The organism is Bartonella sp. AP21QHHD, assembly GCF_042196205.1.
GTDB lineage: Bacteria > Pseudomonadota > Alphaproteobacteria > Rhizobiales > Rhizobiaceae > Bartonella.
The window spans coordinates 57,672-115,342 of record NZ_JBHIPT010000100.1; the positions used below are offsets into that span (position 1 = coordinate 57,672).

The 57,671-nt window shown below is 38.0% G+C and carries 49 protein-coding genes and 1 other RNA gene (1 of these 50 only partly in view); 18 read left to right on the forward strand and 32 right to left on the reverse strand.

Features of this window, described 5'->3' with window-relative positions:
* The 3 genes from ACFIMC_RS06140 to mutT form a co-directional block, all read left to right on the forward strand.
* Nucleotides 1-763, forward strand: partial view of a peptidylprolyl isomerase gene (locus ACFIMC_RS06140; RefSeq protein ID WP_375611828.1) — the 3' portion only. The gene continues 191 nt to the left of window position 1, outside the view; the window shows 763 of its 954 coding nt (coding positions 192-954); its start codon lies beyond the left edge, outside the window; the stop codon is at nucleotides 761-763.
* Nucleotides 764-892: 129 nt separating this feature from the next.
* Nucleotides 893-2,125 carry a bifunctional glutamate N-acetyltransferase/amino-acid acetyltransferase ArgJ gene (gene argJ, locus ACFIMC_RS06145; protein ID WP_375638357.1) on the forward strand — a complete coding sequence of 411 codons (1,233 nt, stop codon included), beginning with the start codon at nucleotides 893-895 and terminating at the stop codon, nucleotides 2,123-2,125.
* Between the two features lie 125 nt (nucleotides 2,126-2,250).
* A complete protein-coding gene (gene mutT / locus ACFIMC_RS06150; protein WP_375627652.1) occupies nucleotides 2,251-2,664 on the forward strand; it encodes an 8-oxo-dGTP diphosphatase MutT in 414 nt (137 codons plus the stop codon).
* Nucleotides 2,665-3,562: 898 nt separating this feature from the next.
* Here the strand turns inward: mutT and ACFIMC_RS06155 are convergent.
* The 4 genes from ACFIMC_RS06155 to ACFIMC_RS06170 all read right to left on the reverse strand — a co-directional run bounded on the left by ACFIMC_RS06155 (nucleotide 3,563) and on the right by ACFIMC_RS06170 (nucleotide 8,078).
* Nucleotides 3,563-4,426 (reverse strand): NlpC/P60 family protein, encoded by an 864-nt coding sequence (locus ACFIMC_RS06155; protein WP_375671928.1) that lies wholly within the window; start codon nucleotides 4,424-4,426, stop codon nucleotides 3,563-3,565.
* A gap of 159 nt (nucleotides 4,427-4,585) precedes the next feature.
* Nucleotides 4,586-5,953, reverse strand: coding sequence for a M17 family metallopeptidase (locus ACFIMC_RS06160; protein ID WP_375668330.1), 1,368 nt, complete (start codon nucleotides 5,951-5,953; stop codon nucleotides 4,586-4,588).
* A 13-nt stretch (nucleotides 5,954-5,966) separates the two neighbouring features.
* On the reverse strand, nucleotides 5,967-6,965 hold the full coding sequence (gene coaA / locus ACFIMC_RS06165) for a type I pantothenate kinase (RefSeq protein WP_375627680.1): 999 nt from the start codon (nucleotides 6,963-6,965) through the stop codon (nucleotides 5,967-5,969).
* Between the two features lie 123 nt (nucleotides 6,966-7,088).
* Nucleotides 7,089-8,078 (reverse strand): asparaginase, encoded by a 990-nt coding sequence (locus ACFIMC_RS06170; protein WP_375627650.1) that lies wholly within the window; start codon nucleotides 8,076-8,078, stop codon nucleotides 7,089-7,091.
* Nucleotides 8,079-8,298: 220 nt separating this feature from the next.
* On the opposite strand from ACFIMC_RS06170, the gene hslV reads away from it, so the two are divergent.
* Entirely contained in the window at nucleotides 8,299-8,880 is a 582-nt protein-coding gene (hslV, locus tag ACFIMC_RS06175; RefSeq protein WP_012754621.1) for an ATP-dependent protease subunit HslV, read from the forward strand.
* The gene (gene hslU, locus ACFIMC_RS06180; protein WP_375611822.1) at nucleotides 8,881-10,191 is read left to right on the forward strand and encodes an ATP-dependent protease ATPase subunit HslU; all 1,311 of its coding nucleotides are present in this window, start codon (nucleotides 8,881-8,883) and stop codon (nucleotides 10,189-10,191) included.
* Nucleotides 10,192-10,210: 19 nt separating this feature from the next.
* Here the strand turns inward: hslU and ACFIMC_RS06185 are convergent, their stop codons facing one another.
* The 3 genes from ACFIMC_RS06185 to rpsO all read right to left on the reverse strand — a co-directional run bounded on the left by ACFIMC_RS06185 (nucleotide 10,211) and on the right by rpsO (nucleotide 13,989).
* Complete coding sequence (locus ACFIMC_RS06185; RefSeq protein ID WP_375668317.1) at nucleotides 10,211-11,206, reverse strand: class I SAM-dependent methyltransferase; 996 nt, start codon at nucleotides 11,204-11,206, stop codon at nucleotides 10,211-10,213.
* A gap of 72 nt (nucleotides 11,207-11,278) precedes the next feature.
* Nucleotides 11,279-13,471, reverse strand: a complete 2,193-nt coding sequence (pnp, locus tag ACFIMC_RS06190) for a polyribonucleotide nucleotidyltransferase (RefSeq protein ID WP_375638359.1) — start codon at nucleotides 13,469-13,471, stop codon at nucleotides 11,279-11,281.
* A 248-nt stretch (nucleotides 13,472-13,719) separates the two neighbouring features.
* Complete coding sequence (gene rpsO / locus ACFIMC_RS06195) at nucleotides 13,720-13,989, reverse strand: 30S ribosomal protein S15 (protein ID WP_375611819.1); 270 nt, start codon at nucleotides 13,987-13,989, stop codon at nucleotides 13,720-13,722.
* A 314-nt stretch (nucleotides 13,990-14,303) separates the two neighbouring features.
* Between rpsO and ACFIMC_RS06200 the strand changes: the two genes are divergently transcribed.
* Nucleotides 14,304-15,932, forward strand: coding sequence for an MFS transporter (locus ACFIMC_RS06200; protein ID WP_375639495.1), 1,629 nt, complete (start codon nucleotides 14,304-14,306; stop codon nucleotides 15,930-15,932).
* Nucleotides 15,933-16,397: 465 nt separating this feature from the next.
* Here ACFIMC_RS06200 and truB read toward each other — a convergent pair whose 3' ends face one another.
* The 24 genes from truB to ACFIMC_RS06320 form a co-directional block, all read right to left on the reverse strand.
* Entirely contained in the window at nucleotides 16,398-17,360 is a 963-nt protein-coding gene (truB, locus tag ACFIMC_RS06205) for a tRNA pseudouridine(55) synthase TruB (RefSeq protein WP_375671920.1), read from the reverse strand.
* 4 nt (nucleotides 17,361-17,364) lie between these two features.
* Nucleotides 17,365-17,772, reverse strand: a complete 408-nt coding sequence (gene rbfA, locus ACFIMC_RS06210; protein WP_375613309.1) for a 30S ribosome-binding factor RbfA — start codon at nucleotides 17,770-17,772, stop codon at nucleotides 17,365-17,367.
* 122 nt (nucleotides 17,773-17,894) lie between these two features.
* Nucleotides 17,895-20,414 carry a translation initiation factor IF-2 gene (gene infB, locus ACFIMC_RS06215; protein WP_375671921.1) on the reverse strand — a complete coding sequence of 840 codons (2,520 nt, stop codon included), beginning with the start codon at nucleotides 20,412-20,414 and terminating at the stop codon, nucleotides 17,895-17,897.
* Nucleotides 20,411-21,046 (reverse strand): RNA-binding protein, encoded by a 636-nt coding sequence (locus ACFIMC_RS06220; protein ID WP_375630008.1) that lies wholly within the window; start codon nucleotides 21,044-21,046, stop codon nucleotides 20,411-20,413. Before ACFIMC_RS06220 ends, infB begins: the two co-directional genes overlap by 4 nt.
* On the reverse strand, nucleotides 21,047-22,678 hold the full coding sequence (gene nusA, locus ACFIMC_RS06225; RefSeq protein WP_375630009.1) for a transcription termination factor NusA: 1,632 nt from the start codon (nucleotides 22,676-22,678) through the stop codon (nucleotides 21,047-21,049).
* A 47-nt stretch (nucleotides 22,679-22,725) separates the two neighbouring features.
* Nucleotides 22,726-23,352 (reverse strand): ribosome maturation factor RimP, encoded by a 627-nt coding sequence (rimP, locus tag ACFIMC_RS06230; protein WP_375680808.1) that lies wholly within the window; start codon nucleotides 23,350-23,352, stop codon nucleotides 22,726-22,728.
* A gap of 151 nt (nucleotides 23,353-23,503) precedes the next feature.
* Entirely contained in the window at nucleotides 23,504-24,205 is a 702-nt protein-coding gene (locus ACFIMC_RS06235; protein ID WP_375613311.1) for a tRNA (guanine(46)-N(7))-methyltransferase TrmB, read from the reverse strand.
* Nucleotides 24,202-25,470, reverse strand: a complete 1,269-nt coding sequence (gene metK / locus ACFIMC_RS06240) for a methionine adenosyltransferase (RefSeq protein WP_375613312.1) — start codon at nucleotides 25,468-25,470, stop codon at nucleotides 24,202-24,204. The genes ACFIMC_RS06235 and metK overlap by 4 nt, the downstream gene beginning before the upstream one ends.
* 130 nt (nucleotides 25,471-25,600) lie before the next feature.
* On the reverse strand, nucleotides 25,601-26,014 hold the full coding sequence (locus tag ACFIMC_RS06245; protein ID WP_375611810.1) for a helix-turn-helix domain-containing protein: 414 nt from the start codon (nucleotides 26,012-26,014) through the stop codon (nucleotides 25,601-25,603).
* Between the two features lie 148 nt (nucleotides 26,015-26,162).
* Nucleotides 26,163-27,797, reverse strand: coding sequence for an apolipoprotein N-acyltransferase (lnt, locus tag ACFIMC_RS06250; protein WP_375671922.1), 1,635 nt, complete (start codon nucleotides 27,795-27,797; stop codon nucleotides 26,163-26,165).
* Nucleotides 27,760-28,785, reverse strand: a complete 1,026-nt coding sequence (locus ACFIMC_RS06255; RefSeq protein WP_375613314.1) for a hemolysin family protein — start codon at nucleotides 28,783-28,785, stop codon at nucleotides 27,760-27,762. The genes lnt and ACFIMC_RS06255 overlap by 38 nt, the downstream gene beginning before the upstream one ends.
* Before the next feature lie 109 nt (nucleotides 28,786-28,894).
* The gene (ybeY, locus tag ACFIMC_RS06260) at nucleotides 28,895-29,362 is read right to left on the reverse strand and encodes an rRNA maturation RNase YbeY (protein WP_375611807.1); all 468 of its coding nucleotides are present in this window, start codon (nucleotides 29,360-29,362) and stop codon (nucleotides 28,895-28,897) included.
* Nucleotides 29,359-30,483, reverse strand: coding sequence for a PhoH family protein (locus tag ACFIMC_RS06265; RefSeq protein WP_375613339.1), 1,125 nt, complete (start codon nucleotides 30,481-30,483; stop codon nucleotides 29,359-29,361). The genes ybeY and ACFIMC_RS06265 overlap by 4 nt, the downstream gene beginning before the upstream one ends.
* 159 nt (nucleotides 30,484-30,642) lie before the next feature.
* On the reverse strand, nucleotides 30,643-32,019 hold the full coding sequence (gene miaB, locus ACFIMC_RS06270; RefSeq protein ID WP_375611806.1) for a tRNA (N6-isopentenyl adenosine(37)-C2)-methylthiotransferase MiaB: 1,377 nt from the start codon (nucleotides 32,017-32,019) through the stop codon (nucleotides 30,643-30,645).
* A gap of 31 nt (nucleotides 32,020-32,050) precedes the next feature.
* The gene (gene rimI / locus ACFIMC_RS06275; RefSeq protein ID WP_375613316.1) at nucleotides 32,051-32,542 is read right to left on the reverse strand and encodes a ribosomal protein S18-alanine N-acetyltransferase; all 492 of its coding nucleotides are present in this window, start codon (nucleotides 32,540-32,542) and stop codon (nucleotides 32,051-32,053) included.
* On the reverse strand, nucleotides 32,542-33,228 hold the full coding sequence (gene tsaB / locus ACFIMC_RS06280; protein ID WP_375680809.1) for a tRNA (adenosine(37)-N6)-threonylcarbamoyltransferase complex dimerization subunit type 1 TsaB: 687 nt from the start codon (nucleotides 33,226-33,228) through the stop codon (nucleotides 32,542-32,544). Before tsaB ends, rimI begins: the two co-directional genes overlap by 1 nt.
* A 734-nt stretch (nucleotides 33,229-33,962) precedes the next feature.
* On the reverse strand, nucleotides 33,963-34,991 hold the full coding sequence (locus tag ACFIMC_RS06285; RefSeq protein ID WP_375613318.1) for a YeiH family protein: 1,029 nt from the start codon (nucleotides 34,989-34,991) through the stop codon (nucleotides 33,963-33,965).
* A gap of 49 nt (nucleotides 34,992-35,040) precedes the next feature.
* Nucleotides 35,041-35,646 (reverse strand): recombination mediator RecR, encoded by a 606-nt coding sequence (recR, locus tag ACFIMC_RS06290; protein WP_273790577.1) that lies wholly within the window; start codon nucleotides 35,644-35,646, stop codon nucleotides 35,041-35,043.
* A 30-nt stretch (nucleotides 35,647-35,676) separates the two neighbouring features.
* Entirely contained in the window at nucleotides 35,677-36,000 is a 324-nt protein-coding gene (locus tag ACFIMC_RS06295; RefSeq protein ID WP_375611802.1) for a YbaB/EbfC family nucleoid-associated protein, read from the reverse strand.
* A 14-nt stretch (nucleotides 36,001-36,014) separates the two neighbouring features.
* Nucleotides 36,015-37,955, reverse strand: a complete 1,941-nt coding sequence (locus ACFIMC_RS06300; protein ID WP_375671923.1) for a DNA polymerase III subunit gamma/tau — start codon at nucleotides 37,953-37,955, stop codon at nucleotides 36,015-36,017.
* Between the two features lie 223 nt (nucleotides 37,956-38,178).
* Nucleotides 38,179-38,276, reverse strand: an RNA gene (gene ffs / locus ACFIMC_RS06305) — signal recognition particle sRNA small type.
* A 1,581-nt stretch (nucleotides 38,277-39,857) separates the two neighbouring features.
* Nucleotides 39,858-40,265: a hypothetical protein gene (locus ACFIMC_RS06310; RefSeq protein ID WP_375613320.1), complete on the reverse strand. Its 408-nt coding sequence runs from the start codon at nucleotides 40,263-40,265 to the stop codon at nucleotides 39,858-39,860.
* A gap of 537 nt (nucleotides 40,266-40,802) precedes the next feature.
* Nucleotides 40,803-41,666: a prephenate dehydratase gene (locus ACFIMC_RS06315; RefSeq protein WP_375671924.1), complete on the reverse strand. Its 864-nt coding sequence runs from the start codon at nucleotides 41,664-41,666 to the stop codon at nucleotides 40,803-40,805.
* Nucleotides 41,663-42,394 (reverse strand): 3-deoxy-manno-octulosonate cytidylyltransferase, encoded by a 732-nt coding sequence (locus tag ACFIMC_RS06320; protein ID WP_375632301.1) that lies wholly within the window; start codon nucleotides 42,392-42,394, stop codon nucleotides 41,663-41,665. The genes ACFIMC_RS06315 and ACFIMC_RS06320 overlap by 4 nt, the downstream gene beginning before the upstream one ends.
* A gap of 104 nt (nucleotides 42,395-42,498) precedes the next feature.
* Here ACFIMC_RS06320 and ACFIMC_RS06325 point away from each other — a divergent pair, with 104 nt between their 5' ends.
* The gene (locus ACFIMC_RS06325; protein ID WP_375668309.1) at nucleotides 42,499-43,062 is read left to right on the forward strand and encodes a c-type cytochrome; all 564 of its coding nucleotides are present in this window, start codon (nucleotides 42,499-42,501) and stop codon (nucleotides 43,060-43,062) included.
* Between the two features lie 927 nt (nucleotides 43,063-43,989).
* Here the strand turns inward: ACFIMC_RS06325 and ACFIMC_RS06330 are convergent.
* Nucleotides 43,990-44,784 (reverse strand): molybdopterin-synthase adenylyltransferase MoeB, encoded by a 795-nt coding sequence (locus tag ACFIMC_RS06330; RefSeq protein WP_375613322.1) that lies wholly within the window; start codon nucleotides 44,782-44,784, stop codon nucleotides 43,990-43,992.
* A gap of 87 nt (nucleotides 44,785-44,871) precedes the next feature.
* Here ACFIMC_RS06330 and gshB point away from each other — a divergent pair, with 87 nt between their 5' ends.
* From gshB to ACFIMC_RS06385, 11 genes are all read left to right on the forward strand, one after another.
* Complete coding sequence (gene gshB, locus ACFIMC_RS06335; protein WP_375627632.1) at nucleotides 44,872-45,819, forward strand: glutathione synthase; 948 nt, start codon at nucleotides 44,872-44,874, stop codon at nucleotides 45,817-45,819.
* Nucleotides 45,820-45,952: 133 nt separating this feature from the next.
* Nucleotides 45,953-46,999: a substrate-binding domain-containing protein gene (locus ACFIMC_RS06340; RefSeq protein WP_375613323.1), complete on the forward strand. Its 1,047-nt coding sequence runs from the start codon at nucleotides 45,953-45,955 to the stop codon at nucleotides 46,997-46,999.
* A 75-nt stretch (nucleotides 47,000-47,074) separates the two neighbouring features.
* Complete coding sequence (pstC, locus tag ACFIMC_RS06345; RefSeq protein ID WP_375611794.1) at nucleotides 47,075-48,535, forward strand: phosphate ABC transporter permease subunit PstC; 1,461 nt, start codon at nucleotides 47,075-47,077, stop codon at nucleotides 48,533-48,535.
* Complete coding sequence (pstA, locus tag ACFIMC_RS06350) at nucleotides 48,532-49,821, forward strand: phosphate ABC transporter permease PstA (RefSeq protein WP_375611793.1); 1,290 nt, start codon at nucleotides 48,532-48,534, stop codon at nucleotides 49,819-49,821. Before pstC ends, pstA begins: the two co-directional genes overlap by 4 nt.
* Before the next feature lie 51 nt (nucleotides 49,822-49,872).
* Nucleotides 49,873-50,631 (forward strand): phosphate ABC transporter ATP-binding protein PstB, encoded by a 759-nt coding sequence (gene pstB, locus ACFIMC_RS06355; protein WP_375611792.1) that lies wholly within the window; start codon nucleotides 49,873-49,875, stop codon nucleotides 50,629-50,631.
* 21 nt (nucleotides 50,632-50,652) lie between these two features.
* The gene (phoU, locus tag ACFIMC_RS06360) at nucleotides 50,653-51,375 is read left to right on the forward strand and encodes a phosphate signaling complex protein PhoU (RefSeq protein ID WP_375611791.1); all 723 of its coding nucleotides are present in this window, start codon (nucleotides 50,653-50,655) and stop codon (nucleotides 51,373-51,375) included.
* Nucleotides 51,376-51,924: 549 nt separating this feature from the next.
* Entirely contained in the window at nucleotides 51,925-52,758 is an 834-nt protein-coding gene (locus ACFIMC_RS06365) for a cell wall hydrolase (RefSeq protein WP_375613326.1), read from the forward strand.
* Between the two features lie 177 nt (nucleotides 52,759-52,935).
* Nucleotides 52,936-54,183: an aminopeptidase gene (locus ACFIMC_RS06370; protein ID WP_375671925.1), complete on the forward strand. Its 1,248-nt coding sequence runs from the start codon at nucleotides 52,936-52,938 to the stop codon at nucleotides 54,181-54,183.
* Nucleotides 54,184-54,454: 271 nt separating this feature from the next.
* Complete coding sequence (gene mutM / locus ACFIMC_RS06375; RefSeq protein ID WP_375613328.1) at nucleotides 54,455-55,330, forward strand: bifunctional DNA-formamidopyrimidine glycosylase/DNA-(apurinic or apyrimidinic site) lyase; 876 nt, start codon at nucleotides 54,455-54,457, stop codon at nucleotides 55,328-55,330.
* 83 nt (nucleotides 55,331-55,413) lie between these two features.
* The gene (locus ACFIMC_RS06380) at nucleotides 55,414-56,808 is read left to right on the forward strand and encodes a M20/M25/M40 family metallo-hydrolase (RefSeq protein WP_375611787.1); all 1,395 of its coding nucleotides are present in this window, start codon (nucleotides 55,414-55,416) and stop codon (nucleotides 56,806-56,808) included.
* A complete protein-coding gene (locus tag ACFIMC_RS06385; RefSeq protein ID WP_375632307.1) occupies nucleotides 56,801-57,421 on the forward strand; it encodes a ribonuclease D in 621 nt (206 codons plus the stop codon). Before ACFIMC_RS06380 ends, ACFIMC_RS06385 begins: the two co-directional genes overlap by 8 nt.
* Nucleotides 57,422-57,671 lie beyond the last annotated feature (250 nt).

The following is a 57,671-nucleotide window of genomic DNA, read 5'->3' on the forward strand; positions in this document are numbered from 1 at the left end:
ATTGGATGATTTAGCGCTTGAAATAAATCCTAATTTAGCACGTTTTCCTGATGAACAACGCCGTATGATGGTTCTAAAAGCTTATTTAGATATGCAGGCCCTCGCAAAAGCAGCAAGAAGCAAAGGTCTTGATAAGACAGAAGCTTACGATAAACGTATGGCAGTCATGCGTGACAATGTTCTTCAACAGCTTTATTTTAAACAGGCGATTGTTGATAAAATATCGGATACTGATTTGGAAGCTCTTTATAAGCAAGAAGTTGCTGCTTTACCTAAAGAGGATGAGGTTAAAGCGCGTCATATTTTGGTCAAAACGAGAAAAGAAGCAGAAGCTATCATTAAGCATTTAAATAAAGGCGAAAATTTTGAAGAGATTGCAAAGAAAAGTTCAACAGATGGTTCTGCTGCCGTTGGGGGTGATCTTGGTTATTTTAGCCATGGTCAAATGGTCAAGCCTTTTGAAGATGCCGCATTTGGTTTGAAAGTTGGCGAATACACAAAACAACCCGTTGAAAGTCCTTTTGGTTGGCATATTATTAAATTAGAAGATCGTCGTGTAAAACAACCGCCTGCATTTGATGATGTTAAAGAGATGTTGCGGACACAGCTGATAAAAAAGCGCTATCAAGAACTGATTGTTGATTTGCGTAGCAAGATAGATGTGAAATACCCTGATCCTAATGTTACAAAAATCATGGAATCGCTTCATCAAAATGGGACGCTACTTCCCGATGAGACATCTGATGAAGAAGATACGGAATAGCTAGTAAAAATAAGTAGATAGCCTCTTTAATAGATAATTTGCTAGGTTAGTTTTGTTCAAAAAGCCTAGCAGTTTTCTATGAGAGGTTATTGATCTGCAATCATTTCATTTTTTTATAGAAAGCATATTGTGGTTTTGAAAATCTCTCCTTTGTCGCCTCAAAAGATCCAAGAGCTTTCTCCATTATCTGGTGTACGGATAGCAACAGCTGAAGCTGGGATTAAATATAAAGATCGTACAGATCTTCTTTTCATCATATTCGATAAGCCAGTGAGTGTGGCCGGTGTTTTTACCCGTTCAAAATGTCCATCTTCCCCTGTAGAGCATTGTCGTGCATCGCTTCCTCATGGGGTTGCGAGGGGTGTTGTTGTGAATTCTGGAAATGCAAATGCTTTTACAGGAAGCAAAGGAAAGCACACAACCGATGCAATTATTTGTGCAGCAGCGAACGCTTTAAAGGTTAGAGAAGATGAAATTTTTATAGCTTCTACGGGTGTTATTGGTGAGCCAATGGATGCATCGGGTATTGTCAATCTTTTACCAAGTATGACAGAGACAGCAGAAGAGGGAAATTGGTTGGAAGCTGCAAAAGCCATAATGACAACGGACACATTTCCAAAACTTGCGACCCGCACTTTTGACTGTGGGGGAGAGCGTGTTACCATTAATGGAATTGCAAAAGGTGCTGGTATGATTGCACCCGATATGGCGACAATGCTGTCATTTGTGGTTAGTGATGCTACCATTTCTTCGGATGCACTCCAATCCATGTTATCAGAGGCAGTTGAGGGTTCTTTCAATTCAATTACTGTTGATAGCGATACCTCAACTTCAGATACGCTTATGTTGTTTGCGACAGGAAAAGAACATGTTCCATGTCTTACAAGTAAATCTGATCCGCGTTATGGGGTTTTTGTGAAACAATTGAGTGCACTTCTGCATGAACTTGCACTACAAGTTGTTTGTGATGGTGAAGGTGCTCGTCATTTAATTGAGGTTAATGTGGTGGGTGCTACAACAAATAATGCAGCTAAAACTATTGCTTTATCAATTGCAAATTCACCGCTCGTAAAAACGGCTATTGCCGGTGAAGATGCGAATTGGGGGCGGGTCGTTATGGCAGTTGGGAAGGCCGGTGTTGAAGTCGATCGTGATCTATTGACGATTTGGTTTGGTGAGCATCGTGTGGCCGTGAATGGCGTACGAGATCCTGAGTATTGTGAAGAGACAATAGGTACTTATATGCAAGGTAAGCACATCACGATTCGTGTTGATATCGGTTTGGGTAAGAGTACGGCGACGGTTTGGTCTTGCGATTTAACAAAAGAGTACGTTATGATCAATAGCGATTACAGAAGTTAATGGATGCACTTTATATTTAACAGTTTATTATTTTTCAGAGCAAATGGGGTATGTGAGCTCTTTTAGGAGCAGAGGGGATATGATAGAAAAGTCAGTTATCTTTATGTTCCCTATTGGGGAGTGATATGTGTATGAAAAGTTCCATTCTTCTTGTTGTTGCATGTGCACTGTTAGATCAGAATAATCGTGTTTTGCTTACACAGCGTCCTGAAGGAAAATCATTGGCTGGTTTATGGGAGTTCCCTGGTGGCAAGGTTGAGCAAGGTGAAACTCCGGAAGCATCATTGATTCGTGAATTAGAGGAAGAGCTTGGTATTTATGTTCAACCAAATAATTTACACCCTTTAACATTTGCAAGTCATAGCTATAAAACATTTCATCTCTTAATGCCATTGTATCTTTGTGACCATTATGAGGGCGTTGCGCAAGGACGAGAGGGCCAAAATTTAGAATGGGTTTTTATTAATGATCTTGATAAATACCCTATGCCTGATGCTGATAAACCATTGGTTCAGGTATTGAAAAATCATCTTCTTTAATGTGTTATAAGAAGAAAATATAATTCAATATATTGATTTAAAATAATAATTTATATTTTTTATGTTGAATGGGAAAGTCCAGGGTCATAAAAATTTTCTCATTTCAAATCTGTTTTATGTTAAATTAGTCAAAACCATTCTTTTGCACGTTCCAAGCGGGGCGGGTCATGTGGATAAAATTATTTAAGAAAGAAATAAAATACGTGTTGAAAGAATACTCTCCAATAGCCAAGGGTTATCGCAACATTGAGAATTGGCAAAGTGTATAATGATGCCTTTGCACGCTTCATAAGCATAAAAATGGTGGTAGATAATGGATTTATACTTTTCGCGATTATTATTGAGAGATTGTCTTGGATGCACCGAGAGATATTAGGAGTATTTCTTTCATAAGATATCGATAATAGGAAAAATTTCAAAAAATGTTGCTTTTGATTAAGAGGGGCATATCCCTTACGTAATATAGAACGCCATTGTGTTGCATATTTGCGGGGTTGTTTAAAAGAGGCATCTCGCAATATTCCAAAGCCCATTTCGTGCCGGCACTCGTGAATGGTATAATGGTAGAGCTTTATAAGATAAAATCTATTGAGCGCCACTATCTTTACGCTTGTGAAGGAGTAAGCTGGTTCCAATGTTAGTTATGATAGCTCTTGGCATTTGAGAGCATTCAGAAGGGATATTTTTCTTTTCGTAATCATTTTTACTTATACATCAATTTCGCTTGTGATGAACAAGCAAGCGATTTTGATTGATTCAACATAAAAACAGATTTGAAATAAGAGAATTTTACGATATTTAGAATGCTTGATGCAGAGTGAATGATGGATAATTATCCTTATAAATCAATCTATTGCATAATAAAAACATTCAATTAATTTTTTATAGGAGGCATGTATTAAGTTTCTTGAATTGGACGGCGTTTTGCGATAGAATATTGATTTTTTTTAGCGATACGCGTAATTGCTTTTTCCAATGGCTCAATCATAACGTCCATAGAAAAACCATTTGCGTGAATAATATTTGCGTGATCGACCATAATAGCAACATGATCTTTCCAAAAAATTAAATCACCTCGTTGAAGTTTATCAGTATCTGTAAGAAGACTGCCTATAGTTTCTTGCTGCATATCGGTATCACGTAAGACTATTTGATCGGTCATCATCATAGAGAGCTGAATGAGTCCCGAACAATCAATTCCAAAACCGCTGACACCACCCCAAAGATAAGGTGTACGGATAAAGGTTTCTGCAACTGTGACATAATCTTCATATACGCGTCCAATGGGGCTGAGATGGCTCGTAATGATTGCTGTTCCATTTTCAAGAATAGAATACATTGTGTCACGGACTTCAATTTCATCAACAACACTGACTTTGCTTCCCATAGATAATGGGGATACTATTGGTCCACGTAAGTCAGCGTGTAAATATTTAAATGTGCGTGGTACTGAAACCACATGTGTTTGTTTTATGGTTGATGTACAAAGAACTTTTGTATCAATATAACCGACATAACCATCTTTGAGTGATTGTCCCCACGACAATGTTTCCCCTTGTTCAAAAATGAGAAGTTCTTCTCCCAATAAGCATTCTGTTTGTCTTTCACTTTTTTTACTATTTTCTTTAAAAAGTCCAGCGACCGCTGTATTAACACGTCTTTTTTCACCTTGAACAAAGCGTTGAGCTGTAATTTCTGTTTCAAGACGTTGATCTGCTAGATCATCTCTGAATGCATGAAGTCTTGGGTCTTTAGAGATCATCTTTTTGCTTTCCATTTTGTTACTCCTTACCTTTAAACAAACTCATGAAAACTGTATTGGTAAGGTTTTTATCCTCAAACAAAACTAAGAACACAGTGTAAGACCAATTATTCTTTAAGCTGCAAAATTGTCCATTTTTGTGGATATTTGTGTCAAAATTCATTTTTTAAAAATATTATAAAGGGCACGAATAGTTTGTGCTGATCCACCAATAGGGTATCCTGGTTTTTCTTTTGGAACCCATCCATAAAGGTCAAAATGCGCAAAATGTTCAGCTTTTTCAACAAAAGAATTAAGAAATAAAGCAGCCGTTATAGAACCAGCAAAGCTATTTCCAGTTACATTGTTAAGATCGGCAATTGGTGATGATAACATCTCTTGGTAAGGTTTCCAAAGGGGCATTTGCCAAAGAGGATCAAAGACAGCGTGAGCAGATTCAGAAATTTGTTGTGCCCATATTGAATCATTACAATAAAATGCGGGAAGATCTGGTCCTAATGCTATACGCGCTGCCCCTGTTAAAGTAGCCATACAAAGCATGAATTGTGGACTTTCTTCATCACCATAGGCGAGTGCATCGGCAAGGACAAGGCGCCCTTCAGCATCTGTATTACCTACTTCAACACTTAAACCTTTACGACTTTTAAGAATATCACCTGGTCGGTAAGCATTCGCAGAAATTGCATTTTCTACAGCTGGAATCAAAACGCGTAAACGGAAAGGCAATTTTGCATCCATGATAAGTTTAGCCAATCCCAAAACGTTTGCTCCACCCCCCATGTCTTTTTTCATAAGCAACATGTTATTGGCTGATTTAATATCGAGGCCTCCAGTATCAAAAGTTACGCCTTTGCCCACCAACGTTATTTTAGGATGATGTTCTTGCCCCCAGAGTAACTCAATCAGTCGTGGTGCAGTGCTGCCTGCTCGTCCTACAGCATGAATCATCGGAAAGTTATGGGTTAAGAGATCGTCTCCACAAATACTTTTGATATGAGCACCATAGGTTTTTCCTAGTTTTCGAGCTTCTTTTTCGAGAGTATCAGGGTTCATATCATTGGCTGGAATATTAATGAGATCACGGACGAAAAAGACAGCTTCATAAATTCGTTGGAGTTCATTAAGATCAATAGCCTCATTGACATGGATAGATAATGATTTGAAAGAAGAATTTTGACGATAGCGATTAAATTGATAGCTACCGAATGCTAATCCAAGATAGGTATTTATTTCATCAGAGGTTGTACCTTCTAAATGCCATTGACCAGCAGGAAGTTTTTGAGCAAGAACTCCTGTGATAAAAGGATCGTTACCATTGCCAATTCCAAATAAAACTTTTTTTAAATGCCCCGTTTCGTGAGGAATAAAGAGTATTTGTCCCGCTTTACCAGTAAAGTCATTAACTTTTATCCATGCTGTTGTTGACGCATCAAGTGATAAGTTGGCAAGAGTTCTTTGGTTTACCAAGATGATAGGGCAACTGTTATCGATACGTGTTGAGGTAAAATGAATGTGGTGGTGCTGCATAGTTATGAGATCCTTATAGTCGTCTAAGTGCGACATATTCGACCAAATGATTTTTTCCCTTTCGTAGAATGAGATTGGACCGTGGTCGTGTTGGCAATATATTTTCCTGTAAATTTTTTAAATTAATCGTTTGCCAAAGATCCTCAGCGATTTTTGAAGCTTCTTTTTCATTGAGATGGGCATAACGATGAAAATAGGATTCAGGATTTTGAAAAGCTGTTTTACGCAAACGTTTAAAGCGCTCCAAATACCAGTGACGAATGACTTCTGTTTCAGCATCGACATAGATTGAAAAATCAAAAAAATCTGATACGAAAGGAATAGCTTTTCCATCTTTAGGAAGATCACTGACCTGTAATACATTAATACCTTCAACAATTAAAATATCAGGACGATCAATGGTAATAGTCTGATTTTCTAGAACATCATAGATCATATGTGAGTAAAGCGGGGCACGGACATTTCCGATACCTGCTTTTATAGCCGAAAGAAAGCACAGCAACTTTTTAATGTCATAGGAATCAGGAAATCCTTTGCGATTCATTCGATTTTTTTGCTGTAAGATTGCGTTAGGATAGAGAAAACCATCCGTTGTGATTAGATCAACTTTAAGGCTAGATGTCCATCTTTTCAACAGTTCTTGAAGAATGCGAGCCGTGGTTGATTTTCCTACAGCTACAGAACCAGCAATTCCAATAATAAAGGGCGTTTTTCTACTCTCTTCTTGATGGAGAAACTGCTGACGTTTGTGAAAAAGTTCCTGTACTGCTTCAACATGGCATGATAATAGACGCGATAAAGAAAGATAAATGCGTTGGACTTCTTTAAGATCAATAGGATCATCAATAGAGCGTAAACGCTTAATTTCATCAAAAGTCAAAGTAAGAGGTGTGTCTGCACGAAACTCTGACCATTCTTGTGCAGTAAAAACGCGATAGGGTGAATATCGGTCAGAAACGGATTTGATCAGATTATCTTTCTGATTAATTTTTTGTATAGTCGTATCAATCATTTGTATTGGTCGAGAATTTTTTGCAGCAGCAATTGATTTAAGAGTAGACAGATGAGCGGCTTCATTTTCAAGTAAATTTTGTTTTGCATGCTCTCTTCTTTTAAGATAGTAGATCATTTTTCATTAACTTATAGTCCAGTCATTCCAGTTTGCACGGATTTGTGCTAATGAGTGCCCTTGCGCCAAAAAAGTCCATAAAAGTAGACGCGCTTTTACGGCTGATAAATAACCAGACATGAGAGCACCAGAAGCAATCATATCGATTTCGGAGCCTTTATAGCCATAAGTTATACGAGTTGTTGAGCCATTACAACAACGACTAGCAATAATGATTGGTATTTTTTGTGCATATTGTTGTACAAGGTCTGCTTCTTGAAAACTACAGTGTCCTGCACCAAAACCAGCAATAACAACTCCAGCATAATACCCACTTTCAAGGCATAGTTTCATTAATTTTGCATCAGATGATAAAGAGGAATAGAGGAGTGCAATTTGATGATCATGGTTTTGGGGAAGATCAAACGTTTTTGGGAAAAATTTTCGATCATTGAAATAAATAAGTTTTCCCTCTAAAATAGTTCCTAAAACACCTGCAAGACCTGATTGAAATGTTTCGACTTTGACGGTATGGCTTTTATAGAGCCAATAAGGTGAATGAATTGCATCATTTATGACAACGAGAACGCCCCTGTTACGACTTTGTGTGGCTGCTGCGACACGAGTGGCTGCTAAAATGTTGGCGGGGCCATCGGCGCCTGCTTCATGAGGCATGCGCATAGCACCGGTTATGATGAGTGGTTCGGCTTCTTTCCAATAAAGAGAAAGAAAAAAAGCTGTTTCTTCCAGAGTATCAGTCCCTTGTGTTAAAACAATACCTTCTGCACCAGCGTTTATTTGTTGTTTTGCCCACTTAATTATTTCAAAAAGCATTTGAAACGATAAAGATCCACTTGGTATTTGCATCAATGTTTGTGCATGAATATCAGCAACGTTATTTAAATCAGGAACACTTTTTATGAGGTTATCTGAAGTTAAAGTCGGTTGCATGTGACCAAAACTATCAGCAGTCATTGCAATTGTTCCACCTAAGGTCCCTATGGCTATTTTTTTCATAATTTTCCTCTAAAAAGCACAAACTGTTTATATAAAGCTATTTAGCAGTAATTTACATTGACAACAATGATATCATTTTTCCATTTTCAACAAATTGAGTTATGCTGAATCATTGTGTTTTGCTGTATATGTTCTTAAATAGGACAATAGTAATTGAGTTTTACATTGTATGAAAAGAAATCAATATTAAAAAGTAAAGTTAATATTAAGGAGTTTCCTTATGACAGAACATAAGCCAGACATAATGTATGGTACAACAATTATTACGGTACGAAAAGGTGGAAAAGTCGTGATGGCCGGTGATGGTCAGGTCTCTCTTGGACAGACAATTATGAAAGGCAATGCACGTAAAGTGCGTCGTCTTGGAAAGAACGGAGTGGTTATTGCTGGTTTTGCAGGTGCTACGGCAGATGCTTTTACATTACTGGAGAGATTGGAAACAAAGCTTGAACAATATCCTGATCAGCTTATGCGTGCTTGTGTGGAACTTGCAAAAGATTGGAGAACAGATCGCTATTTGCGTCGTCTCGAAGCAATGATGCTCGTGGCTGATAAGAAAGTAACTTTGGCTCTAACAGGGCTTGGTGATGTCTTAGAGCCAGAAGATGGGGTTATGGCAATTGGCTCTGGAGGAAATTTTGCTCTTTCAGCAGCGCGTGCACTCATGGATTTGGATTTGGATGCAGAAACTATTGCTCGTAAAGCTATGGCTATTGCCGCTAAAATTTGTGTTTACACCAATGATCATTTTACGATTGAAACATTGGATGCAGAATTATCTTCTTTAGAGAAAGCTATTTAAATGTGTGTTGTATTTTCCCCTCGTGAGACTGTTTCTGAACTTGATCGTTTTATTATTGGCCAAAATGATGCCAAACGCTCTGTAGCTATTGCATTGCGCAATCGGTGGCGTAGGCAACAGCTTGATGAGCCGATGCGTGAAGAAGTTATGCCAAAAAATATTTTAATGATAGGGCCAACAGGAGTTGGTAAAACTGGTATTGCACGTCGATTAGCAAAACTTTCTGGAGCACCCTTCGTTAAAGTAGAAGCGACTAAATTTACTGAAGTTGGTTATGTGGGACGTGATGTTGAGCAAATTATTCGAGATCTTGTTGAAATTGCCATTTCTCTTGTGCGTGAAAAGAAACGGGATGAAATAAAAGAAAAGGCTCACGTGAATGCTGAAGAGCGCGTTTTAGACGCCCTTGTTGGTAAAACAGCAAGTCCTGCTACCCGTGATAGTTTTCGTAAAAAATTGCGTGAAGGTGAATTGGATGAGAAAGAGATTGAAATTGAAGTCGCCGATAATAATAGCAATAGTGCTTCAACCTTTGATATTCCTGGTATGCCTGGGGCACAAATGGGTATTATGAATTTATCAGATATTTTGGGCAAAATGGGCAGTCGTACAAAAGTCCGTAAGACGACAGTAAAGGATTCTTTTAAACCGCTCATTGATGATGAATCTGAAAAACTCCTTGATCAGGAGCAAATTATTCAAGAGGCGCTTCGTGTTGCTGAAAATGACGGTATTGTTTTTATCGACGAAATTGATAAAATTGCAACCAGGGATGGTGGAGCAAGTGTTGCGGTTTCGCGTGAGGGCGTTCAACGGGATCTTTTGCCTTTGGTTGAAGGAACAACAATTGCTACAAAATATGGGCAAATCAAAACAGATCATATTCTTTTTATTGCCTCAGGTGCATTTCATGTTTCCAAGCCATCTGATTTATTACCGGAACTTCAAGGACGTTTGCCCATCCGTGTGGAGCTGAACCCTTTAACAAGGGAAGATTTACGGCGCATTCTAACGGAACCAGAAGCTAGTTTGATTAAACAATATATCGCTCTTATGGCAACGGAAGAGGTTCATTTGGAAATTACCGATGATGCAATTGATGCTTTAGCAGATATTGCTGTAGATTTAAATGCAAGGATTGAAAATATAGGGGCACGTCGTTTGCAAACAGTGATGGAGCGCGTTTTGGATGAGATTTCTTTCACTGCACCTGATAAAGCTGGAACATCGTTTAAAATTGATGCTGCTTATGTGAGAAAATCTATTGGCGAGCTTGCTGCTGATATCGATCTTTCACGTTTTATTCTTTGAAAGTTATTGCTTGTTCTGTTTATCTGCGTGCTTCGATAATTTTGAAACCATGGGCTTGTTCATGTATCAACACTGTGCGGAAAATATTTTTTAATAATGTTTCATAAGGCAGGTGGCGGTTTGCAACAAAAAGCAGACTGCCGCTTGGCTTTAAGCACTTTGCAGCATTTATAATAAAATTTTTTCCTAATGAAACATCTGTTGTTTGTTGTGTGTGAAACGGTGGATTTGAAATGATTGTGTCATATAGATTTGTGACAGGTTCATGTACAAGGTCATGCCAATAAAAATGAATTGGAAAAGGAGCTGTTATGGATTTAAGGTGCTGTTTTGCTGCTCTCAAAGCATTGTAGTCTGCTTCATAAAGGTCGAGAGCGGTGAGTTTTTCACTTCTTTCAAGCGCAACGTGAGAAAGATAACCCCATCCAGCACCAAAATCAGCCGTTTTTCCAGAAATAATTTTGAGCATATAAGAAGCAAGCGCAGCAGATCCTGGATCAATACGTCCGTGTGAGAACATACCAGAAGTGGTTTGAAATTTACCAAAAGTGAGCGGTGGTGAGCGCAATTGCGCAATGTTATGTCTCTCAATTTGTTGAGGAACTTGCAACCAAAATACAAGACCATGATTTTTAGACAATTTATTGGTGATGGGAACAATTGTTTTGACCCATTTCATCATTGAAGCAGCACCAGCAGTTTTATCCCCACTAATTACAATCCATCTATTGGGTTTAACGCATTCTAATAAATCAAGAAAACAATTTTGGTTCAAACCACGATATTTGCTCAAATGTAAAAATGCACCATCATAGCTGAAAGTTTTATCTATTTGAGGAGAGCAGTGAAATTGAGTATCGACAAATTTTAAAAAATCTGGTCGCCAAGGCGTAATAACTTTTAAATTTTGTGCCCATTCTGGAGCTGGGATTTCTGTTAAACCAAAACTTAGCCAACACTGGTTTGGATCAGGATACGGGAGTTCATGATTTTCAAAAGGCAAAAATAATAACACATATGACTCTTTCAAAGAAAAATGCCACTCCAATGTTGGGATGGCATTTCATGATACGATAAGAGGAAAAACTTACTCTTCTTTCTTACGGCGGCGCTTATTTTCAGGTTGTTTTTTTTCATCCACGCACTTTTCTTCATTCATCGCTTTATCACTGGTGATTTCCTTTCCGGTTGTTTGATCAACGACCTTCATTGATAACCGAACTTTTCCACGCTCATCAAAGCCCATTAATTTAACCCAAACTTTGTCACCTTCTTTTACAATATCTGTTGTTTTGGTGACGCGTTCTGATGCAAGCTGAGAGATATGAACGAGTCCATCACGAGAACCAAAGAAGTTTATAAATGCACCAAATTCTGCAGTTTTTACAACTGTTCCTTGGTAGATAGCACCAACTTCAGGCTCATCGACAATAGAATGGATCCAACGTTTTGCTGCTTCAATGGTTTTAGCATCAGCAGAAGCAATTTTAATGGTACCATCATCTTCAATATTAATTTTTGCTCCAGTTTGTTCCACGATTTCCCGAATAACTTTACCACCAGAGCCGATAACATCACGGATTTTATCGACAGAAATATTCATAACTTCGATTCGTGGAGAAAATTCACTCAGCTCAGCACGTGCACTGGTTAAAGCTTTCGCCATCTCATTAAGGATATGGATTCGTCCACCTTTGGCTTGTTCAAGCGCGATTTTCATAATCTCTTCGGTAATACCATCAATTTTGATATCCATTTGCAAGGCAGTAATACCATTTTCTGTTCCTGCGACTTTAAAATCCATATCTCCAAGATGATCTTCATCCCCTAAAATATCAGAAAGAACAGCAAAGCGTTCTCCTTCTTTAATCAAGCCCATAGCAATACCAGCAACAGGGCGTGCTAGAGGAACACCAGCATCCATAAGAGCAAGTGAGGTTCCACAAACCGTTGCCATAGAAGAAGAGCCATTGGATTCAGTGATTTCTGAGACAGCACGAATGGTATAAGGAAAAGATTCTTTCGTTGGTAACATGGGGTGAATTGCCCGCCATGCCAATTTGCCATGTCCAATTTCACGACGACCTGGAGAACCAAGGCGTCCCGTTTCACCCACTGAAAATGGTGGAAAATTGTAATGGAGAAGGAATGTTTCCTTATACATTCCTGTCAAAGAATCAACATATTGTTCATCTTCACCAGTTCCCAATGTTGCAACGACAATCGCTTGTGTTTCTCCGCGGGTAAAGAGTGCTGATCCATGTGTGCGGGGTAAAATACTTACTTCTGATTGGATAGGGCGTACGGTAGAAAGATTGCGTCCATCAATCCGCTTTTGGGTATCAAGAATGTTTCCGCGAACAATTTTTGCTTGCAACTGTTTAAATACGGTTGCAATTTGATCTGCACTAAATTGACAGTCTTTTTCTGGTTCTGGCATAAATTTATTGAGGATTTCTGTCTTTAGTGCATCAATTGCAGCATAACGTTCTTGCTTATCAGTAATTGTGTAAGCCTTTCGTATATCCTGTTCTGCCATTTTCTGCATCGCTTTTTCAAGCTCAGAAAGATCTTCAGGAACAAAATCACGAGGATCTTTTGCAGCAACTTCAGCAAGCTTTATAATGGCATCAAGGACAGGTTGAAGGCCTTTGTGACCAAACATTACGGCCCCCAACATGATATCTTCCGGTAATTCTTGTGCTTCTGATTCAACCATCAAAACAGCACTTTCTGTTCCAGCAACAACAAGATCAAGTTTTGATTCAGGCATTTCATCGATATGAGGATTAAGAATATATTGTCCATTACAATAGCCAACGCGGGCACCGGCTATAGGCCCCATGAAAGGAACACCTGACAGGGTCAATGCCGCAGAAGATGCAATCATCGCAAGGATATCGGGATTGTTTTCGAGATCATGCTGTATAACGGAAACAATAACTTGTGTATCATTTTTATATCCCTCAACGAAAAGGGGACGAATTGGGCGATCAATCAAACGTGAAACCAAAGTTTCATTTTCACTTGGTCGACTTTCACGTTTTAAATAGCCCCCAGGTATTCGACCAACAGCATAGGATTTTTCTTGATAATTAACGGTGAGTGGAAAAAAGTCCTGGTCTGGTTTTGGGATTTTGGCCGATACAACGGTAGCTAAGACAATCGTTTCTCCATAGGTAGCAATCACTGCACCATCAGCTTGACGCGCTATTTTCCCTGTTTCAAGGGTGAGCGGACGCCCGGCCCATTCAATTTCTATCTTGTGCGTTTTGAACATTTTTTATCCTTAATGACCAGTGTTTAAATCTTTGATTGCTCACATTCTGGTTTTGCGTAGCATACTTCCAAGATCTGGGGTGGACAACATACTTTTTATCTTTGTTGCAAGAAAAGAGAAGTAAACTGCTTAAATGCGAAACGATGAGCAGTTCTATCCCATAATAACTTATCAGTTTTTAAAATTTTTAATTAAAAGCAACACGTTGAAAAAATGGGTGTTTTTTAAATATCACTTCCATTTTTCTTTTAGCGACGCAAACCTAACTTCTTTATAAGTGTCTGATAACGATTTTGGTCAACTCCTTTAAGATAATCAAGAAGACGCCGACGTTGAGATACCATCTTCAAAAGACCACGACGAGAATGATTATCTTTTTTGTGAGATTTAAAGTGGTTTGTTAAATTAGAAATACGTTCAGAAAGTACAGCAATTTGCACTTCTGGTGATCCTGTATCACCAACTTTGTTTGCGTATTCTGCGACAAGAGCTTTTTTACGTTCAGCTGTAATCGACATCGTATTATCCTTTCCAAAAACGAAGAAACATAAAGCCACCCATAGCCGAGATGTCGTTCAGCAAGGGTCTGTGAGAAAACAGGAAAAGTCGAAGACTCTTACCTATTTTCGTTCTTATATAGGAAAGAAGGTTAAAATACTAGTCCTTGACAGCATTTTGAAGTCTTTCTTTAAATAAAAGCTTTTGTTTTGAAATATTGATTTAAATAGAGTTTTATGAGAAGTTTTTTAAACAATTATGCATCCTTTTGATACAAAGATTATGAGCGCGTGTGTGTGGTAACAAAAGTGATAAATACCGTTGGAGGAAAAAGATGCAGAGCATTTCAACATTAAAACTTTTTCGTAATTCGGTATTTCGAAATTTATGGTCATCTACTCTTATTTCTAATTTAGGGGGGCTGATACAGGCTGTTGGAGCAGGGTGGTTAATGGCGTTGATTAGTTCTTCGCATTCCATGGTTGGGCTCGTTCAAAGTGCCACAACATTACCACTTGTTATGTTTTCTTTGATGGCAGGGGCATTAGCTGATAATTTTAATCGGCGTCAAATTATGTTGTGTGCACAGATTATGATGATGGTCATATCGATGAGTTTATCTGTTTTAGCCTATATGGGATTTCTAACACCTTGGCTTTTGTTATGTTTTACGTTTTTGATTGGATGTGGCACAGCTTTTTATAATCCTTCTTGGCAAGCAACGATAGGAGATATTGTGAGCAGGGAAAATATTCCTGCTGCTGTTAGTTTGAATAGTGTTGGCTTTAATTTGATGCGGAGTGTTGGTCCTGCTATTGGTGGTGCCATTATTGCAACTTTAGGGGCATCGGCTGCTTTTTTGTTTAATGCTATAAGCTATATTCCTCTTATTGGTGCGTTGTTTTTCTGGAAGTCGAATTATGAAAACAACTCATTACCACGAGAAAGGCTGTTAGGAGCTGTCTCAGATGGTTTGCGTTATGTTGCGATGTCACCTAATCTCTTAAGTATTATGGTTCGAGCGTTCCTTTTCGGTATAGGAGCAATTTCGATTTTAGCACTTTTGCCAATTGTTGCACATAAAGTTCTTGGAGGAAGTGCCCTTCTTTATGGTACATTGCTCGGTTGTTTTGGGTTAGGAGCCATGACCGCAGGTATTATTAATGCAGTTGTACGGCATCATTTTCGTTCAGAAACAATTATTGCAAGTGCATTTATTGGTTTTGCCTTTTCTTGCTTTTTATTGGGAATCAGCCGTTCCCTGATTATAAGCCATATTGCTTTATTTCCTGCAGGGTTATGTTGGGTTTTGGCATTATCATTGTTTAATACATCTGTACAACTATCTACACCACGCTGGGTTGTTGCACGTTCTTTAGCACTTTATCAAACGGCATCTTATGGGGGGATGGCTATTGGAAGTGCAATCTGGGGAGTTTTGGCTGATGGTTATTCTCCAACAATTGCTTTGAGCGTTTGTTCTTTATTCTTGATTTTTGGTGCTCTTGCAGGGGTAAAATTTAGAATTCAAGAAATTCCTCAGATAGATTTAAATCCTCTTGATCATTTTAGAGAGCCGGAACTATTACTCGACCTCAAAGCAAGAAGTGGCCCGATCATGATAATGATTGATTACCAAATTCATGAAAATGAACTCGAAGAGTTTCTCAAAGTGATGACGCGTCGACGCCATATTCGATTACGTGATGGTGCGCGTCAGTGGGTCCTTTTACGAGATCTTGAAAGACCTGAATATTGGACAGAGGCTTATCATATGCCAACATGGGTAGATTATTTACGCCATAATCATCGTCGCACAAAAGCGGATGCAGAAGTCAATAAACGTCTGCGTCATTTAAATTGTGCTCCTAACGGTATAAGAGTGCACCGTATGATTGAACGCCAAACAATACCTCAAGCCAATGAGATGCTTTTAAAAGTTTCCTCTGATCATCTCCCTTAAAGTTAAAACAGTTTTTGTAAATATTAATTATGTTAATGTTATTTCGATTAATTTGTTAGCATAAGTACAATAACAAAAAATTGCTGTTTTAATAGTTAATTAATTGATTTATAATGATTATTTGCCATTTTCATGTTGAGTGATAGTCTTAAAAATCTTAAGCTTTTCTCGTTTCAAATCTATTTAGAGTAAATCAGTCTACATCTTCGCTTGCACATTACAAACGAGGATTAAAATGTGAGTAAAAAACGATTGAAAAAGAAATAAAAAGCCACTTATGAATCTCTTGAAATGCAAGGATTGTTGCAACATTAAGAGGAAAAAGTGTGTGGTGGTGTTAGCTTATAGCACTGACTTAAATTTTGATATGAATACGGTAAGTATAGACAATGAAAAGCACCATATTTTTCTTAATTGATAGAGAAAAATATCTTTCCGCAAAAGGTGGTTGTGGAAAAGAATCGATTAAATTGAGAAAATCCGCTTTGGTTTAAATAGACTTTTGTCGAGAATGCCAATAGCAAGAAGTTGTTCCTTATAGAGGACACAAACTTCCTCTTCATCAAGAGGTATTTTATGATGATTCAAGAGGATAGAATGACCATTTATAATTCTCTGTGCTTGAGTTTCATTAAGAATATAGTGAGGGAGGCAATCCAATGCGGCGCTTGTGTCAATTAAGAGCCCATCGAGTGTTGAGAAGTTTTTTTCAAAAGAACGATTATTCTCATCTGTAGTGTTTTTATTTGGCGGAATGGCCGCTTTTAGTTCCTCCCATGTAATGAGATCTTCTTCATCAAAAGGTGCGACGGCAATACGTCTTAAATCAGCAATATGCCCATAGCAACCGAGATCACGTCCCATATCGCGTGCTAAAGAGCGCACATAAGTTCCTTTTCCGCAGGTTATTTCAAAGACAGAATGCTCTTTAGTAGGCATTTCTAATAACTTGAAAGTTTCTATTTCCACTTCACGGGGCGGAATTTTAACAACTTCCCCTTCACGCGCTAAATCATAGGCACGATTTCCAGCAATTTTGATTGCTGAAAATTGTGGAGGTGTTTGCAAAATAACACCTGTATATTGAGGAAGAAGAGCAAGTATTTCTTCTTGTGTTGGACGTATGAGAGAAGTTTTCGTTATTTCTCCTTCTAAATCATCTGTTGAGCGCTCTTGCCCCCAAGCAATATGAAAACGGTAAGTTTTTTTGCCTTGCATCACGTAAGGGACGGTTTTGGTTGCTTCGCCCAATGCAATGGGAAGGAGACCAGAAGCAAGAGGATCAAGTGTACCCGCATGTCCTGCCTTTTGAGCATGGAAGAGCCATTTGATTTGTGAGACAGCTTCTGTTGATTTCATTCCTTTTGGTTTATCAAATATGACCCAGCCAGAAACAGGACGCCTCTTTTTCTTGTGTTGCCGCGCCATATCTTTAATCCTCATCTGTATCACTATGGTGAAGATCGCGCGCAACCTCAGGCGAGCGAAGGAGGGCATCAATTTTTGAAAAATTATCAAAACTATTATCAAGTCGGAAACGCAGTTCTGGCATATATTTCATTTGTCGCAACGCATGACTGATTTCTCCACGGAGAAAACGACTATGTTTATTGAGGGTATCAACAACATCGGTATGAGAAGCATTTTTAAGAGTGCTGAGAGGTGATACAAAGCAAGTAGCAATTTTTAAATCTGGTGACATGCGTACTTCAGAGACAGAAATAACAATATCTTTTAAGATATCATCAAGCAAAATATCACGCTGTAATATATGCGCTATTGCATGACGTACTTGCTCTGCTACTCTAAGTTGCCGTTGTGATGGCCCTGCATTTTTCATCAAAGTTTTATCCTTGCTACAAGATCTCTTTTTTGACCATTTAGATAAGGAAAAAGAGATATTGTGTATAAAATCCAATCACTTTAACTCTGTCGTGAAATGAGGAAAGTTATTGGATTATTTTATAATGTGCGATTAATATGTTCGATACGGAAGGTCTCAATGATGTCTCCTGCACGCATGTCTTCATAATTTTCAAAGGCTATCCCACATTCTTGACCACTTTGCACTTCATTGACTTCATCCTTAAAGCGTTTGAGTGTTTTCAGCTTTCCTTCGTGAATAACGATATTATCGCGGATAAGGCGAACACCGGCTCCTCGTTCTATTTTACCTTCTGTAACACGACATCCTGCAACTTTTCCAATTTTTGTAATGTTAAAGACTTCTAGAATTTCAGCATTACCAAGGAAAGTTTCACGCTGTTCTGGTGAGAGTAATCCAGACATAGCAGCCTTGATATCGTCAACAAGATCATAAATGATGTTGTAATAACGAATTTCAATTCCTTGTGTTTTAGCAAAATCACGTGCCTGCTTATTGGCTCGAACATTAAAGCCAATTACAGCAGAGTTAGAAGCTTCTGCAAGAGAAATATCACTTTCGGTAATTCCTCCAGCACCAGAATGTACAATACGCGCACGAACCTCGTCATTTCCGAGTTTTTCCAATGCTGAAGCGATTGCTTCAATTGATCCTTGAACATCTCCTTTTATAATAAGAGAAAATTCCTTAACACCAGTCGTTTGCAATTTTGTCATCATCTGTTCAAGAGAACCACGCGAACCAGTTTGCCGCGCAACAGCTTTATCACGTGCTAATCGTTGCCGATATTCAGAAATTTCACGTGCTTTTGCTTCATGTGTGACAACAGCAAAACGATCTCCGGCTTGTGGTGTTCCTTGCATGCCTAAAATTTCAATTGGTGTAGAGGGAACGGCCTCTTTGACATGGCGGCCATGGTCGTCAATCAAAGCACGTACACGACCCCATTCATTTCCAGCAACTATAATATCAGAAGGGTGTAATGTACCTTTTTGAACAAGAACTGTTGCAACAGACCCACGTCCGCGATCCAATTTGGCTTCAATGATAACGCCCTCTGCAGTTCGTTGAGGATCTGCTTTCAGATCAAGCATTTCAGCTTGAAGAAGGATAGCTTCGAGAAGTTTATCAAGATTTTGACCAGTTTTAGCAGAAACTTCAACGTCCAAAGTTTCTCCGCCCATAGTTTCAACAAACACTTCATGTTGTAGAAGTTCTGTACGCACTTTTTGTGCATTCGCAGCTGGTTTATCAATTTTGTTGATAGCAACAATGATAGGTACACCAGCAGCTTTCGCATGATTGATTGATTCAATCGTTTGAGGCATAACACTATCATCAGCGGCTACAACGAGAACAGCAATATCAGTAACACGAGCTCCGCGTGCACGCATAGCGGTAAATGCAGCATGACCTGGTGTATCAATAAAGGTAATTTTTTGACCGTTTTGTTCTACTTGATAGGCACCAATATGCTGCGTAATACCTCCTGCTTCGCCAGAAACAACATTTGCTTTACGAATAGCATCCAAAAGAGAAGTTTTTCCGTGGTCAACATGGCCCATAATGGTTACAACAGGGGCGCGCTGCTGCATGTTTTGAGGATTATCTATTATATTAAAAATACCTTCTTCTACGTCAGATTCTAAAACACGTTTAACAGTATGGCCAAATTCAACAGCGATGAGTTCGGCAACATCTGCATCAATAACATCGCCAGGTTTCATCATTTGTCCTTGTTTCATCAAGAATTTAATCACATCAACAGAACGCTCAGTCATACGTTGTGCGAGCTCTTGAATGGTAATCGTTTCAGGAAGAACAACTTCGCGAGAAATTTTTTCTCTTGGTTCTTGATTTTGTGCACGCTTAAACTTTTCCTGTCTACGCCGCATTGCAGCCATTGAGCGCCCACGTGCGCTTCCTTCTTCATCCAGTGCACTATTCAGAGTTAGCTTTCCGCGTCTCCGCTCATCAGCTCCTTTGACAACTTTGGGTACACGTATTTCTGATTTAGCAGGATTAGCACGTCGACTATGCCGTTCTTCCTCTTTATTGTCATCTATTTTGCGTTTTTCAACCACGGTTGTGTGTTTAGGCGCAATAGGAATATCTGTCTGTTCAATGAGAGGGGGAACAGGTGGAGTCTGTACTGGCAATATTTCTTCTTCTTGTTGGAGATGTATTTCTTTTTCTTTAATTTCTTTCTGTAAAATTTCTTCACGCTCTTTAGCGCGTCTTGCTTCTTCTTCGGCTTGTTCTCGCGTTATTTTTTCTTGGATATGTGCTTCTTCTAACGCGCGAAGTCTCGCTTCCATTTCAGTTGATGAAAGATTGCTTTTGGTCACAGATTCTTGAGGCTTTTTCCCCTCAAAACGCGGTTTAGAACGCTGGGGGGCCACATGCGGCTTTGTAATGGGCTGTAGGGTTTCAGCTTTTTCATCAGGTCGCGTAATTTTACGCCGTTTGGTTTCGACAACGACAGCCTTCGTACGGCCATGACTAAAATTTTGTTTAACCGTGCTCGTTTCCAAGACAGACCTCTTGAGAGTTAGTGTCTTCTTGACGGTTGTTTTGTCGTTGTTATTTTCACTCATTGTACTTCCTTCACGGCTTGTGCCGTCATCTCACTAGACTTACTATGCTTGTCGTCACGATAGCTGATCAATTTACATGTTGTTTTGAGAAATCCTTCAGCAGCTTTTGTGTCCAGTAAGGCCGCGTGCATTACAGGATTAGAGCCAAAAGCCACTCGCATTTCATCACTTGTAAATAAAGATATGGTTTTTATAGTCCGATTTGTTTGTTGTTGTATTGAATGGATGGCCTGTGCAATTTTTCGTTTCCCATCTTCTGTTGCTTCTTTAGCATGAAGTACAAGAATAACTTTACCAGAGCGGATAGCAGCGTCAACCTTTGTTGCTCCCATAACAATTGCTCCCGCTTTTCGTGCCATGGAAAGGCTTGAAAGAGCGGCTTTTAGTAAAAGCGTATCAACAATATGCACAAGATTTGGTGCAACCTCAACATCTGTTTTAAAATTTCTATGAAAAGCTTTCTGTTTGATTGCTTTCTCAATAACAGCGTGATGGGCAGAAATCCAAACGCCACGCCCTGGTAAATTCGCTTTAAGATCAGGAACAATTTGGTTATTGGGACCAATAACAAAACGGATCAGCGTTTGTGCTGAAGCATTTTTTCGGGTCACAATGCAAGTCCGTTCGTTCATTTAAAGTGTATCCACATCCAAATCATCTGTTTTTTCATTTTCTGCAGAATTTTCATCTTCTACAGGACTTTCTGTAACAAGATCAGCTTGGTCTATCCAGCCTGCTTGTACACGTGCGGCTAAAACCATAGCTTCTGCATCTGCGCGTGTAATGTCAAAAGGGGTTAAAATACCAGAAAAATTCTGTGTTTGACCTTCTTTACGTTCTCTCCAACCAGCTAAATCATCAACGGCATAGCCAGCAAAGTCTTCTATTGTTTTTACACCATCTTCACCTACAGCAACCAACATAGCACTTGTCATTCCAGGAAGTGTTCGCAATTCGTCAGAAACTCCAAGCTTTTTGCGTTTTTCATCAAGTTCTTTTTCTTGATGATCAAGATATTCGCGGGCACGACTTTGGATTTCAGCGGCGGTATCATGGTCAAAACCATCAATAGAAGCGATTTCTTCAAGATCAATATAGGCGATTTCTTCAATAGAAGAAAAACCCTCTGATGCCATAACCTGTCCGATCATTTCGTCAACCTCTAAGGCTTCCATAAACAATTTACTCCGTTCAGTAAATTCTTTTTGACGATTTTCAGATTCTTCCTTTTCCGTTAAAATATCAATGTTCCATCCTGTTAGTTGCGAAGCCAAGCGAACATTTTGCCCACGTCGTCCAATAGCAAGGCTAAGTTGATCATCTGGCACAATAACTTCAATCCGTTCAGCATCTTCATCAAGGATGATTTTAGAAACTTCAGCAGGTTGCAGTGCATTAACGACAAATGTTGCCGCATCAGGCGACCAAGGAATAATATCAATTTTTTCGCCTTGTAATTCAGCAACAACAGCTTGTACACGACTTCCTCGCATTCCAACGCATGCTCCAACAGGATCAATGGAACCATCACGTGAAATAACGGCGATTTTAGCCCGTGAACCTGGATCACGAGCAACAGATTTGATTTCTATAATACCATCATAAATTTCTGGTACTTCCATAGTGAAAAGTTTTACCATAAATTGGGGATGTGTGCGTGAAAGGAAAATTTGCGGACCACGCGTTTCACGGTGTACATCATTGACAAAAGCACGAATGCGATCTCCATAGCGGAATGATTCACGAGGAATTAATTCATCACGGCGAACAATAGCTTCACCGCGTCCTAGATCAACGATGACGTTACCATATTCCACACGCTTAACTGTACCAGAAATAATTTCACCAACTTTATTTTTGAATTCTTCATATTGCTGATCGCGCTCTGCATCGCGTACTTTTTGTACAATAACCTGTTTAGCAGATTGTGCTGCGATACGTCCAAAATCCATAGGAGGTAAAAGATCAGCAAAAAAATCACCAATTTTTGCTTCTGCTTGACGTTTGAGAGCATCAGACAAAGTAATTTCCGTTGTATAGTCTTCAACGACATCAACGATTTTAAGCAGGCGCTGTAATTTAATTTCACCTGTTTTAGAATTGATTTCAGCACGAATATTGGTTTCTTGACCATAACGAGAACGTGCTGCTTTTTGAATAGCATCAGCCATCGCAGAAATGACAATTTCACGGTCGATTGACTTTTCACGTGCAACAGCATCTGCAATTTGCAGAATCTCAAGCCTGTTAGCGCTTGTAGCCATCAATTTTCTCCTTCTTTGTGCCACACGATGGGTATTTCCCAGTGATATTATTTTTTGAAATTGAGCGTCTGTATAGAGTCGTTAGCGTTCTCTTCGGCAATGAATTGTTGACTTAAATCTTTATTTTGTTTCAATGCATCGCGAATAAGCTCATCGGTAAGCACTAAATGCGCATTTATGATATCACAAAAGGAAATAGGGGTATACATGGCTTCTCCATAAGCAGCTTTATCAGTGTTTAAAATAAATCCATCTTGCGTGATATTTGTAAGTGTCCCACGAAATTTTCGGCGCCCATCAATTGTTATTTTGGTTTCAATTTTTGCAAGATGCCCTTGCCAATGAAAAAAATCAGATTTTCTTACCAATGGACGATCAATTCCAGGTGATGAGATTTCTAAATGATATTTGCGTTCAATAACATTTTGTACATCAAGGAGGGGAGAAACAGTTCGACTAACAGTTTCACAATCTTCTATGGTCATAGAACCATCGGCACGTTCAACCATAATTTGAAGTGTTAAACCATTTTGACCAAGAAGTTTTACACGAACCAAACGAAAACCTAAAGGTTTAAGTAGTGGTATGACAAGAGCAGCAACCTGTGCTTCGATACCATCTTCTTCAAACAGGCGCGGTTCGTCAAGATTGCTTATTTTTTCAGCTTCGTTCATACATTTTATCCGAGTTGGTTTCATCAGTTTTATGATATTAAAAAAGAGCGGGTCCAACGGCCCACTCTTCATCATAAGACCAAGAATTTAACTATTGATACTCTTAAATTCAAAATTTTTCAAGTTGTTTATGAGAAAAGCGCTTGATCATTTATTTCTTGATAAAGGTAAGATAGGCAGGCGTTCGTCCTTCGCGTAAAGCTTTTGCTTCATAGCGGGTTCCGCTCCATAGTGGATAAGGGAGTTTCCAGTCTTGAGGGCTTTCTGCTTTCCATTCAAAGTGATCATGTTGTGCACAATGATACAAAGTCCAGTTTACATAACTGTCTATATCGCTAGCAAAGCGAAAAAATTTTCCTATTTTAAGAACACGAGCAAAACGGTTAAGATTTTTTATGTTGATGAAGCGTCGTTTCCAGTGTTTCTTTTTCGGCCAAGGATCAGGATAGAAGAGGTCTATTCCATCAAGCGAGTTATCAGGGAGCCAATCAAGAAGGCGTGTAGCATCATCATTATAGAGGCGAAGACGATTTTGATGGTTTTGATGCTGTTCAAGAGACGATAATATTTTTGCCATGCCATTGATAAAGGGCTCGACGCCGATAAAACCGGTTTTTGGAAAATATGCCATTTCATGAAGTAAATGTTCACCTCCACCAAAACCGATTTCAAGTCGAATTTCTCTTACTTTGCTTGAAAATAAGGATGTAAGGTTTAAGGGAGGAGGGACATTTAAATCAATATTCAAACTGGGGAGAAGCATTTGTATACGTGTAAGCTGACTGTCTCGAAGTTGTTTTCCTTGTCGGCGTCCAAAAAATGCTTCACTCTTACGTATATTATGTTTAATCATGGGATTTGGATCATTGTTTGAAGCGTTTTCACGAGATCAGTTTTTTCCCATGAAAACGAACCATCGTGTTTTGGTTTACGACCAAAGTGACCATAGGCAGCTGTTTTCGCATAAATAGGTTTATTGAGGTCAAGATGTTTTCGAATGCCGGTAGGTGAAAGGTCCATTATTTTGCGGATGGCTTCTTCAATAACCTTTTCATCGACTTTTCCTGTTCCATGAAGATTAAGATAAATAGATAAAGGTTGTGCAATACCAATTGCATAGGAGAGTTGAATGGTGCATCTCTCTGCTAAATGAGCAGCAACAATATTCTTAGCCAGATAGCGTGCCGCATAGGCAGCAGAACGATCAACTTTTGTTGTATCTTTTCCTGAAAAAGCACCGCCTCCATGGGGTGCTGCACCTCCGTAAGTATCCACAATAATTTTGCGTCCCGTTAATCCGGCATCGCTTTGAGGGCCTCCAATGACAAATTTTCCTGTTGGGTTAATATACCAACTGCATTGAGCTGCAATGGGAATGTCATGTAAAGCTTGGCGAATGTAAGGTTCAACCACTGTACGTACTTTATTGGAATCCCAGCTTTCATCAAGGTGCTGCGTTGAAAGAACAATGGATGTGACCTCTATCGGTTTTCCATTTTTATAACGTATGGTTATTTGGCTTTTAGCATCTGGTCCTAATTTTCCAGTTTCTCCCTCTCCTTTATGACGAGCTGCGGCAAGAAGTTTGAGAATTTTATGCGCATAATAAATTGGCGCAGGCATGAGATCAGGTGTTTCACGGCAAGCATATCCAAACATGATACCTTGATCACCCGCTCCTTCTTCACCATGCCGATCCGTAGCATTATCAACCCCTCTTGCTATATCAGCTGATTGTGGGCGCAAAAGAACATCAATTTTAACAGTTTTCCAATGGAAGCCTGCTTGTTCATAGCCAATGGTACGAATAGCACGGCGCGCTGCTGTACGAAAACGTGTAGGATTAATGAGTGGAAAGCTAGTTTCATCATAGATGAATTCTTTATTTTTATCTTTTTTTAATAGCGTATCGGGAACACGTACTTCACCAGCGATAACAACACGGTTGACACTGACGAGAGTTTCACAGGCAACGCGTACTAACCATGGATCAGTACCAGTCTTTTCAGCTTCTTTATAGATCATATCAACGATTTCATCGGAAATACGATCACAAATTTTATCAGGATGTCCTTCCGATACCGATTCGCTCGTAAAAAGATAATCTTGATGCGGCATAGGAACTCCTTCAAAAAAGAAAACCAACGATTTAATCAATTGCTTACTAAAGTCGTCACCATTTGCTAATTCTACAGCAAATAGTCAATGCAAATGTATATGAATAAAAGAGAAAAGATATAATTTTAATTTATAACTTATTTGTCAAATCTTCCTCAGAAAGTGCTTTTGCCAAGTCAATAATTTTTCGACGCACTTTAGCATCAGATATATTTGTAAAAGCGCGCATGAGCTGAATCCCTTCGCTGCTAGAACAAAAGTCTATAAAATTGTGTTCACTTTCAGCAAAACCCTCTACTTGTTGGGAGGTAATACCTTTATCAAAAAAGTAAGAAACAGGAACATCCATAATTTCCGCTATCGCTTGAAGACGGCTGGCACCAATACGGTTTGTTCCTTTTTCATATTTTTGGATTTGCTGAAAAGTAATTCCTAATTTTTCGCCTAGTTTCTCTTGAGTGAGTCCTAAAATATTACGACGTAAACGGATACGAGTTCCAACATAGATATCTATAGGGTCAGGTTTTTTTCTAGTTTCGGTCATAATGCAACTCTTTATTTCCAGCATTTTTCTTCTAAACCAACATCATATTTATGCGCAGTTGATTTATCATATAATTAAAACAATATGTAATATTTTTTCCCAATATCACTGGTACACGCAACACAATACCGTACAAAGGGCACTTGAATCATTTAAGCTGTTTTGTAAAACCAAAACCAATACGACACAATAGCATAAGGATGAATAAGATAAAAGTAGAGAAAGTTCTGTATTCATTGCTTCCTATAGGGGTAATGGATGATGGAACTTGTGAATCAATAATGCCCACAGCATTTTGTCGAAGAGCTACAACGATTCGTCCATAAGAATCAATAACAGCTGATATGCCATTATTGGCGGCCCGTATGAGGGGGATTCCCAGTTCAACGGCACGAAGCTGTGCTTGTTGAAGATGTTGATAGGGTCCAGGTGTTACACCAAACCATGCATCATTTGTAATATTAATAATTGCTTGAGGTGGGGAGCCTTTAAAAGTCATTTCATGGGGAAATATTGCTTCATAACAAATTAAGGGTAGATAAGAAAATCCGTTTGGCATTGTAACAATTTTGCGCACACTTGCAGCACTATATCCACCAATATTATCAGCAAGGGTACGCAATCCAATTTTTTTCAATAAACTCTGATAAGGAAGATACTCACCAAAAGGAACCAAATGAAGTTTATCGGAAGTATTTAAAATATTACCTTGAGCATTAATGACTGCAATTGTATTAAAATATTGTGTTTGGGAATGAGGTAGATCATTGCTGGCGCGTATTGCTCCAACAATAGCCCATTGTTTAGGTTTTAAAAGAGAGGCAATGCGCATTGTGATAGATGAATTATCATAGAGAAGGTAAGGAACGGAAGCTTCAGGCCATACGATAAAATCGGGTTCTGAATTTTGATCGGTTGTTGGCGTTGCACTTAGCTTCATATGTGCTTCCAACATAGATTCTCGTGTATTATCACGCAATTTTATATTTTGTTGGATGGACGGTTGAACAATGCGCACCCAATAAGCACTTTTTTGATCTTCAGTTGTGTTTTCTATAGTATGAAGACGATAAAACCCAAAACCACAGTGAATGAATATAAGTGATAAGCAAAGAGAAAGTGCCACTTTCTTTTTTTCATCCGTTAATAAAACAGTTGGCAAACTGTAGGCTAAGACAGCAAGAATATTCATTCCGTAAAGTCCTACGATTGCATCAGATTGCATGAACATTGGGGTTGGCATGGCTGTATAGCCAAGAGAATTCCATGGAAATCCTGTGAATAAAAACGCACGCAACCACTCGGATAATCCTAATGCAAAGGCTAAAACAAAAAAGCGTGCTATTCCTTTTGTCCATAATAAACCGACAATGAAACCAGAAAAAAACCAATAAAGAGAAAGGTAGAGTGGAGGGAATAAAATGGCTAATGGGACTGCCCAACCAAAAGAATCTGGATCTGTTAACAAAGCATTGCATAGCCACCAAAGGCCGCAAATAAAATAACTAAAACCAAAGGTTCCACAGCTTAAAGCGTAAGTAAAAAAATGTTTTTTATTGTTTTTGGTGGCCCGTATTGAGTCAAGTAAAACAATAAAGAGAGGGAAAGTTAAAAAGCAAAGAGGCGTTAAATAAAAGGGTGGAAGTGCAAAAGAAGTAAGAGCACCACACAGAAATATCCATGCTTGGCGCTTCCAGCCTGTAACAGAGAACAAAAAAACGATGAAATTGTTTAAAAATACTGGACTATTCTTTAGGGATGGCATTGTTCTCAAGATTCTCATTTTTGGGAATGCGAAAAATGCGCAATCGTTTAATCCGGCGTTTATCAGCTTCTAAAATACGAAATCTATAGCCAGGTACAGCTTCGACAATTTCACCTTTAGCAGGAATGCGATCAAGAATTGAGACGATCAAACCACCAATAGTATCAACTTCATCACCATATTCCCCTACGATAAAATCAGGACCAAGAGCTTTCTCCACATCTTCTAGTTCAGTTCTTGCATCAACGAGCCATTTATTATTTGGTTCACGTACGATAGCATTGTCGACATTATCATGTTCATCTTCGATATCCCCAACGACTAACTCAACAATATCTTCCATTGAAACGAGACCATCTGTTCCTCCATGTTCATCAATAACTAAAGCCATTTGAGTTCGTGTAGTTTGCATCCGTGTTAATAATTTGCTTGCAAGCATAGAACTGGGAACAAAGAGAACTGTTCGGATCAAATCCAATTCACCGATTGGAGTATGCAAGTCTGTATGGTTTAATTGAAGCAAATCAGATTTTTGTTCGGTTTTTGTTGGGTTGATAATAAAGCGAGTGATGTAGTTAAGAATATCGCGGATATGGATCATGCCGCGCGGATCATCTAAAGTTTCAGCATAAACGGGGATACGAGAATGACCAATTTTTGCAAAACATTTAAGGGTTTCTCCAAGAGAGGTGTTTATTTCTAATGCTTCGATTTCAGAACGAGGTATCATAACATCATCCACGCGTGCTTCACGTAAGCGTAAAATGTTATGCAGCATAGTACGTTCTTCAGGTGAGAAGAGGGCGGTATCTTTTTCATTGTTAGTCGTGAGTGCAACGGTAAGATCATCGCGCAGTGACGTAGATGCACAATTACGACCCCGTAAGAATGAAAATAAATGATTCATCAGGGAATATTTCTCTGTATGATTCGTCTGTTGAGAGGGGTCTTTTTCATTATTAGAAGATGCTTGACTATTATTTTGTGCATTTATTTTGTTTGCCATGGTTTTGAAATCTTTTAGACTTTCTTTTTTATAATAGATAAATAAGAGGCTTTAAATGGTATGCTGGTAATATTGATTTTAAAAGTTAAATTTTATCATTGATAGACAATTATGCGTAAGGATCTTTTATGGAAAGCTTTTGAAGAATTTCTCTTTCGAGCTTTTCCATTTTATATGCTTCATCATCAGTTTCATGGTCATAACCAAGCAGATGCAAGATACCATGAACAATCATATGTGTTAAATGGTCTTGAAATGTTTTTCCTTCTTTCTCTGCTTCGAAAACAACAGTTTCTCGGGCAATAATAATATCACCGAGTATGGGACCAGGTCGATTTCCAGCTTTAAGTGGAAAAGCAGGAAAGGATAATACATTAGTAGATTTGTTTTTGTTGCGCCATTGTGCATTGATTTGTGCCATATGTTCATCATCCGTAAAAAGCAGGCTAATCTCGCTTACAACATTTGCCAATGAAACATGATGCATAGTTGCCATTAATGCTTTTTCAGTGATATTATAAAGCATTTTCTCATCATTCCACCCTGCGCTTTTAATCATTATATCAATAATAATCATGATGAATCAAATTCATTTTTTAATGCATCGCATGCGAATGATTTTTTTTTATTTTGTATTTCGGAATCACGATCATAAGCACGAACGATAGCAGCAACAAGTGGGTGGCGTACAACATCTTTTTCATCAAAATGCACAATTGCAATATTTTCTACATTTGAAAGAATGCGAATTGCTTCAATGAGACCTGATTTTTGCCCTGTAGGCAAATCAATTTGGCTTACGTCACCGGTAACAATCATACGTGTTCCTTCTCCAAGACGTGTGAGGAACATTTTCATTTGCATGGGCGTAGTATTTTGTGCCTCATCAAGAATAACAGCAGCATGGGCAAGTGTTCGTCCGCGCATAAAGGCGAGAGGAGCAATTTCTATGACACCAGAGGCTAAAATGCGTTCTATTTTTTCAGCGGGCATCATATCATAAAGAGCATCATAAAGTGGTCGTAAATATGGGTCGACTTTTTCTTTGAGATCACCGGGAAGAAAACCAAGATGTTCTCCAGCTTCAACAGCCGGACGTGAGAGAATAATTCGCTCAATGATACCACGTTCTAGAAGCATTGCAGCATGAGCAACAGCAAGATACGTTTTTCCTGTTCCTGCTGGTCCTACACCAAACACAAGTTCAGTATGCTCCATAGCACTTATGTAAGCGTCTTGTGTTGGAGTTCTTGCATGAATTATTTTTTTATGGGTACTCAACCGAGCTGCTATACGTTTCGTTGCAGATTTGTGTGTTATTGTGTCTTCTTTCTGCTTCTTTGGTATATTTGCCATAGCAATCGCTCCTTTTATATCTGATAAAGTGAGCTCTTGATGTGTTTTGGCACGTTCATAAAGCTGCTGCAATGCATATTGCGCACGTTTTATAACAGAAATATTTCCACGGATTAAGACTTCATTACCACGCGGATGAATACTAAGTTCGAGTTTTTTTTCGATATAAGCGAGATTTTCGTCAAATTTACCAAAAACTGCTTTTGCATATTTATTATTTTCGAAAATCAAAACAACTTGGCTCACATCTGAAGCGCTTGTTTGTTTCAAGGTATCAGCCTTTTCAAGGGACATATTTACTTTTTCTTTAATACGCTTTATTTTTTCGGTTGAAGCTTTCAGCCTATTCTCCATATTTACATAAATATTGCACATTTTGTTAAGTAAACTTTATAAAAGACAATTTTTACAAAAAGTGCACGCTTTAGATGTAATCATTTGCTTTTAAAATAAAAGAGTTTTCCAAAATATTTATTTTTGAACAAGGTATTAGAGGCATGCTTATCTATTTGTCACTTCACCAACAAAACTGTTTGAGCTTGCATTTTTAATATGAATTTCTATCACGCTACCTGTAGAGGCTTCTGTATCGACAACAACAGGTAAAAGCCAAGGGGAACGCCCTACCATTTGCCCTGAGTGACGTCCAGGTTTTTCGATGAGAACGTTCGTTTTTTGATCAATTTTAGAACGCAAAAACGCATTTTGTTGCTCAAGGAGAAGGGCTTGTAAATGTTGAAGTCGGGCATCTTTTACAGATTCATCAACATGATTTTTCATTGTGGCTCCCACTGTTCCAGGACGGGGGGAATATTTAAAAGAATAAGCTGAACTGTACTGTACTTGTTGAATAAGTTTAATGGTTTCTTCAAAGTCTTCATCTGTTTCTCCTGGAAACCCTACAATAAAATCGCCTGAAAAGGCGATATCTGGCCGTGCGGTTCGAATTTTTTCGATAAGATGAAGATAATGAGAGCTTTTGTGTTGTCGGTTCATGGCTTTTAAGATGCGATCTGAACCTGATTGAACAGGAAGATGGAGGTAAGGCATTAACATATCAAGATCTCGATGCGCGGCAATAAGGCTATCATCCATATCACGTGGGTGGCTGGTTGTGTAACGCAAACGCTTTAAACCATCGAGTTTTGCGAGATGATAAAGAAGATCGCCAAGACGCCAAGTTTTGCCATCAGCACTTTGTCCATGCCAACCATTGACATTTTGTCCAAGCAGCGTAATTTCTTTGACACCCGCTTCGATGAGTTGAAGGGCTTCCTCGGTAATTTGCTCGACAGACCGTGATATTTCAGCACCGCGTGTGTAAGGAACAACACAAAAAGTGCAAAATTTATCGCAACCTTCCTGTACTGTTAAAAATGCGCTAACACCTCGTTTTCTTACTGCATGTTTATTATGGGGCGGCAAATGAGCAAATTTATCTTCAACAGCATAGTCTGTTTCGATAATTTTTTTCCCTTGTTTGGCTTTTTCTAACAATTCTGGCAAGCGATGATACATTTGCGGACCAATAACAAGATCCACTGTTGGAGCACGGCGCAAGATTTCACTTCCCTCAGCTTGTGCAACACAACCTGTTACACCAACCATCAGGGGTTTATCAGGTGTGCGCTCTTGACGCATAACGCGCAAACGACCAAGATCAGAATAAAGTTTTTCTGCTGCTTTTTCACGAATATGACAGGTATTAACAAGAATAAGATCGGCATCATTGGGAATTTGTGTTGTCACATAGCCTTGCGAACTGAGGCTATCAGTCATCCGTTGGCTATCATAAACGTTCATTTGACATCCATAGGTTTTGATAAAAACCTTTTTAGGAGCAACAGGAGGCGTATTTTTAGGATTTACTTTATTCATAGCGCATGTGTAAATGTTTTTTACACAAATCTCAATCTATTTGCTTAAAAGTTTTTTGCATGATAATTGCATCACCACGACCATTTTTTGACACGTAGTAGGCAAGACGTTCAGAAATTTTTTGAAATTCAAAGCGTTGATAAAGGTTCAAAGCAGAAAGATTTGTGGCTTCTACTTCCAAGAATAATTTTATAGCGCCCTTGTCGTGAAGATGGTGAACTGTACGATCGATAAGAAAGGTACCAATTCCTTTTTGACGATAATGAGGATGAACAGCAATTGTGATGATTTCTGCTTCATCAAGGATGAGACGGCATAGGCAAAAGCCTAAAATTTGATCAGAGTGATCAATGAGAAAAGCTTTGTATCCGAAGATAGAGTGATCTGTTAAGAAATTATCAAAAGCTTGTTTTTCCCAAGAAGGGGTAAAACAATGCTGATGAATTTGATGAAGAGAAGCACTATCATTAACTTGTAGCGGAGCAATTCCAAAATTCTTTTTTGTCAATGAAAATTTGGGCATTATTTTTTTTGTGGTAAAGAAAAATTGGTTTGTTGTTTTGCATCAGCGCTGCGTAGATAGAGTGGGCGAGGTGAATTTTTTGATTGTTTGTTTGCAGCAAGATAAGCATAGTTTACAATATCGGCCGCTTCGCAGGGGATTTTTTCTAGGACAATTTTTTCGTGTATTTTATGGTTTTTAATATGCTCCACAACGACATCAGCAGCTGGGCCAGTCAGTCGGGTTTTTTTTGGCAAATCTTCGAGGATATTTTCAATTGTTTTTAATCCCGGCTCTCCCAAAGGTGTGAGCTCATTATGAAAATTTTGATGGTAGAACATCCCTCTCCCTGCTTCAATGACAACAGTAATTGCCGATGCTGTACTTTTATTGTTTATAACTTGTGCTGCTAACGCTTCAAGAGCACTCACTCCAACAGCTGGTATTTCAAGTGCTAATGCCAAAGCGCGCGCTGTTGCAACACCGACACGTACACCAGTAAATGATCCAGGTCCAATATTGACAGCAATACGCTCAACTTGATCAAGCGTCATATTGGCTTGTTTCATTATTTGTGTAATCTGCCCAATAATTTTTTCGGCATGTCCTTTGTTCATGCGTTCATTGATACGCGCAATAACAGATTTATGACGAATAAGCGCAACAGCACAATAAATTGAAGCAGTATCTATAGCAAGGATAAGCATAAAAATATTTTAGTTGAATAAAACGATAAATAAAAGTCCTGCTGTATTTTTAATCTTTTCATTATCGTATATTTCATTTGTAAGAAAGTTACTAGTGCCAATAAGCAACAATATCTTTTTATGGGATAGAACGAGATGTTGATTTAATCCTTATTTTTATCACTTTTTGAATGAGTACCTTGAGTATTGTAAGATTCTCTTATTTTAAGTCTACTTATGGTGAAACAATTAAAGTTATTAGCTTGTATATTACAAGCGGAGTTAGCGTATGAATCAAAACTGTTGAAGAAAAGAATAAAAACTCCTTCACGAATCGTTTAAATGTAAGGGTTGTCACAACTTGTAAGCTATCAAATAGTACTTTGATGCCACTTGTATTACATAGTAAGTAAAAGTAATTTAAAAGAGGAAAAGTTATGACCCCACATTTTTTCCAAATAAGAACATATTCTATCCGTCTTTATATAAAAAACTCAGCGTAATGAGAGCAGATGAAAGAAATGGCATTGTTTTGCATGAGTTACGTATTTTGATACTACCCTGTTGCAAATCATTATGGACTGAAAAGCACATTTGACAGTTTTCACTTAAATATCAGCTCTTTCAATTTTTTGTATAGAATAATGAGCAGTATTTTAGAACTTTTTCTGGTTTATGAAAGAACTGATTTTAATAATAATGAGGACTTTGGGTTGATTGTATACTACGTTGAAAAAATAATAATCAATGCACATTTAAAATGTTATATGATTTAAATCATTCAATTGTATCATAAGAAGGCTACAAATACCGAGAATAATGATGGAGCAGGTTGAAGCCAAAATGACGCGCCATCCTGCTTTTTTTAGTGATCGGATATCAACACCTAATCCTAGTGCAGCCATTGAGATAACAGTAAACAACTGGGCAATAAATTTGATGGGATTGATAGCCTTTTCAGGGATAAGACCACTTGAGCGAACAAGCATCATGATAATAAAGCCAATGATAAACCATGGGACGAGGGTATGTAAACGCAAGCGTGTTTCTGCTGATCGGCGATAAATGATTGATAGAGTAAAAATAACAGGGCCTAACATGAGAACCCGTACTAATTTGACAATTGTTGCAATTTGAACACTTAGAAAAGAGATAGGTGCTGTTGCTGCTAAAACCTGTGGTACAGCATACACAACCATGCCAGCAAGCACACCATATTGGCTAAATGACAAATTCAGAGATGGATGTAAAAAGGGTAGAAATAAAATAATAAGAATTCCTAAAAGAGCAGTGAAGGCAATTGATGCGGCTACATCGTCATGTTTTGCTTTTATAACAGGTGCAACGGCGACAATAGCTGAATTGCCACAAATAGCATTCCCACAAGCGACCAGCATTGCCAAATGTGTAGAAAGCCCGAAAAGTCGGCCGATGGCAAAGCTCAGGATAATTGTTACGAATATCACGAATATGATACTAGCAAGCAAATTCCAACCAGCTGAAAGGACTGCGTTAATGCTAATGCTTGCTCCTAGAAGAACGATAGCAATTTCGAGAAGTGTTTTTGCACAAAAGGTGATACCTTTTTGAAAATATGTTGGCAAAGAAAAACAACTACGGATAATTGATCCTAGAAGAATTGCCAAAACAAGGCTTTCAAGCCACGCTTCCGTGAAAAGCTGTTTTTCTACAACTTCTAAGCCATAAGCTAAGGCTGATATGAGTAAACATACTAAAACACCAGGACCAAAGTCGTTTAAAAGTGAGAGATTTTTCTTTATCATTTTAATATTCCCCCGTCATTAAAGAGCTAAAGGTTAAGAAGAAAAAGCTTTAAAGATTTGTTCTTGCTTGTACAGCTGCTGCTAAAGTTCCATCATCAAGATAATCAAGCTCACCTCCTACAGGAACACCATGAGCAAGTCGCGTAATTTTAACTGGAAAATTAGAAAGCTGATCAGTGATATAGTGAGCAGTTGTTTGACCTTCGACAGTCGCATTGACAGCAAGAATAATCTCCGTAATAGGGTTTTGTACAACACGCTGTATTAAGGTGGCAATGTTGAGTTCGTCAGGACCTATTCCATCTAAGGGGGAGAGTCGTCCACCCAACACATGATAACGTGCGGCTAAAGTTTTTGCGCGCTCAAGGGCCCACAGATCAGCAATATCCTCAACAACGATGATTGTTGTATCATCGCGGCGCAAATCTGTACAAATTGAACAAGGATCAATGGTATCGACATTTCCACAAACAGAACAAATACCGACTTTTTCGATAGCTGCTTGTATAGCCGCTCCCAAAGGCTCCAGCAATGTCTCCTTTTTTTTGATAAGATGAAGCGCAGCACGACGTGCTGAACGTGGACCAAGACCTGGTAACCGTGATAAAATCTGAATGAGACGTTCAATCTCAGGTCCTGCAATGTATTTAGACATATTTTTGTCTCACGGGAAAAAACCGTTTCATTAAAATGGAAGTTTGAAACCTGATGGGAGTGGTAGCCCTGCGGTCATACTTTTGGTTTTTTCTTCTATTGCAACTTCGATTTTTGTTCTTGCTTCATTATAAGCTGCCATAATGAGATCTTCAAGAATTTCACCTTCCTCAGGTTTGAGTAATGAAGGATCAATTTGAATTGCTGTTATAATATTTTTGCCATTTAAAGTGATATTGACGAGACCACCCCCTGCAGTGCCCACAGCTTGCAGATTAGCTATTTCCTCCTGAATCTTCTGCATTTTTTCTTGCATTTCTTTGGCTTTTTTCATCATGCTCATCATTTCACGCATAGGAATAGGTATCCTTATTCATCATTGATATCATTTTTATTTTTAAAAATATCAGCATTTTTAAAGGTATTGGAGAGTAAATCAAGATCATTTTCTTCTTTATTGAGTCGAATATCGACAATTTTTGCTTCTGGGAAATGATTGAGGATTTTCGCGATATCAGGATCTGTTTCTGCATTGGAAAAAAGAGTCTTTTGAATCGCTATACTTTCCTCCTGTAAGGTTGGGCCACCTCCTTCATTAACAAAAGTTATTGTCCAGCGTTTTTCAGTCCATTGAGATATCTTTTTTTCTATATCATGAGCAAGAAATTGTGGGGTATTTTCAGAAAGTCTCAAGGTAATATGCCCAGCTTCAAAAGAAACAGGATGAACAAATTCTTTAACAAGGAGTTTGAAAGGAACGTCATTATGCTGTTCGGCTAATTGAACAATATCGTGCAAAGAATTAATCACGAGAGTTTTAGGTTCAGTAATCTTTTCTGTTGTTTGCGTGACAGAATGCGATAAATTTGCAATCTTTTCAGAAAGATCAGTAGATTGAGAAGTTTCTAGAATTTCTGTTACTTCTTGGGCGCTGATTTTGTCATGGTTTTGATTTTTAACTAAATTTTCTGGTTGTAAGGAATGATCTAATTGGTTTTTCAAAGAGCTTTTTAAATCTGATTGATCGAGTAATGTATTTGAAACGCTCGAGGAAGCATGGGCTCCGACCATTGTTTCTTTTGTTATATTATTTGCATTTGTAGATTCTTGATGAGAAGAGTTTTTAACCAGTGTGAGAGGCGTTTTTTCTTGCGTAAGCTTTTTTAAAGCCTCATCAAGAGTTGGTAAGTCAGCCGTGTGAGCAAGACGAATTAAAAGCATTTCAGCGGCTTGAAGAGGACGTGCAGTTTGATTAACTTCCTGTAAACCTTTGAGTAACATTTGCCAGTTTCGGGATAAAATAGGAACGGAAAGTTTTTTTGAAAAGTCTAAACTTCTTAAACGTTGTTCTTCAGTCAGAGAGAAATCTTCCACTATTTCTGGTGTAAAACGTAAACGTGTGACCAGATGATTAAAATCGGCTAGTTCTGTCAATATAGTAAGAGGATCAGCACCTGCTTCATATTGACTGCGTAATTCATGTAACGCATTGACAACATCGCCCTTCATGATAAATTCAAAAAGATCAATAATACGTGCTTGATCCGCTAATCCTAACATTGTACGCACCGCAATAGCATTAACATTGCCATTGCTATGGGCGATTGCTTGATCAAAAATGGATAATGCATCACGTGCAGATCCTTCTGCAGCACGGGCAATCATAGAGAGTGCTTGATCTTCTACTTCTACCTTTTCATATTTCGCAATTTGACGCAAATGTGCACTCAAAGCTTTTGAGTCAATACGTCGTAAATCAAAACGTTGGCAACGCGAAAGAATTGTAATAGGAACTTTGCGAATTTCTGTTGTGGCAAAAATAAATTTCACATGGGAAGGTGGTTCTTCAAGAGTTTTCAATAAACCATTAAAGGCTTGTGTTGAGAGCATATGTACTTCATCGATAATATAAACCTTATAGCGTGCAGAAACAGGACGATAGCGTATTTGTTCAATAATTTCACGAATATCATCAATGCCCGTATGAGAAGCGGCATCCATTTCTATAACATCAATATGGCGTCCTTCGATAATTTGTGTGCAATGTTCACCAAGAGAGTCCAATACAGTTGTTGGTTGATCAATATCTTTTGTTTTATAATTAAGCGCACGTGCCAAAATACGTGCTGTTGTGGTTTTACCTACGCCACGAATCCCTGTTAACATCCACGCTTGTGCAATACGACCTTTTTCAAAGGCGTTGGTGAGAGTACGCACCATAGCTTCCTGACCAATGAGGTCAGAGAAGTTTTGGGGTCGATATTTACGAGCAAGAACACGATAGGCTGTTTCTACCGGTAAATTTTCCATGAGTATTTCCAACTTCGAAGTTCTTTATGCGTACATTTTGATAATACAAAAGCATAGATCAATACTGTAGTCTCATATAAAAGGATTTTTTCTTAATCAAATTATTTATGGGACAATTTGTTTAAAAATAACAAAACCCCTTTATTTGCTGCATACAAATGCTGCTCTGAAGATTAAAAATACCTCGCTAAAAGACAGCATAAAAAATAATTTCTTCAGCAAAATAGGAGGTTGGAACGATGACCCGTACCAGAACTCGTTGGGGCTGCTTCTTTCCAGACCTGACCCAGTTGGCGAGTAGTCCGTCCACCACCAACCTCCCAAGCTCATATTGTCGATTTGGAATGAAAAATCAAGATCAGAAACGAAAAATATCCTAAGAACGACGAAGAATTTTCCTTTGCGTTTAATTTATTGACATATAAACAACAAAGAGATTGTGGATTTACCAGTTTTTATAGCAGTAGCTCTTCATATTTATTTGGTATGAAAATATTTTTTCGCTTAAGATAGTCTGAATGTATAATTATTCTCATTCGCTGAAACATGTAAGAGTTTTAGGATAGACACGTCTGTTCTAAAACTACGAAATTGAATCATCAAAAATTTACAACAGTCAAAGAAGCAAATAAAGCAGATAGATCATGTAATTGGCTAACATTCGAAAGTCAGGGGGAAGAGTGCTATTTAAATAATTATAAAATATTGCTTTAATGGTGTTGCTCCTCTATACAAAAAATCCCAAACAGAATACATTTAATGTTGTACATTCACAGGCTTTTTAAAGAGCGATTGCTCAATACTCTTAACTATATTTCAAACTCTACTCGTAAATAGTATACATACTCTCCTTGAGATATAAGTCCATTGTGCACTATCCTTTTTATGCTTAATAAAAGTATAAATTTTAGCCCTCATACTACTTAACAACTCCCAATGTTGCGATCCCTTGCACTTGAAAGGCTTTATAAGAAGCATTTTTATTCCTTTTTTAATCGTTTTTACTCACACACCACTCTCATTTGTAACTTTCAAGGAAACGATTTTAATGGATTCAATATGAGATTTAAGATGGGAGGATCTTACTTTATTTGTGGTTGTAATTCAGTGTAAGAAAATCAAAGTCTTATAATGATAAGTCAATATATTAAATATCTTATAAGAGAACCACCTCATTTCTATAGTGAATGAGAATATCAAATATGTAATATTTTTTCTTTTAACGTATATAAATACTGAGTAGATGTTATCGCTCTTTTTTTGCGTGCTTGTTCTTTTAATTAAAAAACATTGATGTTTATCACAAGATGGATCAATATATGAATTTTCATTATTTGAGAAAAGGTTTCATATATTTTTAAGGGACTGTACTCATGCAAGAGAAGATGCAACATTAAACGCTATAGAAATAAGGGGGTACTGATTTTATAAGCATAAAAATGGTTCTTATTCGATATAAGCGACATTTTATAGTTTCAAATAATTATATCCTTTAATAAGGAGGGAAAAGCGAGATGAATTTTTACAAAAGCTGAATGAGTATGATTTAAAATGCAGCGAGGAATGCATCTGTAGAGCAAATTTTACTTTTCTGTTTATCTAAGTGATTTGGGTACGATGTGCTTTATAGTACTTAAAATAAAGCAGTTGCGAAGATAGAAGTTATATTCTTATTAAAAAAATAGCTCTGATAGTAGAAAATACAGAACAATTTAATTTTAGTCATTTAGTTTTCGCAAAAGTTCTTTAATATCTAACCTTATAAGCAGCTTAAGGTTTGCCATATTAGGATAAAAATAAGCTTTTCAGCGATTAGTTTTAATGGCTCATTATGCCCTATTTTGAAAAAAATACCTAAAAAAAGAATAACTCTACTCAAATTTAGATGTTATAGAAATATTGTTAATCATAATCTCCTGTGTCACAATTTGTTCCAACAACTTTTTTCTTCGTAATATTTTTAAAAATATAATGTCCTGACGAAGGAAAACTTATATGAAGAGATTTTATATTTTTTAGGATAAAGATCTTCTTTTCTTTATCATGGGTTATTTTCTTTTCATCATCAACAGCAATTCTCAATTTGTTTAAATCAGAAGGGGTAGAGTATGATAAAGTAAAGGATACTTTCTTCGGTTCAAAGATACTACAAGAGTATTCAGCTCCTTGATGGATTGTATCGGATGGGATGATCACAACACTTTCATCCAGCCCAAAATTCCATTTTCTCTCACCAAAGCCAGCAAACGCACCACTAGAGTAGGCGAGAATATTTGCGGCTAATAATCCTTGCATGAAGATTTTTTTCATTATCCTCTCCTTTTTCTAAAGTGAGGTGAATCATAAATCAATTTTTATAAAGATAAAAGCTCAAACTTAACGCTAAAATCAGGGCTAAGTTGCATTTTCTAGTTTTAAACCATGTTTAGAATGACATTAATCTAAGAGATTTGAATGCTCTATTATGTATAATAATTTGAATTGTTTTGAGAGCTAATTTAGAAGTTCGTTATCTTTATTGGAATATTGTCAGAGGAAATGACTTTTCTCAAGAAGCTCTCTTTGAATATATAAAAGGAAATAGATGGTACAAGCGTTTTTATTTTTGGTTACTGTGTTTTTTTACACTGGTTTTTATACAAGTTGAAGTGCTTTTTATCATGATATAATTTGTGAGAAAATATTATGCAAATAATTTATATATTCTGTTACGAGCTGTTTTTTCTTCTTCAGTTTTTATGAAGGGTGTTGAGTAGAAAAAAACGAGCTCTTTCAGGATACGTTGCATTATGAAATTTTTACGATGCTTTTTGATATCAACAAAAAATGATAGCAGCTTAATTGCTTTTATATATACGATGTTCGATCGTTTTGTGCTGGATAAGTACCGATAATACGCAGTTCTGCAGAAAAGAAAGATAATTCTTCTAAGGCAAGTTTCATCATCGGGTCTTCAGGATGTCCTTCAATATCAACAAAGAACTGTGTTGCATTGAAATTTCCACCAATTTGATAGCTTTCTAATTTTGTCATATTGATACCATTCGTTGCAAATCCTCCCATAGCTTTATAGAGAGCAGCGGGGACATTGCGCACTCGAAAAAGAAGACTGGTGATGATTTTTTCGCCATTTTGAGGTTTGTGGACATGTCGTTTGGAGCGTGAAAGGATGACAAAACGGGTAATATTATGAGGGTTATCTTCAACATCTCTTTCAAGAATATCAAGTCCATAGAGTTCTGCTGCGATTAAAGGTGCTAAGGCAGCCTGTGAACGTTTAGCATTTTTTTTAATAAATTTTGCAGCTCCAGCGGTGTCAGCAGAAACAACAGGTTTCCAACCGTTGTTTCGTATGATTTTTCGGCATTGTGCAAGGGCATGCGTATGGCTGTGGACGGTTTTAATTTCGTCATGTGTAACGCCGGGCAAAACCATGAGTTGAAAATGGATAGGTAAAAAATATTCATCAATAATATAAAGAGATGACTGTGGTAAAAGATGATGAATGTCTGCAACGCGTCCCGCAAGGGTATTTTCAATAGGGATCATAGCAAGATCAGCTTTCCCGCTTTCCACTAAATTAAGGGCGTCTTCGAAAGTAGCAGAGGGAACAGCATCCATATTGGGGAACATATTGGAGCAAGCAATATGGGAATTAGCGCCGTATTCTCCTTGGAAAGAAATTTTATTGGTTTTTTTAAGTATTTTCATGCTAAAATCTCACAAACTCTATCGAGATCATGTTGTGTGTCTACACCTAAGGGAATTGTATCGACTATTTCCACATCGATACGCATATTGTTTTCTAATGCACGTAATTGTTCAAGTTTTTCACGTTTCTCAAGTGGTGAGGGTTTGAATGATACAAATTTCTCAAGTGCTTCGCGCCTATAGGCGTATATTCCAATATGGTGATAAAGAGGACCCTCTCCATAAGGTGCTTTGGCGCGCGTAAAATAAAGAGCACGAAGGCGATTTTGAGAAAGCGGTGTACCAATGATTTTGACAACATTGGGATCTCTTGTTTCATTTTCTTCAATGATTTTGGCACCCAAGGTTGCAATATCAGTAAAGCTATTTTCTAAAGGGCGTAGCGCACGAATGATTTCACGAGGCATGATTGTTGGTAAGTCACCTTGTATATTTAAAATGGCGTTGTAGCGTTGTTCAGGATCAATGCGCACTAAAGCTTCATAAATACGATCAGATCCAGACTTATGATCACCTCGTGTTATGATATATTCATGCCCATAATCTGCAACAGCTTTAGCGATATCATTATGATCTGTTGCAACGATTGTACGTCCTATTCCAGCTTTTTTGGCTTGTTCTACGACATGAACAATCATCGGTTTTCCGCCAATTTCAGCGAGAGCTTTTTGAGGAAGACGGGTTGAGCCCATACGGGCAGGAATAAGAATAATTGGTTCAAGAGCCATTGTAAGATTCCCAATGTCATCTGTGATGCATTTATGATGTTGTGTGTTATAAAGAAAAAGCTTAAACTAAAAATGGTAATAAAACCGTGAACATTTGAGTTTTTATGAATCGCTCGAGATTTATTTATTTTATTTGTGCTTGTTTATGTGTGCTGGTCGCTGTTGTGGGGATTTCCACACTCAGCAATATAATTTACGATCATCCTACATCAGTCCAATATCATCATACAGTTGCCAAGAATGATATATTTCAAGAAAAACAAAAAGCACCTGATGTTTCCCTATCACTAAATAGCCGCCTTCAACAAGGCAATTTTGAAAATGGCCGTAAAGTTTTTCGCCAATGTGCCATATGCCACACATCTGGACGCAATGAAGCAGGGCGTGTTGGTCCAGTTCTCTGGGAGATTGTTAACCGCCCTTTGGCATCAGCAGCAGGTTTTGCTTATTCACGGGCATTACGTGCTCATTCTGATCAAAAATGGGATTTTGTAACGTTAGATCGTTATTTACATTCTCCACGTGAAGCTTTTCCTGGGACCATTATGTCTTTTCGTGGAATTAAAAATGACCAAGATCGTGCCGATCTTTTGCTTTATTTACGCAGTTTATCCGATCATCCTGTTCCTTTACCAATGGATAATAATAAAGCGAATGAGCCAAATTAACTTATACCATAGATGTTAATTTTAGAAAGAAGTCTGATTTTTTTTGTAATTTTAGTTTCACAGTTTTATAAAAAGAGCTCTTATTGATGTTTTGTTAGGGGGGAACGCCCCTCACGCAAAACAGAACATATTTAACATTGCATATTTACTCGCTTATTTTAAAGAGATCTTTTATAAAAATGCACTCTTTACGCTGTCGTCTGTGGATTGGTTTTCAAGATTTGTGTGCTTCACTTTTTCTACATATACTTGTCTGTGAAATTATTGCTGAAGGATTATCAATTCATGAGCCGCAGCTTTCTGCTTCTGAATGCAATAATTATGTAATTAAAGCTCTCCATGAGGTTTATCTCAATCCTTCTATACACATCAATCCCTATGTACTTTTACATCAAGTCCCATGTATTTTTCTTATGAACAGAGACAATTGATTGTTCTTATACGTGCAATAATCCTAAGCTGCATTTTATGATGCTCGATGAATAGACGTTTTCTCTTGAGGTTAGAGATGTACGGACAGATCATTGACCTTTTATAGTATCGATCACTAAAATATGACTTAAATTATTTATTTATAGGTTATGGTTTGAAGTAAGCACTTTCATGTGAAACAATTTTTATGTGTGAATAGTAAAATAGTTGAATAGAGTTCTGCTGATTGTATTTTTATCTACGTCGAAAATTTTTTACACAAGAATACTGATAGCAGCTGCGTTCCCACGAGTCTCTGTCCATTTATAGACGATGACATGAAATTATGCTGATAATCCATTATAGAGAATTATTTTTTCACAAAAGGTTTGCCATATTTGTGATAAATTTAATAGGTTTCATTGGTTACAATGTTTCGATGACTTGCGATAAAATTAATTAGTATTTCAATACATATTGCGAGAGTGCTAAAAATTAGTGGAAGAGAGGACATAATCATGATTCTCCAAGCTTCTTAATAACTATGGTATTTTCTTTATAATTTGAGCGTTTATAAGTAATAATATTAAATTGCGCTAATAATCCATTATAGAGAAGAATCTTTCCTACTAATGGCTCTCCGATGTTTGTGATCATTTTAATAACTTCCATTGCTTGTAGGGTCCCAATAACGCCAGGTAAAACACCGATGATTCCAGTTTCAGCGCATGTTGGGATAGTCCCGTGAGCTGGAGGGGTGGGAAATAAATCGCGATAGTGAGGATTATTGTCTTTATACGGCATAAGGACCGTTAATGAGCCATTAAAACGTTCTACAGCACCGCTTATTAGAGGTTTTTTGCATTGGGCAGCGTGATCAGCGAGAAGATAGCGTGTGGTAAAATTATCACTTCCATCAACAATGATGTGGTAAGCATTGAGCAGTTTATCCACATTACTTTTATCTAAGCGTAGGGTGTGTTTTTTAACTACAACATGGGGATTTATTGCTTTTATAGTGGTTTCAGCACTGTCTGTTTTGCTTTTGTTGATTGCATTTGTTTTATGAATAACTTGGCGTTGTAAATTGGAAAGTGAAACGATGTCGTTATCGACAATTCCAAGGGTTCCAACACCTGCGGCAGCCAAATAGGTTAAGACAGGAGCACCAAGACCACCCGCGCCTACAACAAGAACACGTGCTGTTTTTAGCTTTTGTTGCCCTGCACCACCAATCTCAGGCAAAATGATGTGGCGTGCATAGCGTTCGATTTCTTTGTTGTTTAATTTTATATCTGTTTCTTGTGTCATAAATTTTCTCTTGTCATAGTTCTTTTATTGTTTACTAAGTTTATGATGCATAGACCAGTCTGCTTTTAGGATAGAGAGGATTTATTTATGAAAATTGCCATTCAGATGGATCATATTTCAACAGTTCGGATTCAAGGAGATACGACATTTGCACTCGCTTTAGCAGCCCAAGAACGTGGACACTCTCTCTTCCATTATACACCAGATCGTTTATCTCTATACGATGGTTGTGTGATTGCACGACTAGAGCCATTGATTGTACATGATAAAGAGGGAAGCCACTATCGATTAGAAAAGCCTGTTCGTACGGAATTAACAGATATGGATGTGGTTCTTTTACGCCAAGATCCACCTTTTAATCTCAATTATATCACAACAACTCATTTGTTAGAGCGTATTCATCCTAAAACACTCGTTGTGAATGATCCTGCATGGGTACGCAACAGTCCAGAAAAAATTTTTGTTACTGAATTTTCTGATCTGATGCCAGAAACATTAATTACCAAAGATATTGAAGAAATAACAGCTTTTAGAGAGACATTTGGCGATATTATTGTTAAACCACTTTATGGGAATGGGGGCGCTGGTATTTTTTATTTAAGACAAGATGATCGTAATTTAGCATCATTGTTGGAAATGTTTGCAGAAATTTATCACGAACCTTTTATTGTTCAGCGCTATTTAGAGGCAGTACGAAAAGGAGATAAAAGGATTATTTTGCTTGATGGTACACCTGTTGGAGCTATTAATCGAATTCCGACAGAAACAGATGTGCGCTCTAATATGCATGTTGGAGGTCGCGCGGAAAATGTGGAGTTAACAAAACGTGATTATGAGATTTGTGAACGCATTGGTCCAGCCTTAAAGGAACGCGGTCTTCTTTTTGTGGGGATTGATGTGATTGGAGATTATATAACAGAAATTAATGTGACGTCTCCTACGGGAATTCGTGAAATTAAACGCTTCTGCGGTACAGATGTTGCTCATTTGTTTTGGGATGTTATTGAGTTCAAGCGTTCAAATGAATTTATTTGACAGAGGACAAAAACATGGTTTTAAAAAAATGATCCATGTTGTTTTTTATATTTGTTATGTTGCAAATGTGAACTAGAATGACCGTATGATATAAATTAAGAGGCTTTGTTTCCAATTTTTAGGGAGTTTATAGATGAACAAAGTATTATCAATTGGAGTGGGATTGATTTTTGCGCTACTGCTGTCAGCAAATGGAGGCAATGCGCGCGATCAAATACAGATTACTGGTTCATCTACAGTTTTACCTTATCAAAAGATTGTTGCTGAAACATTTGGAGAAATTTATCCCCATTTTAAGGTTCCTGTTATCGAATCGGGAGGAACAGGAGCTGGTATTAAGGAATTCTGCCGTGGTATTGGGGAGAACACTGTTGATATTGTTAATGCTTCGCGAGCAATGAAACCGAGTGAATTACAGTCTTGTTTTGATGCTGGTGTAAAAGATGTTGAGGAAATACGTATTGGGTATGATGGCATTGTTTTTGCAACTGATATTAAGGGACCTGATTGGAAATTACAGCCAGTAGATGTTTATAAAGCCCTTGCTGCTCGAATTATTATAGACGGAAAGTTGCAACCGAATAATGTTTTGAAATGGAGTGCAGTCAATAGTGCTCTTCCTGATTGGACGATAGCAGCGTATATTCCTGGGGAGAAGCATGGGACACGTGAAGTTTTTGAGGAAAAATTACTTACTAAGGGGTGTAAAGAGAGTGGGGCAGTTGAAGTGATGAAGTCTTTAGGAATGGATGATAAGGAGATACACACTGCTTGTATTGCGGTACGTAAGGATGGAAAAGCGGTTGATATTGATGGTGATTATTCTGAAACATTTGCGCGTCTAACTTCTAATAAAACAGGGGTTGGTATTTTTGGTTTGTCTTTTTATCAAAATAATGCTGATAAACTAAAGGTTGCCGATATTAACGGTTTTGCGCCAACAGTTGAGACGATTTCTAGTGGACAATATCCGGTTTCTCGTCCGCTTTTTTTCTATATTAAGAAAGCACATTTAGGTATTATTTCAGGTTTGCGAGAGTATGTTGATTTTTTTCTTTCTGATCAAATGATTGGTCCAGAGGGTCCTTTGGCTGAATATGGTTTGATTGTTTCTCCTGAAAAGGAACGTCAAGCACAGCGTTCTGATTTTTCTGCTGGTCGAGTAATGACATTGAAATAATTTGCAGGGAAAATTTGTTGGATTTCTGAGATAGGAAATTTGGGTGCTATTTTTTTATAAAAACTGAAAGATAAAATGCGCATTTCCTTCATTGTTTTGCTATTATTGATTTTTGGATTTTGTGGCTTTTGTATTTCTTATATGCGAGCACGCATTCTTGAATACAGACAACATAAAATGCATTCTCGTGCGTATTATTATGGCTGGTGGACATTTTTGATTACTGTTATTCCAGCTTTTATTTTTTTAATTGTTTGGGATGCTGGGAGTACAATTTATTTAGAATATAATGCCTCTCGAGAGCTGGGGGCGTATAGTGCGCATGTAACAGAGCCTGTAAATCACGATCTACTTTGGGAGACACTTCGAAGTCTCGTCAAAAAGATTCATCGCTTTGAGGGGAATCTTTCTACCGCTTCCTATAAGGAAGTGCAGGCACAATTACTCGCGAAGGGATTGATTTTATCCGATGAAGCATCGGATGATGTGTTCAAAATAGCACAGTCGTGGGTATTCTCTTCTGAAAAGCTTAAGTTTATAGGTTATGTTTTTCTTTTTGCTATTGCGTCCTTTGGTTTTATCTGTGGAATGATGCAAATTGCGCCTCATCAACGTGCCCGTAATAAGGTTGAATCTTTTATTATTATTGGATTGATTTGTGCATCTATTGTTGCAGTCTTGACAACAATAGCCATTGCGCTTTCTATGCTTTTTCAGACAGTAAGCTTTTTTCAGTCTGTATCCTTTTCAAATTTCTTTTTAGGAACAGTTTGGGATCCGCGTTTTTCCGCGAGCGGTTCCAGCGATGAAGTAGGACAATTTGGTCTAATACCGCTTCTTGCTGGTACGCTTTATATTGCATTTGTTGCCATGCTTTTTGCTGTACCTATAGGACTATTTTCAGCTCTTTATATGGCGGAGTATGCTTCTGCGCGATTGCGAGCAATTGTGAAGCCATTGTTAGAAGTTCTTGCTGGCATTCCAACGATTGTTTATGGCTTTTTTGCTTTGAAGGTTGTGGGACCATTTTTACGAGATCTCTCTGCTTCTCTCTCAGACGGGGTTAGTTTTATTATGGCACAAAGTGTTTTGACTGCTGGAGTTGTGATGGGAATTATGTTGATACCTTTTGTTTCCTCTTTATCGGATGATGTTATTACGGCTGTTCCACGCATTTTACGTGAAGGTTCTTATGGTTTAGGCGCAACGCAATCTGAAACAATTAAAAAAGTTGTTATACCAGCAGCGCTTCCAGGGATTATGGGGGCTATTTTGTTGACGGCATCGCGTGCAATTGGAGAAACAATGATTGTGGTTTTGGCGGCAGGTGTTGCAGCAAATTTAACACTCAATCCTTTCGAAGCAATGACTACGATGACTGTTAAGATTGTTAATCAATTGACCGGTGATTTTGAGTTTAATTCTCCACAAACTCTGGTGGCTTTTGCCTTAGGGATGACGCTCTTTGTTATGACACTTTTGATGAATATTCTAGCTCTTTATATTGTGCGTAAATATCGGGAACAATATGAATGAATGAAGATTTTTTTCCTCGTCGCAATATTAGTCTCAAGCGTCGGTATTGGGCTGAACGTCGTTTTCGTGCCTATGGTTTGATTGCCATTTTTATTGGTTTATTTTTTTTATTTACGCTTTTATGGTCTATCATTAGTCAGGGTTATACAGCTTTTTTTCAAAGTGAAATGACATTATCGATTTATTTGGATGAAAAGATCATTGATCCAAGTGGTCAACGTAAAACAAAACCACAAGTGCTCATGACGGCGAATTATCCACTTCTTGTACGCAATGCTTTAGCGAAGAAACTTAATATCAATCAAAATGATCGAGCCTCTCTTTTGGACGTTAACCGTATGTTTTCAAATGGTGTCCGTGTTCAACTGCGTGAAATGGTGACAAAAAATCCAAAACTAATTGGCACAATGCAAAAAGTTAAAGTTTTGGCATCTGCGGATATTGATTCTGCTTATAAGGGACAGATTGATCTGCGTGTAGCAGAAAAAAACCGTAAAGTTTCTAATCGACAAATAGAATGGATAAAGCGTTTAGCGCATGATGGTACGCTTTATAAAACATTTAATATTGGTTTTTTTACATTTGGCGCTTCAAGTCGTCCTGAGACTGCGGGATTAGGTGTTGCGATCATTGGTTCTCTTTATATGATAGGCATCGTTTTATTAGTTTCCCTTCCGATAGGCATAGCAACGGCTCTTTATTTAGAAGAATATGCACGCAAAAATAAATTTACAGATTTTATAGAGGTTAATATCAATAATCTTGCAGCTGTTCCTTCAATTGTGTTTGGTCTTTTAGGACTCTCTTTTTTTGTTAATTTTTTAGGATTACCACGTTCAGCCTCTTTTGTTGGTGGTCTTGTTTTAGCGCTCATGACTCTTCCCACGATCATTATTGCAACACGTTCTGCTCTGCGTGCTGTTCCTCTCTCTATTCGTTCTGCAGCTTTGGGGTTGGGAGCATCAAAAACACAAATGATTTTTCATCATGTTGTTCCTTTAGCTGCGCCTGGCATTTTAACAGGCACAATTATTGGAGTCGCTCAGGCTTTGGGTGAAACAGCTCCTTTGCTTTTGATTGGAATGGTTGCTTTTGTTGTTAATATTCCTACGACCCCCATGGATCCAGCAACGGCTTTGCCTGTTCAAATTTTTATGTGGGCGGGTGAAGCAGAGCGTGCTTTTGTTGAAAAGACATCAGGTGCTATTATTGTATTGATGATTTTTCTTGCGATCATGAATATTTCTGCGGTTTTTTTACGTCGACGATTTGAACGCCGCCAGTAATTTTAATAAAACAACAGCTTTGATAAGATTTTTGTAAGGTGAATTTTTGTAATGAAGATTAAAATGCGCGGTCAGGATGTGAAGGTTTCTTACGGAGATAAAGAAGCACTCCACGGTATTACACTTGATATTCCTGAACATCAAGTAACTGCTTTGATTGGTCCATCAGGATGCGGAAAGTCAACTTTTTTGCGTTGTTTTAACCGTATGAATGATACAATTGAAGGCGCTAAAACAACTGGTCTTATTACCTTAGATGGGGAGAATATTTATGACACACGGATTGATGTTGTAGAATTGCGCGCTCGTGTTGGAATGGTTTTTCAAAAGCCCAGCCCTTTTCCAAAATCTATATTTGAGAATGTTGCGTATGGTCCACGCATTCATGGTTTAGTTAAAACACGCTCTGAATTGCATGATGTCGTTGAAAAGAGTTTGAGGCAGGCAGGTTTGTTTGAAGAAGTAAAAGACCGCCTTCATGATCTTGGAACAAGTTTATCAGGGGGACAACAACAGCGTTTGTGTATTGCACGTGCTATTGCGGTTAGTCCTGAAGTTATTTTGATGGATGAGCCCTGTTCAGCTCTTGATCCCATTGCAACAGCACGGATTGAAGAGCTTATCGATGCGTTACGGCAAAATTATACAATTGTTATCGTAACGCATTCCATGCAACAGGCCGCACGTGTTTCTCAATATACGGCTATGTTTCATTTAGGGCATTTGGTAGAAGTTGGTGCGACTGAAATGATCTTTACCTCACCAAAAGAGCAACGGACACAAGATTATATTACGGGGCGTTTTGGATAGGTGAATTGAGGAGTGTAAGATATGTCTATGAAACATACTGTCCGTTCTTATGATGCAGAACTAAAATATTTAAGAGTAAGGATTACAGAAATGGGGAGCCATGCAGAAAGGATGATTGAACGTTCTGTCGCATCGGTTGTGAGTAGTGATCTTCAACTTGCAACGACAGTGATTGCCGATGATGTGTTTTTAGATGAAGCAGAACGTGACATTGATGAAAAAGCGGTTGCTATTATTTGCAAACGCCAACCGATGGCTGTCGATTTGCGTGAAATTATTGGAGCCATTCGTATTTCTTCTGATCTTGAACGGATTGGGGATATGGCAAAAAACATTGCTAAAAGGACTGTTGCACTTTCAGAAATACGTCAATCTGCTTCTGTTTATCATGGGCTTGAAACAATTACAGCTTTAGCACTCAATCAATTAAAAGAAGTCTTAAATGCTTATACGAGTCGCCTATTAGAGCGTGTTGACGCGGTGCGTGAGCGTGATGAGAAGATTGATGCTTTGTATACTTCTCTTTTTCGTGAACTTTTGACGTATATGATGGAAGATATGCGCAATATTACGGTTTGTACGCACTTACTGTTTTGTTTAAAGAATATTGAACGAATTGGTGATCATGTTACTAATATTGCTGAAATGCTGCATTATATCATAACGGGTTACCATATGTCCTCTGATCGTCCTCGTGATGACCTTACTTATAAAGTTGGGGTAGGTGAGAAGAAAATAGATTAAAATTTTTCTTATATGTATAAAATAAGTTTGTAGATATATGAGTATTTTCTTACAGTGCAGCTATAAGAAGAATAAGATAACCATTTTATGGCAAAGCACAAAGAAGCAACAAAGAGCTTTTTCAGAGAAGCATGGCAGATTGTTAACTCTTGGTTTGACATATTTGTATATTGGATGATATCATCACTCGTATTGTGGCAGGAGGGGAGTTTTCTAGGGGAATTTCCTTTCAGATCATTTTGTTAAAATTTTATATTAAAGGGGATATCTGTATTATTTTTTCGTATGTAGAAGAAGTGGATAGTGTTACTTTATTGTAATTGAAACGTGTGGGTTATTATAGCCTATATTGAACCATGAAGAATAACAATATCGATCTGTAAATTAAGAGTTTTTTATTTTTTATTTTGCATAGATACTTTTTGATTACCTCTTGTATTAAAATTTTACTGAGTGGTAACAATTAGCTATGTACTTTATTGAGAGATACATTTAAAGCTCATTTCAAGACTTGAATATCTCAGAGATTATAGGAATGTGTTGCATAAGATGAAAAAAAATCGTTGGAATGTTTTTGTTACCTGTTGTGTAGCGCCGTTAGTTGTTGTGGGATGTGCTTCAAGTCATTTAGATGCTGGAAAAATAAATAATAATAAGACAAAAGCGGTTACATATCCATTGACAGAGCGTCAATGTCTTATGCGAGCGATGTATTTTGAATCAAATCGCACAAGCCGTGAAGGAATGATTGCCGTTGGAACGGTTGTTATGAATCGTGTTAATTCAACCGCCTATCCTAAGACGATTTGTGGTGTTGTTGGTCAATATAGGCAATTTGCTCCTGGTGTTTTAACGCGTCCTATGACGGAGAAAGCATCTGTTGCTCGTGTAAGAGAGGCGGCTGATGCCGTTTTACGGGGTGAACGAGATAAGAAAGTTAAACACGCTAAGTTTTTTCATACCGCTGGTTTGTCTTTTCCGTATAAAAACATGCATTATGTTCAGGTTGCAGGGGGAAATGCTTTTTATGAAAAACGATCACGTGATGGAGAGCTTCAAGTTCCTACAAATAATCGCCCTTATGATGTTGCTTATGCTTTTGCTCAAGAACGTTCTGGTCATGCGCCAAGCTTTATAGATGAAGGCTTAGAGAGTAGGGGCGTAAAGGCAGAGAAAAGTACATCTCCTTCGACAGAAGTAGCACAGTCCAAGATGGCACATCCTGCGCCTTTTGCTATGGTACAGCTTGATAAAGTTCCTATCCCTGCCTATGCACCTCAACATCTAGCTAGGAAAGAGGAAAATAAAACGATTATGGTTTTACCTTCATCTGATCAGTTAAATGCAATTGTTGCAATGTTAGAAAAACGACACAGGAACTAGTAAGTTTTTCATGACCAAAGAAGGATGATATACCCATTGCGGTTTATGAATTAAGTGAATTTTAGCGATAATGATACGCATAAATATACGTAGAGAAAGCGAACTCAAAGGATCTGAAAAACAATTTATAATATGACGACATAAAGAACGCATTCTATTTAAAGAAGGGTATTGGTAATGTACTTTGATATTCATGAGACAATTTTGCCTGAAATGCTTAATCGTCTTGCAGAAATTACAGTGAAAGTGGGGTTGAATTTACAAGAGGGGCAGGATCTTGTTTTAACTGCTCCAGTTTCAGCGTTACCTTTTGTTCGGCGTATTGCATATCATGCTTATAAGGTTGGTGCTGGTGTCATTACACCAATTTTTAGTGATGATATGTTATCTCTTACACGGTTTGAAAATGCCCATACAACTAGTTTTGATTGTGCCCCTTCTTGGCTTTATGAGGGAATGGCAAAGGCTTTTGAAAATGGGGCAGCGCGTTTAGCGATTGTTGGTGATAATCCTTTGCTCCTTTCCAATCAGGATTTTGATAAGGTTTCACGTTTAAATAAAGCCACTTCAATAGCTTACCAGCCGGCACTCAAGCAAATATCAAATTTTGCTATGAATTGGTCGATTGTTGCTTATCCAACAGCAGGATGGGCTGAGGCAATGTTTCCTTCTTTACCACTTAATGAGGCGATTAAAAAATTAGCCGATGCAATTTTTTCTGCTTCACGTGTTACAGGAGAAGATCCGGTGCAGGCGTGGACTGTCCATAACGAGAATTTAAAGAAACGATCATCTTGGCTTAATGAGCAGCGTTTTTCTGCCTTACACTTTACAGGGCCAGGGACTGATTTAACTGTTGGTTTGGCAGATGATCATGAATGGCATGGTGGTGCATCCGTTGCTCAAAATGGTGTTATTTGCAATCCGAATATTCCGACAGAAGAAGTTTTCACGACTCCTCATGCTCATAAGGTTGAAGGTTTCGTTCGCTCAACAAAGCCCCTTTCCTATCAAGGAACTCTGGTTGATAATATTGAAGTACGTTTTGAAGCAGGGCGTATTGTTGAGGCTCGTGCATCAACAGGCCAAGAAGTTTTACAGCAGGTTTTGCAAAGTGATGAGGGTGCAAGCCGGTTGGGCGAAGTTGCCCTTGTGCCCCATTCTTCACCAATTTCTAAGAGTGGCCTCCTTTTTTATAATACCTTATTTGATGAAAATGCTGCATGTCATATTGCTTTAGGGCAGTGTTATTCCAAATGCTTTTTAGATGGGGCATCATTGACGTCAGAAGAGATTGCAGCACGTGGTGGGAATAAAAGTGTCATTCATATTGACTGGATGATTGGTTCTGGTGAAATTGACATAGATGGCATTACCCAAGATGGTGTAAGAGTTCCTGTATTTCGTAAGGGTGAATGGGCTTAATTTTGTTACCATAAAACGCGGTCATTTGAGGTGGGGTGGGATGTAAGCTTTATTGATACGTTAAGTATTTTAGAGTGTGTGGTATATATTCAAGGCAGGGTTTGTCCATAAAGCCTTTAGTTAAATGATTCACATGAGTAGGAATCCAAGTAAAATCGACTCATCAAGAATTTGTTTAGTAGATGTAGAGGAAGTCTTCGTTTTTTGAGGGGGGAAGAAGTCAATTTATCAGTGATACGATTGGAAAGTGTATAATTATTAAAGAAGAGTAATGCCTGAGCTTCCTGAAGTAGAGACAGTTCGTCGTGGACTTGAGTCCGTTGTAACTGATGCAAAGATAGTATCTGTCAAACTTAATCGTAGAGATTTGCGCTTTCCTTTTCCTGAGGCTTTTTCTGAGCGCCTTATTGGCAGAACAATTATAGAACTTGGTCGGCGTGCGAAATATTTATTATTTCATCTTTCTCAGGATGAAACGATTTTAAGCCATTTAGGAATGTCTGGTTCATGGCGTATAGAGAATGATTTTTTAAGAAAAGCTTGTTCAGCGTCAAGTAAATTAGTTAAACATGATCATTTTGTCATGGATATTCAGACAAAGAATGGTGACGTTTATCGTCTTATTTATAATGATGTGCGTCGCTTTGGGTTTATGCTTTTAGTCGATACGGATAAGCTTTATGAACATCCACTTTTAAATAAGCTAGGTCTTGAACCTATAAGTAATTCGTTTTCTGGTCGTTATTTACAAAAGGCTTTTGTTAATAAAAAAATGTCTCTCAAGGGTGTTTTACTTGATCAGTCTATTGTTGCAGGTCTTGGGAATATTTATGTTTGTGAAGCACTTTGGCGGAGTCGTTTGTCTCCACAACGTGGTGCATTTACATTAGCATCAAAAACGGCACGTGCACGTGAATTTGCAGATTCTTTAGCACAAAATATACGCAATGTGATTTCTGAAGCCATTTTGTCTGGTGGCTCTTCTTTACGTGATTATATGCATATAGATGGTTCGCTTGGTTATTTTCAGCATGCTTTTTCAGTTTATGGACGAGAAGGCAAGCAATGTTTGGAATGTGGAGCGCCTATTATGCGCATTTTACAGGCTGGACGTTCAAGTTTTTACTGCTCACAATGTCAAAAATGAATAAGGTGTCTTGCAAAATCTTACAAGAGGCTTAAAGTCATCGCATCTATAATATAATTACACAAGGCTTGAAAGGTTTTTTTATGCTGAATAAAGTACTAACACATCTTGATGGAAATATAGAGAAGAGCCTTGAACGCCTTTTTTCTCTTTTACGTTTTCAATCGATTTCTACAGACTCGGCTTACAAGGATGCATGTCGTAAAGCAGCTGATTGGTTAGTGGAGGATTTAAAAAGCATCGGTTTTGAGGCTTCACGCCGTGATACGCCGGGGCATCCAATGGTTGTTGGGCATCATCCTGGACCTTCAGATGATTGTTTGCATGTGCTGTTTTACGGACATTATGATGTTCAACCTGTTGATCCATTGAGTTTATGGGAGGATGATCCATTTACACCTTCTTTAAAAGAGAGAGATGGAGAGAAAGTTATTTGTGCTCGTGGAGCTTCAGATGACAAAGGTCAGTTGATGACTTTTATTGAAGCATGTCGTGCATTTAAGAAAGAAACAGGGCAGCTTCCTATTAAAGTTACTGTTTTATTTGAGGGAGAAGAAGAATGTGCTTCTCCTTCCCTTATTCCTTTTTTAAAAGCAAATACAGATGAACTTAAGGCAGATTATGCATTGGTTTGTGACACGTCAATGTGGGATGCGGATACACCATCTATTGCTCTTTCTCTTCGGGGAATTATGGCAGAAGAGATTATTATCACAGCAGCGAATCGTGATTTACATTCTGGTTATTTTGGAGGAGTAGCAGCTAATCCCATTCGTATTTTAACGAAAATCTTAGCAGGACTTCACGATGAAAATAATAGGGCAACACTTCCTGGTTTTTATGATGGCGTAGAAGAAACACCTCCACAGATTTTACAATCATGGAATGCACTTAATTGTACTGCTGAAAATTTTCTTGGTCCTATAGGACTTTCCGTTCCAGCTGGTGAAAAAGGGCGGAGCATTTTAGAGCTTGTATGGGCACGTCCTACCATGGAAATTAATGGTATTAGTGGCGGCTATGAAGGGGAAGGGATGAAAACAGTTATTGCTTCTCAAGCGAGTGCAAAAGTATCGTGTCGTTTGGTGCATAAGCAAGATCCAGAGAAAATACGCCAAGCGTTGCGTGATTATGTACGTAGCTCAATTCCTGCTGATTGTAAGGTTGAATTTAAGAATCACGGTTCTTCTCCGGCACTTCAGATTTCTGATGATTCATCTTTTATCAAGGAGGCGAAGGATGCCTTATCACAAGAGTGGGAAGTGCCTGCTGTCTTGACAGCCATGGGGGGCTCGATCCCAATTGTAGCAGATTTTCGGTCAATTCTTGGTATGGAAACTCTTTTGGTTGGTTTTGGACTGGCTGATGACCGTATTCATTCTCCTAATGAAAAGTATAATTTAAAATCGTTTCATAAGGGGCAGCGGTCTTGGGCGCGTATTCTTGCTGCTTTAGCAAGTAGGAGGGTAAATGGCTGAGATTCGCGTTCATCAAGGTGATTTACCAAACTTAGACAATTATAAAACTGATGCCATTGCGATTGATACCGAGACTTTAGGATTACAACCCTATCGTGATCGTTTATGCGTTGTTCAGCTTTCTTCTGGAGATGGTACTGCTGACGTTATTCAGATTGCTAAAGAACAAAAGAGTGCACCAAATTTGATAAAATTGCTTGAGGATAACGCAATAACCAAAATATTTCATTTTGGGCGTTTTGATCTTGCTATTTTAGCGCATACATTTGGTGTTATGCCAGAGGCTATTTTTTGTACAAAGATTGCTTCGAAACTCACGCGCACTTATACGGATCGTCATGGCTTGAAAGAAATTTGTAATGAATTGCTGAATGTGAATATTTCTAAACAGCAACAATCTTCGGATTGGGCGGCAGAAACGTTATCACAGGCACAAATTGAATATGCTGCGTCGGATGTGTTATATTTACATCGTTTAAAGGTTATATTTGAAGAACGTTTAAGACGTGAAGAGCGAGAAAATGTTGCCAAGGCATGCTTTCAATTTTTGCCTATGAGAGCTAGGCTTGATCTTTTAGGATGGGCGGAAGTTGATATTTTTGCGCATAGCTAACTTTAAAATTGGCTTTTAAATAGAGTTAATTATTGATGTGAGAGGACAAAATGCTTGTACATTATGGGCGTTTTATCCTCTCATCTTTTCTGATAAGAATTATAATAAATTCTTAAGTGCTATTTCATTTGAAGTTTAGGCAATAAAAATACTTTTGCGAATCCATATTTTTTATTTTTGTAACAGCTTTTATTTGAAACAAAGCAATTTTGAGGAGAGGCTGGAAACATACGGTAGGTTGGAAGACTTA

Coding starts and splice junctions, on each gene's coding strand:
- mutT (WP_375627652.1), top strand. CDS start 2,251: ATGTGTATGAAAAGTTCCATTCTTCTTGTTGTTGCATGTGCACTGTTA.
- ACFIMC_RS06155 (WP_375671928.1), bottom strand. CDS start 4,426: ATGATCTCTAAAGACCCAAGACTTCATGCATTCAGAGATGATCTAGCA.
- ACFIMC_RS06160 (WP_375668330.1), bottom strand. CDS start 5,953: ATGCAGCACCACCACATTCATTTTACCTCAACACGTATCGATAACAGT.
- coaA (WP_375627680.1), bottom strand. CDS start 6,965: ATGATTGATACGACTATACAAAAAATTAATCAGAAAGATAATCTGATC.
- ACFIMC_RS06170 (WP_375627650.1), bottom strand. CDS start 8,078: ATGAAAAAAATAGCCATAGGGACCTTAGGTGGAACAATTGCAATGACT.
- hslV (WP_012754621.1), top strand. CDS start 8,299: ATGACAGAACATAAGCCAGACATAATGTATGGTACAACAATTATTACG.
- hslU (WP_375611822.1), top strand. CDS start 8,881: ATGTGTGTTGTATTTTCCCCTCGTGAGACTGTTTCTGAACTTGATCGT.
- pnp (WP_375638359.1), bottom strand. CDS start 13,471: ATGTTCAAAACGCACAAGATAGAAATTGAATGGGCCGGGCGTCCGCTC.
- rpsO (WP_375611819.1), bottom strand. CDS start 13,989: ATGTCGATTACAGCTGAACGTAAAAAAGCTCTTGTCGCAGAATACGCA.
- ACFIMC_RS06200 (WP_375639495.1), top strand. CDS start 14,304: ATGCAGAGCATTTCAACATTAAAACTTTTTCGTAATTCGGTATTTCGA.
- truB (WP_375671920.1), bottom strand. CDS start 17,360: ATGGCGCGGCAACACAAGAAAAAGAGGCGTCCTGTTTCTGGCTGGGTC.
- rbfA (WP_375613309.1), bottom strand. CDS start 17,772: ATGAAAAATGCAGGGCCATCACAACGGCAACTTAGAGTAGCAGAGCAA.
- infB (WP_375671921.1), bottom strand. CDS start 20,414: ATGAGTGAAAATAACAACGACAAAACAACCGTCAAGAAGACACTAACT.
- ACFIMC_RS06220 (WP_375630008.1), bottom strand. CDS start 21,046: ATGAACGAACGGACTTGCATTGTGACCCGAAAAAATGCTTCAGCACAA.
- nusA (WP_375630009.1), bottom strand. CDS start 22,678: ATGGCTACAAGCGCTAACAGGCTTGAGATTCTGCAAATTGCAGATGCT.
- rimP (WP_375680808.1), bottom strand. CDS start 23,352: ATGAACGAAGCTGAAAAAATAAGCAATCTTGACGAACCGCGCCTGTTT.
- ACFIMC_RS06235 (WP_375613311.1), bottom strand. CDS start 24,205: ATGATTAAACATAATATACGTAAGAGTGAAGCATTTTTTGGACGCCGA.
- metK (WP_375613312.1), bottom strand. CDS start 25,470: ATGCCGCATCAAGATTATCTTTTTACGAGCGAATCGGTATCGGAAGGA.
- ACFIMC_RS06245 (WP_375611810.1), bottom strand. CDS start 26,014: ATGACCGAAACTAGAAAAAAACCTGACCCTATAGATATCTATGTTGGA.
- lnt (WP_375671922.1), bottom strand. CDS start 27,797: ATGAGAATCTTGAGAACAATGCCATCCCTAAAGAATAGTCCAGTATTT.
- ACFIMC_RS06255 (WP_375613314.1), bottom strand. CDS start 28,785: ATGGCAAACAAAATAAATGCACAAAATAATAGTCAAGCATCTTCTAAT.
- ybeY (WP_375611807.1), bottom strand. CDS start 29,362: ATGATTATTATTGATATAATGATTAAAAGCGCAGGGTGGAATGATGAG.
- miaB (WP_375611806.1), bottom strand. CDS start 32,019: ATGAATAAAGTAAATCCTAAAAATACGCCTCCTGTTGCTCCTAAAAAG.
- rimI (WP_375613316.1), bottom strand. CDS start 32,542: ATGCCCAAATTTTCATTGACAAAAAAGAATTTTGGAATTGCTCCGCTA.
- tsaB (WP_375680809.1), bottom strand. CDS start 33,228: ATGCTTATCCTTGCTATAGATACTGCTTCAATTTATTGTGCTGTTGCG.
- ACFIMC_RS06285 (WP_375613318.1), bottom strand. CDS start 34,991: ATGATAAAGAAAAATCTCTCACTTTTAAACGACTTTGGTCCTGGTGTT.
- recR (WP_273790577.1), bottom strand. CDS start 35,646: ATGTCTAAATACATTGCAGGACCTGAGATTGAACGTCTCATTCAGATT.
- ACFIMC_RS06295 (WP_375611802.1), bottom strand. CDS start 36,000: ATGCGTGAAATGATGAGCATGATGAAAAAAGCCAAAGAAATGCAAGAA.
- ACFIMC_RS06300 (WP_375671923.1), bottom strand. CDS start 37,955: ATGGAAAATTTACCGGTAGAAACAGCCTATCGTGTTCTTGCTCGTAAA.
- ACFIMC_RS06310 (WP_375613320.1), bottom strand. CDS start 40,265: ATGAAAAAAATCTTCATGCAAGGATTATTAGCCGCAAATATTCTCGCC.
- ACFIMC_RS06315 (WP_375671924.1), bottom strand. CDS start 41,666: ATGAAAATACTTAAAAAAACCAATAAAATTTCTTTCCAAGGAGAATAC.
- ACFIMC_RS06320 (WP_375632301.1), bottom strand. CDS start 42,394: ATGGCTCTTGAACCAATTATTCTTATTCCTGCCCGTATGGGCTCAACC.
- ACFIMC_RS06325 (WP_375668309.1), top strand. CDS start 42,499: ATGAATCGCTCGAGATTTATTTATTTTATTTGTGCTTGTTTATGTGTG.
- ACFIMC_RS06330 (WP_375613322.1), bottom strand. CDS start 44,784: ATGACACAAGAAACAGATATAAAATTAAACAACAAAGAAATCGAACGC.
- gshB (WP_375627632.1), top strand. CDS start 44,872: ATGAAAATTGCCATTCAGATGGATCATATTTCAACAGTTCGGATTCAA.
- ACFIMC_RS06340 (WP_375613323.1), top strand. CDS start 45,953: ATGAACAAAGTATTATCAATTGGAGTGGGATTGATTTTTGCGCTACTG.
- pstC (WP_375611794.1), top strand. CDS start 47,075: ATGCGCATTTCCTTCATTGTTTTGCTATTATTGATTTTTGGATTTTGT.
- pstA (WP_375611793.1), top strand. CDS start 48,532: ATGAATGAAGATTTTTTTCCTCGTCGCAATATTAGTCTCAAGCGTCGG.
- pstB (WP_375611792.1), top strand. CDS start 49,873: ATGAAGATTAAAATGCGCGGTCAGGATGTGAAGGTTTCTTACGGAGAT.
- phoU (WP_375611791.1), top strand. CDS start 50,653: ATGTCTATGAAACATACTGTCCGTTCTTATGATGCAGAACTAAAATAT.
- ACFIMC_RS06365 (WP_375613326.1), top strand. CDS start 51,925: ATGAAAAAAAATCGTTGGAATGTTTTTGTTACCTGTTGTGTAGCGCCG.
- ACFIMC_RS06370 (WP_375671925.1), top strand. CDS start 52,936: ATGTACTTTGATATTCATGAGACAATTTTGCCTGAAATGCTTAATCGT.
- mutM (WP_375613328.1), top strand. CDS start 54,455: ATGCCTGAGCTTCCTGAAGTAGAGACAGTTCGTCGTGGACTTGAGTCC.
- ACFIMC_RS06380 (WP_375611787.1), top strand. CDS start 55,414: ATGCTGAATAAAGTACTAACACATCTTGATGGAAATATAGAGAAGAGC.
- ACFIMC_RS06385 (WP_375632307.1), top strand. CDS start 56,801: ATGGCTGAGATTCGCGTTCATCAAGGTGATTTACCAAACTTAGACAAT.